This window comes from Aquimarina sp. MAR_2010_214 (assembly GCF_002846555.1).
Classification (GTDB): Bacteria; Bacteroidota; Bacteroidia; order Flavobacteriales; family Flavobacteriaceae; genus Aquimarina.
The window spans coordinates 1,730,147-1,787,817 of the sequence record NZ_PJMS01000001.1; the positions used below are offsets into that span (position 1 = coordinate 1,730,147).

Below are 57,671 nucleotides of genomic sequence, written 5' to 3' on the forward strand. Positions count from 1 at the left end.
TCGAATTGCCAGAAAGCGAAGAAACAGAGTTTAGAGTAACTAAAGATTATGCCGAAAAGAAGCTAAATAAATCTACAATTAAAAAACTTAAAGCAGTTTCCTAAGTAGAAGAAAAATATAGAAAAACTTTTTATATAAAAAAAACACCTTTATAAATTTATAAAGGTGTTTTTTGTTGGTTTGATTAGTTGATGATATAATTATTCTGAATATGATATTCGTTCCTTATTATTAGTAATAATATCTTCTGTGTTTTTTAATGCAAAATCACTGTTGTTAAGGTATATTTCTAAACCATTTTGGCGAATTAAAGCTTCGTAAAATGTTGCTTTAGAGATTTCGCTATAACATGTGTCTTCTTCTAATGTATTTTCTGTTTTTAAAGCCCTTGTCGAAGAAGAAACATTAGTTTTCTTTGAATTTACAGCAGCCGTTTCATTGGCTTTAGTAATGTGATTTTCTGTTTTGATTTCTTGTGCGTTAATTCCTAGTACTAAAAATAATAAAGTGATGCAAGATATCGTAGTTTTCATATTTTGGGGCTTTGGTATATTTATAACTATCTGAAGACAAATTTAATATGAAAATAAGAGCCTAAAAAATGATTTGATATTTTTTAGATCAAACGCTTTTTTTGGACGATGAAATACTAATAATTTTGTTAAAAACAACAATTCTTACATAGTTATTTTACGGTTTAACCGTAATAATATATATTTTTATTTATGGTTTTTATAGAAAAAAAGCCAATTTGGATAGGTTTAACTATTTCTTAATCAGGGAGAATAAGAACCCACATTATTTAATGCAATTAATTCTTCAATATAGGTTCGTTTATTGGATAGCCTGGGGACTTTATGCTGCCCTCCCAGTTTATTGCTCTTTTTCAACCAATCATAGAATAGATTTTGTCTTGCAATACGTATATGAAGAATATTAAGGGTTGTATTATTGTATCTTTTGGCTTCATAATCACTATTTACTTGTTGTAGATTTTGATCAAGAATATGAGTAAATTCTTTAATGTCTTCGGGGTGCTTTTTAAATTCAATGATCCATTCATGCGCACCTTTTTTTCTTCCTTTCATAAAAATTGGAGCTACGGTGTAGTCTACAATCTCGCTATTAGTGATTTTGGTTGTCTTTCTAAGAGCTTCCTCTGCATTTTCAATAATAAGCTCTTCTCCAAAGACATTAATATGATGTTTGGTTCTTCCTGATACTTTAATTCTATATGGTTCTATAGAGGTAAAGCGAATGGTGTCTCCAATTTTGTAGCGCCATAATCCAGCATTGGTAGTAATGATAATAGCATAATTTTTTCCAACTTCTACTTCGCTTAGTGGGATTACCTTTTCAGTTTTGTTGCCATAAGTGTCCATTGGTATGAATTCATAAAATATTCCATAATCTAACATTAATAATAACTCAGAAGAATTATTATGATCTTGGATAGCAAAGAAACCTTCAGAAGCATTATATATTTCATAATATTTAAAAGAGTTTCTAGGTAAAATTTTGCTGTATTGATCTTTGTAAGGCTCAAAGCTCACTCCGCCATGAAAATACACTTCGAGGTTATTCCAGATTTCGAAGATATTCTCATTTCCCGTAATTTCCAGTACTTGATTAAGTAAAACCAGCATCCAGGAAGGAACACCTGCTAAACTAGTTACATTTTCCTGAATGGTCTCATTAACAATAGCCTTCATTTTATACTCCCAATCGCTCATCAATGACACTTCGTTACTGGGAGTAGAACTAAACTCGGCCCAAAAAGGCATGTTATCTATAATTATTGCAGATAAATCTCCAAAAGAAGTCCCGTTTTCTTTATACAATTCTTTGCTACCTCCCAATCTAAGGCTTTTTCCTGTAAAGAGTTTTGATTCCTCATTATTATTAAGATACATGCACAAGAGGTCTTTACCAGCAGCAAAATGACAATCTTCTAATGATTCTTCACTAACAGGGATAAATTTACTTTTTGAACTAGTAGTACCGCTAGATTTTGCAAACCACTTGATAGGAGTAGGCCAAAAAATATTGTGTTCTCCTAAACGACTTCTTTCTATTATAGATTCATAATCCTCATAAGATCTTATAGGTACACGTTCTTTAAAAGTCTCATAATTACTTATGGTTGCAAAATCATAGGTTTTTCCAAATTCTGTATTCTTAGCTGTTTCTAATAGCCCATGAAGCAATTCAAGCTGAACTTCATTGGGGTACTTAAGAAAAAGCTCCATTTGATGAAAGCGTTTTTTTAAGAACCAGCTGGCTATAGAATTAACTAATGGGATTGGCATTTTTTAATGTATATTTAGGCAGAAATAAAGTATATCAATTCTGATATAAAATTGGGATACGTTATTTTTGTTGTTGTCAATTAGAAACTAAAATAATAAAAATAATCACATTCTTCTTATTAGATTATTATATAACAAAATTTTATGCAATATCAAGGGGTACTAACAAAAATGCAAACAGAAATTAATGATCCTATTCAATATTATTTGGTTTTCGAATCTGATTTTATTCATATGAATCAGTTATTGGATAAAAAAATACGAATAGAATTTGTAAGATATCAGTGCCTTGCTTGTGGTGAAAATAAAAAAATATTTAGACAAGGGTATTGTTATGATGACTTTTACAATCAGCCTCAAGTTGGAGATTGGGTAATGCGTCCAGAACTAAGTACTGCGCATTTAGGTATTGAGGATAGAGATTTAGAGTTTGAGAAAAGAGCACAACTTCAGCCACATGTAGTGTATTTAGCTAATTCTAGTAATGTTAAAGTGGGGGTAACCAGAAAATCTCAAGTGCCTACAAGATGGATAGATCAAGGAGCTCATGAGGCTATAGAAATTGTTGAAGTCCCTAATCGGTATTTGGCAGGTATTACCGAAGTGGCTTTAAAAGAAAAGGTTGCTGATAAAACAAATTGGCGTACGATGCTTAAAAATGAAATAATTGATGAAGACCTGATCTCTTTTAAAAACAAACTAAAAGATTTTATACCTGATGAGGTAAAAGAATATTTTATTGAAAATGGAAAAGAAACTCAACTTCATTTCCCTGTGCTTCAGTATCCTAATGCATTAAAGAGCCTTAACCTCACAAAAACACCAGAATATTCTGGTGTGCTAAAAGGAATTAAGGGGCAATATCTTATTTTTGAAGATAATACAGTCTTTAATGTGAGAAATAATGAAGGATATGTGGTTAATTTAACAATAGCCTAGCATGCTTTTTTTGCAATTATAATCAATTCTTCTTTTCCGTACATTTCACATTGTTGTAACGTGCTTTTGATATCATCAATGGTTGTTCTTGGGTTTATAAGGCACATCCTAAGTACAACCTGACCATTTAAAACGGTAGTTACTAGTATTGCCTCTCTAGAATCTACTATTTTTTTAGAAATATTCTGATTGATGCGATCTAATTCTTCTTCAGAAAACTGATGGCCTATAGGGTTATATCTAAAGTTAATTATGGCTAATGTGGCCGGTGATGTAATTTCCCAATATGTGCTTTTTCGTAAGATATCTTCAGTTTGTTCAGCAAGATCTATATTGTATTGTATAGCTTTTCTAAAGGAATCAAGCCCAAATGTTTTTAATGACATATAAAATTTTAAAGCACGAAAACGTCGGGTTAATTGAATACCATGGTCATAAAAATTTATTTCAGATTCATTACCCTCTATATCTCTAAGGTATTCTGGTTTTTCACTAAATGTACCACTTAACCAATTATGATCTTTAACTAATAAACAGCCTATTTCATAAGGCTGAAAAAACCACTTGTGCGGATCTACAGTTAGCGAATCTGCTCGTTCAATACCTTTTAAGAGTTTTTTTCCTTTATTAGCTAAAATTGCTGCCCCTCCATAGGCACCATCAACATGCATCCATAAATTTTCTTCCTGGCAGATATTTGCAATTTCATCCATAGGATCTACAGTTCCTGTATTAGTAGTCCCTGCAGATGCAATGATGCAAAATGGCTGAAACCCTTCAAGACGATCTTTGGCAATTACATTTTTTAATTTGTTTAAAGAAACTTTAAATTCTAAATCCGTAGGAATAAGTCTTATTTGCTCTTTTTTAAAACCAATTACTTTGATTGCTTTTATATTTGAAGAATGAGCTTGATCTGATAGGTAAATGATAGCTTTAGAAAAATCCTCTCCGCATTTTACCCTTCTGGCTGTTACCAAAGCAGTAAGATTTGCCATCGAACCACCACTTGTAAATATTCCTCCACCCATTTTTGTGGGAAATCCAAAAATCTTAAGCAACCAGTTCATAGTTACAATTTCTAATTCTGCTGCTGCCGGAGACGCAGCCCAACCTCCAGAAAATATATTAAAACCTGTTGCAATAGTATCGGCCATAGCACTTATGTAGTTGCTTGGTCCAGGTACAAAAGAATATGATTTTGGATGAGATACAATAGTACTGTTTGGAATGACTTGATCCATTACAAAATCCAGAACTTCATTTGCGGGAGTTGGGTTATCAGGAAGATCTTCTGTTAATAAAGCATCCATTTCCTCTCTTGAAGCAATAGTTACAGGTTTTTTTGAGTTCTGAGTCTCAAAATGATCTACAATATGATCTATAATTTTATACCCATAGCGTTGCATCTCTTCTTTTGGCAAGCTTAATTTAGAATTGAAATCGTCAATATTCACAGTACTATAATTTTATCAGAATTGTTGGCAAATATAGAAAGAGATGAAAGATAATTACTTGTATAAATGGTTTAAAAAATAGTATTTTGATGTAGGTGATTTCCTTACTGGATAAAAAAATTGATACCTTGAAAAATAGAAATAACCACCAGGACTATTCCAACAATTTTAGATAGTTTTGCTTTAGAATCTCCTGGTTGTTGTGCAATTTTATTTCCCCATCGACCATAAAAATATAATGTTCCTATTTTTCCTAAATAAACTCCAAGAAAGAAAAGAAAAAGAGAGGTGAGTGGATCTTGAGCTGTGAGTTCAAAAACATATTTATTTACCAAAGAAATGGCTAAAACCCAGTAAATTATCACTGGAGGGTTCAATATTGCTAAAGAAAATCCAGTGAGAAATTTAGAGTTAGATAGTCTTAATTTATTGGATGTACGTTTGGTGTTTGTTTTATTCTTAAAAAGTAAAAAATATATCCCAATTAAGAAGAAGAGCGTAATGAACGCAATTTGAATCCACTGATTTTCTTGAAAAAAATCAGATAATTCCATACTACAATGCAGTGCAAAAAGAGCTAATAAAACTTCACCAATCCCTGCGGCTAGTGCTATGTAGGATGCGTTTTTAATATTTTCTTTTGCAGAGGTATGAATAACAGCTAGGTTGACCGCTCCCAAAGGAAGTGCACCTATAATGGCTGTAATAGCTCCTAATATGAGATATAACATAGGTAATGTCATAAATTCTTAGTAGTTGTAAGTCAGATAATCTTACAATTAAATAAAAAAAATAGAAGCGGCAACTGCCGCTTCTAACCCTAAGTAAATATGATAATTTAAACACATTACTAATTTAGTTGTTAAAAGTTTCCATTAATCCCTATTCTCATTTTTTTAATGACTTCTTCATAGTACAGGATTGTCCAGATAATTTTTTCGGTATCTGCATACGGAACTAATTCTTCAATAGTTTCTTTGGTGACTTCTAACTTTTTTTGTGTAGACTCGTTATTATTTCTAAGAATTTTTAGATGTCGTGAATCTTCTTTAATACCAATATCACTTAATCTTACACCAGGTTCATTGGTAAGTGATAGAAATGGAAGTATAGTTATGATTTCCTCGACCCGATCTTGATATAACTTTACAAGTTGGCCTTTCTTTAAGGCCTGCAGATCACTAATAGTGTGAAATTTGTTAGTTTGACTTCTTTGCGTGAAGAATATAGCTTCATTTGCATGTTGTGCAAGAATTGTACTTGTTGCGAGAAAGAAGATTAAGCTTATTAATATTTTCGACATAGTGTTTGTAATATACATTTGATTTGGATTGATTTTGTATCGTAAAACCAGAGCAAACTGTTTTATTATTGCATCACCATATAATTATTTAATGATTTTTTTAATTGAAATTTAGGAACAATAGAGCTTTTTGGATCACTAAACAAATCATTTACACCAACAAAGCTTTCTGTAAATCTATTGTACTTTAGAATATCTACAGCTCCATTAATTGTCGTGTTACTTGTGGTGATGCCTTTACCATGGATGTTGAAAAAACTATTATCCATCATAAATGCCTTTTGTATAACTGCTAAAGATGTATATGATTTATCAAATTTAACTACATCAGAGAAACCTGATATTTTAGAATTATGTATATATGTTATTGCCGAATTAGATGAAGAAATAGCCGCAGTTGTATGCTGGTAATTGGTTTTGTCAGACAGGTTAACAAGGGTTGCATTAGCAATAGTAACATCTGTTATGGCATCAGGTTTAATGTATCCAAGTTCTTTATTGTATCCATCTATTTCGATAGCATACGATCCCTGGGGGCTGTTAATGTATGGGTGTCTTATAGCAAGAACATTCTTAATCGTTCCTTTAAAACCTTCAGAAATTTGGTAGTCATCATCTTGAGCTTTTAGAGAAACTATATTTTGAATATTATTTTTTCCTCCGCGAATATTGTAAGAATCTTGACCAGAATAACTTACCATAATGTCTTTTACGATTGAAGAAGTTCCTAATCCATATAAAGACAATCCGTTAGATCCATTATTTCCAGAGAATTCGATTCTTACAAATCTTAGTATTGTTGTTTCCTCATTAGTATCATTTCCACCATAAACAGAATACTGAGGATTGAAATCTCCTTTAATAATACCATTACCTGAAACAGTATTCACTTTTCCTGATCCAGCAATAATTATACCTCCCCAATCACCACTGTTTCGAGATTTAGGAGCTTTACTGGAAGTAAAAACGATGGGGTAAGCTTTGGATCCTGCGGCAATCAATTTTGAACCTTTAGAAATAATAAGGTTTGCAGGGTTTTCATGATCACATCGTATAATTGTCCCTTCTTGAATCGTTAAAGATGCACCATTCGTTACATATACATCACCAGACATTGAGTAAACAATATCGTTTCTTAAATAAGTGTGATCCATTATAATATTAGGTAATTTTTCTTCAGCTTCTGGATAGTCAGTTTTATTAGGTGTAAAATTTGTCCACCCTTTTGTCCATCTATCGTTATTTTCATTAAAATCTTGTGCAATAACTAAATTAAAAGTTGGTAGTAGGATAAAAGCTGTTAATAGAAAACATCTTTTTTTCATAATAGTTTATTTTGGGGTTAAACTTTTTATTGGAAGAAATTTCTTTCTCCAGATTTTGGGAGTACTAAGATAGAAGAGTTTTAACAAAAAAGGTTACGTGTTTACCGTAAACTTTGTATGTTAGTCGTTATTTTAACTTAATTTAGTATAATATTATGAGTAAAATTCCTACAGAGTTAATTTTTTAACTAGTTGATAGTCAAAAAATTAACGAATGTTTATCAGATTTGTATAAATATTAAACAATTTTGTTTGGTGAATCTGTTTTTTGTTAAAAAAGGGGTTTTTTCCCCTTGTTTTAAGGGGTTTTTTATAGTTTTTTTCTGTTTAATATCTCATTTTAAGAACAAAAAAAGACGATATATTGTATGTAATGAATATAGTTTGTAAGTAAAAAAGTGCTTTGAAAATCATTTTTAAAAAAATCAGCTTAACTAATTACTAATAAGCTGATTTGAATATATGAATAGAAGTATGTACTACTATATTTGGTTAAAAATTTCCATTAGCACCTATTCTAATTTTTTTAATTACTTCTTCAAAATATAAAATACCCCAAATAATCTTTTCTGTATCGGCATAAGGAATAAATTCTGAAATTAAATCTTTATTACTTTCAATCATTTCAGTCGTCGTCGAATGATGTTTGTTAAGAGACTTTAAATGGTCAGAATTTTCTTTAATCCCAATATCAGACAATTTGATGCCTGCTTCATTGGTTAGAGCTAAATAGGGTAGGACAGTTATTATCTCATTAATACGATCTGTATACAATTTAACAAGTTCCCCTTTTTTTAACTCCTCTAATTCATCTATAGTGTGGAATTTTTCGGTTAGTGTCTTCTGTTCAAAAAAAACATTTTTTCTTGTTTGAGCATAATTAAGGTTTATGATAAAAAATAAAAAGAAAACGGTACTAAATAATTTCATTATTGTGATGATTTTGTGTGCGTAGATTCAAATTTACTGCATTACTGTATAATTTTCCGAATCCTTTAGTGTAAATATTGGTTTTTTTTCATCAAAAGGATCAGTAAATAGATCAGCAGCACTTTTGAAATGATTTGTATACATGTTATACTTTAGTAATTGATCAGTATTTATAGCAGAGTTATGTTGCGTCAGTACTGATTTACTGTGCACATTAAAAACGCTATTTTCTAATAAGAAATGTTTTTGAAGATCTAAATAAGATTTGTATGTTTTATCAAATTTTACAACATTAGCAAAACCAGATATACGTATGTCAGTGAGGTTAAGTTTAGCTAAATTCTTAGACGAAATTGCAGCCTTAGTATGCTTGTAATTACTTTGGTCAGATAGGTTTATTAAAACTGCATTTTTAATATGTATGTTTGATAATGTTTCTATATCAATAAAACCCTCTTTTTTGTCGTATCCATCTGCTTCGATAGCATAAGAACCACTGATGTCACTAATATAAGGGTGTCTAATTGCAAGAATGTTGTCTAATTCTCCATTATATCCTAATGTAAAATCATAATCATCATCTTTTGCCTTGTAAGAGATTAGGTTAGACATATTCACACTACCTCCAAAACATTCGAAAGAATCATCTGCCGAGTAACTAATCATAATGTTGTTTATGATCGAATTACTTCCTAGGGCATAAAGAGACAATCCATTTAGTTCTTTGGATTGATTAATTTTTTTACCGGCATATTCGATTCGAACATAAGACATCATAGTTGTTAATTCGTTTTCCTGTGTTCCACCATATGATGAATATTGAGGCAGAAAATTTCCTTCTATAGTTTTGGATACAGCAGGAGAATTAATTGTGCCTGATCCGGCAATTATAATACCTCCCCAATCTCCAGATTTTCTAGACTTTTGAGCTTTATTTGATGTAAATACAATTGGAAGCCCTTTAGAGCCTCTTGCAATTAATTTAGAACCTTTGGTTATTACCAGGCTTGTGGCATTTTTGGCATCACATCTGATTATGGTTCCTTCTTCTATAGTTAAAGTTGCATTGTTAATTACGTAAACATTTCCTGACATTAAGTAGGTTACATCATTTCTTAAATAAGAGTTGCCATCAATAATGTTAGGAAGCACTTCTTCGGGTTCTGGATATTCACTTTGATTAGGGTCAAAATTTGTCCATCCTTTAATCCAGTTCATTTGATTGTTATCAATTTCTTTTTGTGAGAATGCTAAAAAAGAAAGGAAACAGAAAAGAATTGTAGGGGTATTCTTCAATTTCATAGCTAGGGGGATTTAGTTTTGCAGTAAAATTATAATTATATGTATACTTATATTGTAGGTATAAGATTACTAAATTGTTAACGTATCTTTAATAGGCGTATTGCTCCTATAGCTAGGAGTTTATTAAAAAAAGATGTTAATAACTTTAGGATTTATGATATAAATCGAGAAGTTCTATGCTAAGCAAGTGTTCATTGAAATTCTTTTCTACGTGCTGTTAATTCTTTGTTTTTGTAGAATCTTTTTTCTTTTTCTTACCTAAAAAACCTCCTAAAATATTTTTTGCAGTGTTTTTTAGTGTTTCTTCGGTGTTGTTTGAATTCGTTTTAGGAGAATCAGTTTGTTTTTTAGAATTTCCTAATAGATCTGTTAATACTTCTTGACCCTTGCCGATAAGTTCTCCTTTTACTTTTTCTTTCTGTTTGTTTACTATTTGCTGTGTGAGTTGTTTTATGGCTAGATCTGTATCTAAGTTAATCTTTGGATTTTTAAAATTACCAGTGAGTCCAATTGGTAGTCCAACAGTCATAGTGTTGGCTTCTTTTTGATCAAGTTGTGAGATTAAATTTCCAACCTCACTACCTAGATATTTGGCAGGCACATCTAGTTTGATATTATAATTCATGTTTTGTTCAAAACTATGATCCCCACCAGCAGTAACCTTTATCCCCTGGACATCAAACTCAAATGGTTTTACATTAATTTTTCCATCATCAAAACTCAGATGTGTTTTAATGTTTTTTAGATTCAATTGATCTATTTCTACAAAATTAAGCTGGTTATCTAAGGTAGATAAAAACGGAGTCTTAGTTGTAGAGACCTGTGCATTAAGAATTTCGGCAAGTGCTTTACCTTTTAATGAGGTTAAAACGGGAATGAGATTTTCATTGAGATTACCATTCAAATTAATTTTAGTAGTCAGGTTACCAGTAAGCGCTTTTGCTATCGGGGCTAAGCCTTTTATTAATTCTAAATTGTTAAAAGATTTTACGATATCAATTTTACTTAAATCCAGAGCCATATCAAAAGTTGGAACTTTAGATTTAGTAGATACGTTACCATTAAGAGCCATCCCTCCATCAAAAATATTAGAAGTTACGTTTTCTAAGTAGGCAGTTTCATCTTTTATTTTTACTGTTCCTTTTGTGTTCTGTAACTCTAAGTTATCGTAGAAAACTTTTTTGGTATCAAAATTTAATGTAGCATCCAGAAAAGAAGGGATTCTCATAGTTTCATCTTCTGTTGTGCTTGCGACCTCTTCTTCGGACTCTTGTTCACTCATCATAAAATCATCTACAGCAAACACATTAGAGTTTACATCAAAATTCCCTTTTAGATCTTGCTTTGCAAATAAGAATCCCATAAGGTTTTGAATAGTACCTGTAGCAGAAAGATCTGATCTACCTGTAGTTGCCTGCATTTTGTCTAATGAAATGGTTTCTGGGGTAAAGCTTACATTAGCATTTTCAATTTTTATTTCATTAGGTGTGTCATCAGAAGCATATGTAAATTGAGAAATACTGGCAGTACCCGAGCTCTTTATATTTTGATATTGTTCTTTTTCTAAAGATTGCATATCAAAACTGGTTTTGACATCTGCATTAACAATCCCATTTAACTTTTCTTCCAGTTGTAGGGGGTATGCCTGATTTAGATTAGCTAGGTTTAATGTGCCTTTTAGCATCATGTCTACAATCATGTTTTTAGTTAGATTTCGCAGACTACCTTTGGCAGCAAAAGAATCCTGATCTATTTTAAAAGTTAGGTTGTCAATATTTATATAGGTATCATCAACCAATCCGGTTTCATTCTTGATCTGAGTGTCGATATTTATATTTTTAACACCTTTAGGTAAATCAGGGTATTTAAAAGAAGCATTACTCGAAGCGATCTTGATATCCATTTTTGGGATATAAGTATCATCAGATTTCCCTTTAATAATTCCATTAATAGAAAAGTCTCCGCTGGTTTGTACTCCATCCAGGTTTTTGACATAAGTTTCAGGAATAACAGCAAGGAAATTCTTAAAATCAGATGAAGGAGTCTTAAAACTAAGATCTACATCGGTATATTTTTCGAATAACTGAACATATCCAGCAAACTCAAGAGGCAATCGGTTAATCTGAGCTTTGTTTTCTTTAAAAGAATAACGCTGATTCTCAAGATCTAATTCTATTTGAGCATCAAGTTGTAATTTGTTTTTGTTCAGATACTTAGTGCCATCGAGATTTAATGAGGCTTCTGTATTTGTTTTTGTATCTAAGATTATTTTCTCTCCAGAGATCGATCCATCACCACTATGATTAAGATCAGTCATAGCCAATAGAGTTTTACTCACATCATCTCTAAATAGAATTTTACTGTCATTTATTTCATAATGATCCAAAGCAAAGGTGAAAGCACCACTTTCTTCTTCCGGTTGAGTTTCTGCAACATCTTCCTGTTTTCTAACGATATCAACATTAGAATTTCCTAATGAATCTGTTTTGATTGCAATATTGGCTTCATCAATTACTATTTTTTGAACACTAATAGGTTCTGAAGCGTTTTTAAATAACTCTTTGATAGACATATCCAGAGCGATTTTTTTAGAATATGCAAGAGTATCTCCCTCAAAAGGGGCGTAATTGATAATTGAAAGTTCATCGATAACCACAGATGCCTGAGGGAAACTCCTGATGAGACTGATATCCAAATTTGCAAAGTCTACTTTTGCATGCACATGCTCATTCACCAGATAGCGTACCTTATCCTGGATAGTTCCTTTAAATAAAAAAGGAATTGAGATGATACCTATAATAAGGAGTAGTAAAAAAATACCAAGAATTTTGAGGACTTTTTTCATGATAAAAATAACTTTGAGATAAAGTAACGATTTACAAAGATACGATCTTACTTTTTTTAAGTTAACTATTTGTTAGATTTTAAATTTCCAGAGCTAATTCACCACCCTGTTTTAGCTTAAATCGTTTTCTTATAACATAGACGCACAGGTATAAAATTGGGGTGTCTAGTGCGGCGACCAATATTTTAAACAAAAAGCCATTAAGTAATAATATTCCAAAACGATCCCATTCTATGATGCCAGTAGAGCATAGTAATAAAAGAACTGTTAGTGTGTCTACAAACTGAGAGGAAAAAGTAGAAAAATTATTTCGCAACCACAGGTGTTTTCCTTTAGTGACACGTTTCCAAAAATGAAAAATCTGGATATCGATATATTGCGCAAAGAGATAAGCCATCATTGATGCAAATACAGCAATTACTGTAGCACCAAAAACCTGATTAAATATTTCATCATTTATAGGAGACCAGGCTGTAGCAGGAACCGAAGATGAAGCATATACAATGAGTAATGAAAAAAAAGATGCAAAAATACCAGCAGTAACAATTTGATTGGCTTTCTTCTTACCAAATACTTCACTAATAATATCTGTGATCAAAAAAGTAATAGGGTATGGTAGAATCCCTACAGAAATTTCAAAAGTATATACTCCAAAAAAATCCCAATAAAAGAATTTTTGAAAAATAAGATTAGATACTACTAATGATGAAATGAAAAGCGCACCAAGTATCAGGTATATTCGATAGGCTACACGTTTGTTTTTTAAATTCAGAGGAGTTTCTGTCAAAATAAAAGAATAGTTAACAATAGTTCGCACAAAAATAAGGCGAAGTGATTTTGTTTTGTTTAATTTGCCCTAAAAATAAGGAGTTCTGGTCAGAATATAAAAAAACTAATATTGAAAACATCCCGTTTGTTACATATTTCATTAGGAAGTAATATAGGAAATCGCATGGATTTTCTACAGAATGCTGTTAATGAAATATATGAAACAATAGGAGATGTAGTTTCAATTTCTAGAGTATATCAAACTCCGGCCTGGGGATTTAATAGTGATGATTTTTATAATGCTTGTATTACAACACGTACTTTTCTTTCTGAAACTGAAGTGTTGACGATTTTGTTAGGAATCGAAAATTCTCTGGGTAGAAATAGAACAGGTGGAAAAGGGTATGAGGCAAGAACGATTGACCTAGATATTATTTTCTCTTCGGAAGGAAATATAGAAACCAAAGAATTGATAATTCCACACCCAGCAATGCAGGATCGAAAATTTGTGTTAGAACCACTTGCAGAGATTGCAGGAGGTGTGGTGCATTCAAAATTAAAGCAAACCGTAAAGCAATTATTAGACAATACTTCTGATGATTCAAAAGTGACTTTGGTTGGTGAGAAAATAATTAATCCAAAAGAAAAGTATGCCTTGTCTCGCTTTCAATTCTTAACTGTCGAAGGGAATATTGGGGCTGGTAAAACAAGTTTGGCACAATTGATAGCTCAAGAGTTTAATGCAAAACTTATTCTGGAACGTTTTGCAGATAATCCTTTTTTACCAAAATTTTATGAGGATATGGAGCGTTATGCTTTTCCTCTCGAGATGTCTTTTCTTGCAGATCGTTATCAACGTTTGCAGGATGATATTGCTCAATTTGATTTGTTTAAAGATTTTGTAGTGAGTGATTATGATGTATTTAAATCATTAATTTTTGCTAAGGTTACTTTACAATCAGAAGAGTTTATGCTGTACAAAAAAGTATTTGACTTGATGTATAGAAATTTGACTAAACCCGGACTGTATGTGTATTTGTATCAAGATACAGAGCGTCTTTTAAAAAATATTAAAAAAAGAGGTAGAGACTATGAGCAAAAAATCCCTGCAGAATATTTGGATAAGATCAATAAGGGATATTTGCAATTCATAAAATCACAACCACAATTTAATATAAGAGTAATCGATGTATCTGAACGGGATTTTATAGCAAACCGATCTGATTATATTTCGATTATCGAAGAGATCTCAAAATAATATTATCCTGCTTGATTTAGCTCTTTTGCTACTTTTTGCACTTCATCAAGAACACGTAGTAGGTTTCCGCTCCATAACTTTTCGATTTGTTCTTCTGTATATCCCCGTTTTACCAGTTCTAGAGTTACGTTAAAAGTTTCAGAAGCATTACTCCAACCTTCAATACCACCGCCTCCATCAAAATCAGAACTAATCCCTACATGATCAATACCAATTTTGTTAACCATATAATCAATGTGATTCACAAAATCCATGAGATCTACAGCAGGAGGAAGATTATCTATTTTTTTTACTTTTTCTCTTTGAATCGTTAGCATTTTCATATAAAAATCATAGTACTTTTCTTTTTCTTCGGCACTTAGTTTGGCTACTTCTTTTCGTTCTATCCAAGTCGCTCCCATAGAATCAGCAATCTGCTTGGCTATTTCTACTTCTTTCTCATTTCGTTTTTCAAACTTTTCTGTATTCAGGTATGAGGTAAAAGCTACGGTTTGAATGACACCTCCATTTTCTTTTAACCATTGCAATTGTTCATCATCTAGATTTCTACTATGATCACATAATGCTCTTGCAGAAGAGTGAGAAGCAATGATCGGAGCTTTGGTGAGTTTGATCATTTGTCGCATAGATTCTTTAGAAGGGTGGGAAACATCAATCATGATCCCTATTTTGTTCATTTCTGTAATCACTTCTTTCCCCAGATCACTTAAGCCATTATGTAGCCAAATGTCATCTGCTTCACCAGTATTAGAATCACAAAGTTGGCTATGTCCATTATGAGAAAGCGACATATATCTGGCGCCAAGATCATGAAATTTCTTTACGTTGCTGATATCGGTTCCTACGGGATATCCATTTTCGATACCAATCATAGCTACTTTCTTTCCTTTTTTGTGGATACGACGAACATCATCTGATGTTAAGGCCAATTCAATTTGATCTGGTGCAATTTCTTCTGCTAATTTATGGATAGCTTTAAATTTTGACATGGCTATTTCATGTGCTTTTTCATAGCCAGTAGTGGTTAGTGAATCCTGTCCGGTATAAACAATAAACCAGGCAACATCTAATCCTCCCTTTTTCATTTTTGGTAAAGTGATTTGCGAGTTAAGATCCTGGGTGTAGTTAATAGAATCCGTAAAGTTTTTTACGTTGATATCACAATGGGTGTCGAGGGTAATGACGTTGTTATGAATCTCTTTTGCTTTAGCAATAAGTTGATCCTCTGTAGCGGTTGATTGATCTTCTGTAGAAGTATCTTTTTTCATATTTTCTTGTTTGCATGAAAATAGAAGCAGTGTAATAGCAACAAAAGTTGAAATTTTTTTCATGATTAGATATGATTATGTGTTTAATAGCTCCTTAAACTTACAAAACAAATTCCAGATGATATTTTGGGTAATAAAAACTGCCCGAAAACAAATTCTCGGGCAGTTGGGGTATATTCAACAAAAATAAACAAATCTTATCTTTTGATAAACTTTTGGGTTGCCTGTCCTTCTCTGTTTTTTATGATTATAAAGTAGACACCGTTACTTAGATTACTAACATCATAGGAAGTGGTTTCATTGTTAGAATCGACCACGTCAATTGTTTTTCCTAGAAAATCAGTGATAGTGATTTGTGATGCTCCTTCACTTTTAGAAAATCCGGGGTATTGAATCGATAAAGAGCCCGAAGTGATAGGATTGGGGTAGATACTTATCTTTCGATTTACTGTATAGGTATTGTTATCAGCGAGGTCACTATCGGCAGAACCAGAAGTAATTTTTAAATTATCTATAGCCATATCACTTCTGTAACTAGATCCCGTAGTTCCTTTGAGTTGCAATTTTACTGTAGACCCACTATAAGCAGATAAGCTTACGGTTTGAGAACTCCAACTATTCCCTTGGTTTCCATTTTTGCTCCAGGCAGTAGTCCAGTTTGCACCATCATTGGTGGATACACGTACCTCTAAAGTGCCCATATTTGACCCATACATGTGATAATCAAAACTAAGTTGTGCATTTGATTCATTGGTTAAATCGATACAAGGGCTTGTTAATAAAGCTATTTTATTAGGGAATCCATTTCCGTTACCAGAAGCTTCAGTAAAGATGTAATTACTACCGTTAGTTGCAGAAGAAGGTCCTGTACTAGAGGATGGTGTACCATTGCTGTCAACTGTCCAGTTTATATTATCACTGGTTTCTTGTGTCCATTCACCTACTCCTGATTCAAAACTTTCATTATAAGGAAAACTAGTAATCCCATTACAAGAAGAGGGATTAGTTGTGGATGTCTTGATTTTGATGTTGTCAATTGCCATGTCACTTTTCCAACTAGCTCCAGTTGTTCCTTTAAATTGTAATCTGATCACACCAGAATATCCCGAAAGGCTAATGCTTGCTTGATTCCAGGTGTCTCCTTTTGCTCCGTTTTTTGACCATATAGAGGTATAAGATGTTCCGTCATTGGTACTTACCAAAACTTCTATAGTTCCTATATCGCTCCCTAACATGTGGTATCCGAATTCTAGAGACATATCACTGGCTTGGCTTAAATCGATACATGGGCTGTTTAATATTGCTGTTTTGTTTGGGCTTCCAGGCGGAGTTACATTTGTAGATGCTTCTGTATAAAGATAGAAAGAACCGTTTTGAGCTGTTGAAGGCCCTGTTCCTGTTGAAGGAGTCCCGTTAGAGTCTCTTGTCCACTCAATATCATCTCCTGTAGCATTGGTCCAATCTCCTAATCCGGATTCAAAACTTTCGCTGTACGGGAAGTTGTTAATAGTAGTACATGCTGGAGGGTTGGTTGAGTTGATTAGATAGGCTCTGTCTGATTCTAATGATGCTACAATTGCATCTTGTTGTTGTGTAGAGAAACCTCCAGTACGACAACTTTTGCGAGTGTAAGACATCACATTATTTACATCAGGCTGGTATTGATCTCCATTAGCGTCTGTTGCTGTTCCGGTATAATTACAACTTGAGTTAACAAGACTACTAAGTCTTGGATCCGCAGGGGTATCACAGAAAAAATCTCCTGCAGAAGAACAATTTGTTCGTTTTACAAGCTCTCTTCCGCTAGATGTGGAATGAGTATGTAGAACCGAAAAATAATGCCCCAATTCATGAGAAGAAGTAGAGCCGTTTTGTGAGCAAGAAGTAGCTAATATTGCTCGATTTCCGGTACCAGGAAATTTGGCAAATCCACAGATAGAAGAACTTCCTGAAGTTACTTTAGAAAAGTAAAAAATATTAATAGCTTCTGCTACTTCATATTGCACTAGTTGGCTATCATTACTTTTGTTGAAGGAAGGATTCCAACTGCTGTTATCTATAAATTTTGTAGGCGCATATTCATGAAACGAAATATTCATAGGAGCATATGTTGCATTTAACTCGTCCATTACATTTTGAATCTGTGCGCTAGACACTGCCGGAGAACCGCCACTAGAATTACGCGAAACATGATGCTGTATAGGTAGTGATACGGGAGTTGCTAAAGCCTTACTGCCGTTATCGGTAATAGATTTAAGTCGCTTAAGCATAAAGTTTTTGTAATTTTTTGGAGGAGTTGCTCCGCATTCTGATTCTTGAGCGAATCCGAATTGTACTGTTGTTAACATCACGAGTGAGAGAAAAACAACTATCTGTTTTCTTAATTCCATAAGGTTGAGTTTGGTTATTTGTTACTTTTTTTTAACAGTTCTTATTAATAAAGACGTAAAAAAACCAAATAACCCTTATGAAATTATAATTTATGTTAAAAATATGATAATATAGAAATGGGATTTTGTTCTTGAAAAGGAGTGATAGATATAGTTGTTTTGTTTCAGGATTTTCTACAACTTATTAAACAGATCCCAGATTATGACTCCTGCGCTAACCGAAATATTAAGAGAATGTTTACTACCGTATTGAGGGATTTCAATAACAGTATCACTTTCAGAAACAACTTGCTGCTGAACGCCTTTAACTTCATTACCAAAGATGATTGCATATTTTTGGTTAGACTCTGGAGTAAAATCGTTTAGCATAATTGCATTTTCTGCTTGCTCGATAGATAGGATTTTTATGTGTTGAGACTTAAGATCCTGTACTAGTTGTAATGTGTCTTTTTGGTGTTCCCAATCAACGGTGTCGGTTGCTCCTAATGCAGTTTTTTGGATGTCTTTATGAGGAGGAGTAGCGGTTATGCCACAGAGGTATATTTTTTCAATTAAAAATGCATCAGCAGTTCTGAATACCGATCCGATATTATTTAAACTTCGAATATTATCCAGAATGATAATTAGAGGAGTTTTTTTTGATCCTTTAAATTCTTCTACGGTCTTGCGATCGAGTTCGCTATTTTTGAGTTTTCTGTTCATTTCCATTAGTGCAAAAGTATCATTTATTGTCATTCCGGCGTAGACCGGAATCCAAATTGGAGATAAAATTTTAAGACTTTAGTCCTAAATAGTGCTGATTCCTTTACAATTATCCCATTCCCAGCCTTTCTCAGATAGGGAAAGAATTAAAAGTTCTTCCTCTAGAGGAAGATTTAGATTGGATGAGTGTTGAAAATCAAGCTTATAAACGTTTATATAATTTCAATGTAATTTTAGATTAGAACCAATTTTGATTAAGATGGATCTCAGTCTACACAGGGGTGACAATTCTGTTCTACATACTAACCTCTAAAAATGAACTACTCTATTGTAGAATTGTGAATAAAATTGAATAACTCCTAAAGTGTATATTTTAAAAAAGATGGAAGAATAGCTACTTTAGCATGATTCATAAAATTATACTTCATTGGCAGCAAAAAACGGTAAAAAGGTAACTCCATTAATGAAACAATACAATGCGATTAAGGCTAAGTATCCTGATGCATTATTATTGTTTAGAGTAGGTGATTTTTATGAAACTTTTGGGGCAGATGCAATCAAAGCTGCGGCTATTTTGAATATTGTTTTAACCAAAAGAGGTAATGGTAGTGAGCAGGAAACAGCATTGGCCGGATTTCCGCATCATTCTTTAAACACGTATTTACCAAAATTGGTTAAAGCTGGTGAGCGAGTTGCTATCTGTGATCAGTTAGAAGATCCTAAGCAGACCAAAACTATTGTTAAGCGAGGTGTAACAGAACTTGTAACTCCTGGAGTTGCACTTAATGATGAGGTGTTACAGAGCAAAACCAATAATTTTTTATGTGCATTGCACTATGGGAAGAAAGAATTGGGAGTAGCATTTCTTGATGTTTCTACAGGAGAATTTCTTACCGCTCAGGGTGATGTAGCTCATATGGATAAGTTGATGCAAAACTTTAGTCCTAGTGAAGTTCTGATTAGCAAGCCAAAAAAGAAAGATTTTGAACAAGATTTTGGTCATGACTTTCATACATTCTTTATGGAAGATTGGGTATTTAAACCTGATTATGCAGATGAGACTGTAAACAAACATTTTGAGACAAAGACATTAAAAGGATTTGGGGTAGATCATTTGCAGGAAGGTGTTATAGCTGCTGGTGTAATTCTTCATTACCTTGGAGAAACCCAACATCATAAATTAAAACATATTACAGGAATCCAGCGTATTGCAGAAGATCAGTATATCTGGATGGACCGTTTTACGATACGTAATCTTGAACTATATCATGCCAATGCCGCAAATGCAGTAACTCTTCTTGATGTTATAGATAAAACGATCTCACCAATGGGTGGTCGTACATTAAAACGTTGGTTAGCCCTACCACTTAAGAATATTTCTGCCATTCAAAAGCGTCATGAAGTGGTGCAGTTTTTCTTGGATGATAACACATTGCATCAGAAAATTCAGCATCAGATTAAGCAGATAGGAGATATTGAACGATTGATTTCTAAGGTAGCTACCGGAAAAGTAAACCCCCGTGAGGTTATTCAACTTAAAAACTCTTTGGAGGCTATTGTGCCTATAAAATCACAGGCATCAAATAGCGATAATGATGCATTAAGAGTAATAGGAGAGACTCTTAACGATTGTGAGTTGTTGCGTAATAAGATTAAGGAAACTCTAAATGAGGAAGCTCCGGTAAATGTATTGAAAGGAAATACGATTGCGAATGGGTATTTAGAAGAGTTAGATGAGTTGAGATCTATTGCTTTTTCTGGAAAAGATTATTTAGACAAAATGCTGGAGCGAGAAACGGAAGCTACTGGTATTACATCTTTAAAAATAGCTTCGAATAATGTGTTTGGGTATTATATCGAGGTTCGAAATACACATAAAGATAAAGTCCCTGATACCTGGATTCGTAAACAAACCCTGGTAAATGCAGAACGTTATATTACAGAAGAACTCAAGGAATATGAAGCCAAAATTCTTGGAGCCGAGGAGAAAATATTAGCACTAGAGCAACAGTTGTTCGGTGATCTTGTTCTTTGGATGAATGAGTATATCAAACCAGTACAGCTAAATGCTACTCTGATTGGCCAACTAGATTGTTTATGTTCTTTTGCTCAGTTAGCCACAGAGAATCAATATGTGCGACCTTTAATCGATGACTCTTATGATTTAGAAATTAAAAATGGTCGACACCCTGTGATCGAAAAGCAATTACCTCCTGGGGAACAGTATATTGCTAATGATGTTGTATTGGATAGAGAGCATCAACAGATTATTATGATTACCGGCCCTAATATGAGTGGTAAATCTGCAATATTAAGACAGACAGCATTGATTGTATTGTTGGCGCAAATGGGATGTTTTGTTCCTGCAGAAGAAGCAAAAATAGGAGTAGTTGATAAAATATTTACTAGAGTAGGAGCAAGCGATAATATCTCTATGGGAGAATCTACATTTATGGTAGAGATGAATGAGACTGCTAGTATTTTGAATAATATATCTGATCGTAGTTTGGTGTTGTTAGATGAGATTGGTCGAGGAACCAGTACTTATGATGGGATATCTATTGCCTGGGCAATTAGTGAATTCTTACACGAGCATCCAGCAAAACCAAAGACTTTATTTGCAACACATTATCACGAGTTAAATGAAATGTGTGAGACTTTTGGTCGTATTAAAAACTATAACGTATCGATAAAAGAATTAAAAGATACTGTTCTTTTCTTACGTAAATTAGTTCCTGGAGGTAGTGAACATAGTTTTGGTATTCATGTAGCAAAGATGGCAGGAATGCCTCAACAAGTATTACATAGGGCAAATAAAATGCTTAAAAAGCTTGAGAAATCGCATAGTAGTGAAGAGCTTACCGATAAGATTAAAGGGATGCAGGAAGAAGATAAGGTGCAACTAAGTTTCTTTAATTTAGATGATCCATTACTCGAAGAAATCAAGGAAGAAATTCTGGATATTGATATTGATACGCTTACTCCGGTAGAAGCATTAATGAAGCTTAATGAGATTAAACGCATGTTAACCAGGAAGAAAGCATCACAGGTGTAAAAAAAATCATTCTTTTTTGTAAAAAGACTTTGGTATTAATAGAATTGTTTTAAATTTGCATCCGCAATAACGAGTTGCGAAGTTCTTAAAACATACTGCGAAAGTAGCTCAGGGGTAGAGCATCACCTTGCCAAGGTGAGGGTCGCGGGTTCAAATCCCGTCTTTCGCTCTGAGATAAAATATATACCAAGCTGAAGTGGTGGAATTGGTAGACACGTTGGACTTAAAATCCAATGGCCTGTAAGGCCGTGCGGGTTCAAGTCCCGCCTTCAGTACTAAACGGGACGAATCTCTTAATTGAGCTTTCGTCCCGTTTTTATTTTGTTTCATTTGATCTGATAATGAAGGGATTATCCCGAAAATGAAATTCACACGATTAGTTCGATAACAGTCACTTCGGTGATCAAATAAGATTCCGTCTGGAAATACCATATGTTGGATGACCTTTTTAGTTTTCAGATTCCCTAAGCTCTACAATTTATGTAAGTTAGTAGAAAGATTCACCTCGATTTCAACGGATTTTTGAAGGTTCGATAAGTTAAAGTCGCTTTTGGAAGAAGATATTTTTATTTCCTCAAGTTCTTTTCTTTACCAGACTTGCTGGGGTATATTCTAAAGTTTCCGTTACTTCCTCGCCAATTTTGGTAAGACTTGAAGTATTTTCTTCCGGTTCAAGGACTACTTCCCATACAACAAGGTGTTCTGGTAGTGCATTAGGACCTTGGTGTTTCTTCTTATCACGAGTATAAGTAATGGTTTCTTGCTTAGACTCTTCTACTAGAGTTGTAGTAGCTTCCGAGAATAAGGATAATTGGTCTAGGAATATTTCCTGTAAAAAACGTTCTGATTTAAAACCATTGATAAGTTTATAGAGACCAGCCAACTGTTCCTGTAAAGAAGCTATTGTCTTCTTTTGGGATTCATATCCGGCAAGTAACTCTTGATAGGTCATAACAATGACCAAAATAATAAACAACTGCTAAACCAACAGAGGTTTTTGCATTTTGTTATACCTTTTTCTACGCTGGATATTAGTAATAGACACTCCGTCAATTAACAAAACTAATTGTGAATAATCTAAAACAAGGCTAGCAGTAATCTGATCATAAATTGGTAATTCAAAACTACCCTGTTTTAAACGTTTATAATACAATACAAAACCGCCTGCTTGCCAATGTAACTGCGAAGCTTATTGACAAAATAATAGTAACAGAAAATCTAATCAAGATGCATTTGGACGGATGGATACGTTATTCGGTCAAAGAGTAAAATATAATTTTCTATTATAGCCATTAGATCTTATTATTTTTTTGGTAATTCCTTCAAATATTCAGATGGTTTTTTTTCTGTTACTTTTCGAAAAGCACGGGAGAAAGCTTCTGCGTTATTAAAACCTACCTCTTCTGCCAAATGTTTTACGTTGTAATTTCTTAATTTGGTATTTGACTGGAGTAATTTAATTGTGTAATTGATCCTTAGTTGGTTGATATAGGTATTAAAATTTAAGTTTTTATGATCATTTATTGTTTTGGATAAGTATTTCGTGTTAGTTTTGAGTTTGTTTGCCAATTCTTTTATGCTTAATCCTTTTTTTAGAAAGCCTTTTGTTTCTTCAAAATTATTCAAAGCTTCTAGAATTTCATCAGCAATATTCTTTGGAATTTCATTTTGGCTATTATTGATGACCTGATTTGATTTTTCCTTATTTTCCGTAGTAATTAATGATATTAGTTCTGCGCGATTTTTAATTTTAATTTTTCTGAAAATGTTGGATACATGTTTTAAAACAGTTTCTTCAGAAAGGTAAATTTCGTTACTTATTTTATAATAATCATATCCTTTAATCATAAGTAGCATAATTTCTCTTTCTACACTCGATAATCCATACAAATCAATTATGTAATTATGTCTAAGACTATTAGTATTTGCAGAACCCTTTTGCAACTTTGAGAGTAATTTTTGTTCAATCTTTGAATTATGGATTTGATGTCTTACATATGATAATGCCACAGCAAAATAACCAGCACTAAATGCAGAATGTTCTATAGGTTGATTATCTCCGCAAATTAAAATTACAAGAGGTAATGCTAAAATGCTCATCATTCCTATTCCTCCTGAGAGAATTCTATATTTATAATGAAGGTTTTTTGAAGCGATATAGTCCTTAGTAAGGAACAAAATTATATTTATGAGACAACCTAGTGCCAGAAAAATTGGCAGTACTAAGAAAATATTTCTGGATAAACTTAAATTTTCGGTTATTATATATGGTAATAAGAAAAGAATAATAAAAGATAATACAAGTGAGTAAATGATATTTTTAATATTTAAAAACCGTATAGGTTTAATATTGTGTTCATTATAAATAAAATACAGGAAATATATTGCTGTGCTAATTCCAATGGTCCAAGCAATAATATTTTGATAGAGTATACGTATTGGAATATTTTGATCCGGTACTAACCCAGAAATAGTATTGTAGAGAAAAAACAATAGTGTTAAAATAAGAAAGCGAAGTCTCGACTTGCTATCGGGCTTCAATAAAAAATATATTAGCTGAAATGATAATATAAGAGCCTGAAAAATTAAATAGATAAATGTGGTTATATGTATTTCTGTTCCGAGCATGCTACTTTTCGTATTTTAAAAAAAATAAAGGATAATTCAATGTATGGGTATTGTCAAAAATGTTAAAACCATTTTTAGTATAAAACTTTAGGTTACTCTGTGTAGTGGTTTCCAGATAAATTGGCTTGGTTGAGTTTTTATATTTTTCTAAAACTTCTGACAACAGTTTTTGCCCAACACCTTCACCTTGGGATTCAGGAGTAACTGCCATTAGCCAAAAATGTATAAATGGTACTTTTGGATGTTTTTTTTTAAGTTGAGATTCACGTTTTAAAACTTTTATTACATTTTGAATCCCAATAGAGTAAAAAGCAAGTTTGATTTCCCACAAAAGTGAAGAAAGACCTACTCTTTTCGTCTCAGGAAACAGTAATAGTATACAACCCTTTTTATCATCGCTTAACCATATTTCGCCAAATTTCAGCGCCACGTTAAATTGGTATTCCATTAAATACCGAAGTCGGGCAGGGCGTTTTTGATCCTGTTTTGCTACAAAATTTATGGAATTGGGAAATTCTAATTTAATAAAAGTGTTCCATAACAGGTTCGTTATGATTTCTTTATCTTCTTTAGAAGCTTTGATCATGCAGAATTAAGTTGATTAATGTAATCAAATAACGTTTTTTTTTTATTAAATGTGTCAAATTACTATTAATAATCAACAATTTACATTTAATTTTAAACACGTTTTTCCGGGAATTGCAGGTTTTGATTCACGAAATACGTTTATATTTTATTGCGTTAAATTCGAATTAAGTGTAATTTTCCGCAACAGTGTAATGGTAATCCGTTTATTGGTATGAGCGTCTTTTTAACATAACTAATTAACCATATGATCTTAATGTTAAAATGGAGTTAATATTCAATTTGCGAGGTAATATTTGAACCACCATTGATACTTACTTATACTGTCCAATGTTTTTTTGGATTTCGTTTAAATATTTAGACCTGCTTTTAAGAATGATTTTATAGATTTCTTAAAACAGGATATAAAAAAGCACTCTTATATTTCTAAAGAAATAGATCCTGGGGGTGCAAGTGGCGAAGCCATACAAATATTTTAATAAATTTAAAATTTTAACAATGGATTTTTACTTTATTATAGATCCAGAAAAACTAGGTTAAAGAGATTATAGTATGATATTTTTTAATCAATAAATTGTTATATTTAAAATTATTCTAGCATTAACATTTATTTTCAGTTATTTGATTTTCAATTCTTTAGATTGAATCACGATCCATTTTTTTTGTTAAAAATTGTTAATTGCGGGTTATCCGTAATTCTTTAACTTAAAAAGTTTCTAATTTTGATTTGTCTAATTATTGCCTTTAAAATAAATCCCCACTTTTTAAAATTTTATAGAATTATGTTTGTGTGACAAGCAATGGCTTGCCTATAGCTGTTGATAAGCGAAAATTTAATATAACCCTATATAAATGACTACATCTTTTAAAACCGGTTGGCATGTTCTTTATGTAAAATCATGTCAGGAGAATAAAGTGCATCAACTTTTACAGAAAAATCAGATCGATTCTTTTTTGCCAATGATAAAATCCATAAGGCAATGGAGTGATCGTAAAAAAGTAATTCATAAACCGCTTTTTCCTTCTTACGTTTTTGTCAAACTAAATTCTTCAATGGATTTTCATAACGCTTTATCAATGGATGGAGCTTGTACTTATATTCATTTTGGAAGGGAATATGCAAGAGTTAGAGAAGATGAAATACTGAAGATTAAATGGTTTGTTAATTCAGAAGATATCAGTAGTATTAAAGCTAGTAACGGTTCATTTCAAGTTGGTGAAATTAGAAAAATTAAATTAGGGGCACTTAGTGGTTTAGAGTGCGAAATTCTAAAAGTTAATAATACCAATAAAATGATTGTACGCCTAGATTCATTGAGTTATAAGATTACTGCAAGTATACCTTCATATTATTTAGAACAACCTTCTTTAATATAAAAAGTTAAACATTCCGTGAATACTAATTTAAAAAATAAGATAATATCAAACTATTGGATTGATAAGGTGAAAGAACACCTTACTGTTGACAATAATCATTTGACTTTAAGCGAAACTGAAAGGCTATTTATTTCAAGAGATGATTTGACTTATTTTAATAAATTAACTGCAAATCATACCTTGGTTGAATTTACTGTCTTAGCATCAATTTATGGAATTCTTTTGCAACGATATTTTGAAAATGTTCATTTTATTGGTTCATCTGAGGTAGAGCCAAAACAATCGCTTTTGTATAAGGTTTTAAGTATGAGCGGATTCACTTTAAAACAATATATGAGTGAATATAAAAATGAAGTAAAAGAGGTTTTTAAATATTCAGAGTATGATGTTAATTCTTTACAGAACAAAAATTTATGTAACTATACTTTATTTGGTTTTTCTTTTATTGGAAACTTTGATAGTAAAAAGTCTTCCTTTCCATTTTGTCTTTCAGTAGATAAGAATATTGATAGCTTTGTTTTTTCCGTTTCTTATGATAGTACTTTTGTTATAGATAATATTCCTTATAGTTTTTTAGATAGCTTTAAAGTTTTGTTGGTTGATTTAAAAAAGTATATAAATCAGTATGTGGATAAATTACCTCTTGTTTCAAAAGATGAACGGAAAAAGATTTTATATTCATTTAATGAAACAAAAGTTGACTATCCTAAAGACAAGACTGTAGTTGATCTTTTTGAAGAACAAGTAAATAAAACACCAGATAATATAGCGGTGGTTTTTGAAGATAAAAAGCTTACCTATAAAGATCTCAATGAGCAATCTAATCAACTAGCAAATTATTTAAAAGACACCTATAAAGTAGTTCCTAACGATTTAATAGGGATTAAACTAGATAGATCAGAGCAATTGCTTATTACCATTTTTGGGGTATTAAAAACAGGAGCAGCTTATGTGCCTATTGATATTAATTATCCACAAGATCGAATAGACTATATTGAAAAGGATAGTAATTGCAAAGTAGTAATTGATCAGCAAGAGTTGAATCATTACAACAAAGTGAAAGATCAACATGTAAATAAAAAATTACCAAGACTTACTAAACCGAATTATCTAGCCTATATAATTTATACCTCGGGGACTACAGGAAAACCCAAAGGAGTAATGGTAGAGCATGGAAATGTAACTGCCATGCTTAATTGGGCAAAAAGAGAATTTGAAGCAGAAAACTTCAATATATTGTATGCAGTAACCTCTCATTGTTTTGATTTATCTGTATACGAAATGTTTTATCCTTTAATAATCGGTAAAAAGATAAAAATATTAGATAATGTTTTATCAATAGGAGAGGAAATACAAAAAGATAAAAAAGTATTAATTAATACTGTTCCGTCAGGTATAAGAAATTTTCTTAGCACTAAGAATATTTTAAATAATGTGTCTGTGATCAATCTTGCGGGAGAACCATTTCCTGTTGATGTTGCAAAAAAACTCCTTACCACAAATGCAGAAGTTAGAAATCTTTATGGACCATCAGAAGATACTACCTACAGTACAGTTTACAAACTGTCATTTGATAATGAATATGCTTCTAGTATTCCAATAGGCAGACCAATATCGAATTCGAGTTGTTACATTTTAGATTCATATTTAGAGCCTTTACCCACAAATGTAATAGGTAAGTTGTATGTATCTGGAGCTGGAGTTGCTAGGGGTTACCTAAATAGACCTGACCTAACCAAAGAGAAATTTATAGCTAACCCTTTTGTAGCTGGAGAACGGATGTATGATACAGGTGATCTAGCAAGGTGGCTCCCGGATGGCAACATAGAGTTTTTAGGTAGAAAAGATACTCAGGTGAAAATTCGTGGATATCGTATTGAACTTGAAGAGATTGAAAATACGCTTCTAGAATTTTCAGAAGATATAGGGCAAGTAGTAGTGGGTATTGCAGACAATACCGAAGGAAGAGAGAAAGAACTGGTAGCTTATTATACGACTGGTGTTACGTTGGATAAGTCGAATTTAAGAAGTTTTCTTCAGGAAAAGTTGCCTTCCTACATGGTTCCGGGTTACTATATAGAGTTGGATTCAGTTCCGTTAACCCCTAATGGTAAGATAGACAAGAAGTCACTTCCTAAAGTAACTAAAGAAGCTTTAATCCAAAGAGAATATGTAGCACCAAGAAACGAAGTAGAGATACAACTCGTAGAGATATGGCAAGAAGTGTTAGGCTTAAACAAGATCGGAGTTACTGATAATTTCTTTGAATTGGGAGGACATAGTCTATTAGTAGGCCAAATCATCAATAAGGTTTATAAAGAATTAAACAAGAGTATTACCTATAAAGCGTTTTTTGAAAACCCTGTCATAGAAGAAGTATGCAAAAAGATTTCTAATAGAAACTATACTGCAATTCCGGTAACTAAATCAAAAGATTATTATCCTTTAACTACTTCTCAACATAGAATATGGGTTTTAAGCCAATTAGAAGGCGGAAGTAAGGCCTATAACATGCCAGGAGCAGTTAGGTTAAAAGGTCATCTGGATATTTCAAAATTTGAAGAAGCATTTAGAATTTTAATAAATCGTCATGAAATATTAAGGACTAACTTCATTGCAGATGAATTAGGAACCGTACATCAATATATCATTCCTAAAGAGACTAATAGATTTAAAATATCTCATCTGGATATAAGTGCTTATTCAGAACAATCCATTAATGAACTTCTTCTAAAAGAACAAGCGACGGTTTTTGATCTGGCCAGTGGTTTTTTACTAAAAGTAACATTGCTAAAAAGAGAAGAAAAAGAGTATATATTTTCACTGGTTATGAACCATATCATAGGTGATGGATGGTCTATAGAGTTGTTAATATCAGAAGTTATTTCTATATACAATGCTCTTATTCAAAACAAAGAATACTCGCTTCCTGAATTAAAGATTCAGTATAAAGATTATGCGGTATGGTTACAATCGGAATTAAATAAAGACACGTATAAAAAGTCTGAGACCTATTGGTTAAGTAAGTTTGAGGGTGAGCTTCCGGTTTTGGAACTGCCAAATTTTAAGAATAGACCCAAAGTTCAGACTTATAATGGAAGAACCTTAACTCATCATTTTTCCAGCAGATTTTTAGAGAAGCTAAAAGTATTTTCAAAATCTAATGATGCAACACTGTTTATGACGTTAATGTCAGGAGTTAATGCTCTTTTATATCGTTATACAGATCAAAACGATATTATTATAGGCACACCTATTGCAGGGAGAGAGCATCCGGATTTGGAAAATCAAATTGGGTTGTATCTAAATACTTTAGCCATACGAACCAAGATAGACGGATCAAATTCTTTTGTAGAATTAGTAGAACATCAGAAACAAACATTATTATCAGCTTACCAGCATCAAAATTATCCGTTTGATGAATTGGTGAACCAGCTAAACTTAGAGAGAGACACCTCGCGGTCTGCTTTATTTGATGTTCTAGTTGTATTACAAAATCAATCACAGGTAAGTAGTATTACTACAGATAGTAATATTTCAGGAATACAAATTGAGGACTATTATGTAAGCAGAAATACTTCCCAGTTTGATATAAGTTTTACTTTTGCAGAAACAAAAAGAGATAAAAGTTTAAAACTTAGTATAGAATATAATACCGATATCTATGATAACTATTTGGTAGAACGAATATTTACTCATTTTGAAAATTTAGTATCTAAGGCTATTAAGCATTCAAAGGCTTCGGTATCTTCGATAAATTATCTTTCAAAGAAAGAGGAAAAGCAATTAATAGAATTGTTTAATGAAACAAAAGTTGACTATCCTAAAGACAAGACTGTAGTTGATCTTTTTGAAGAACAAGTAAATAAAACACCAGATAATATAGCGGTGGTTTTTGAAGATAAAAAGCTTACCTATAAAGATCTCAATGAGCAATCTAATCAACTAGCAAATTATTTAAAAGACACCTATAAAGTAGTTCCTAACGATTTAATAGGGATTAAACTAGATAGATCAGAGCAATTGCTTATTACCATTTTTGGGGTATTAAAAACAGGAGCAGCTTATGTGCCTATTGATATTAATTATCCACAAGATCGAATAGACTATATTGAAAAGGATAGTAATTGCAAAGTAGTAATTGATCAGCAAGAGTTGAATCATTACAACAAAGTGAAAGATCAACATGTAAATAAAAAATTACCAAGACTTACTAAACCGAATTATCTAGCCTATATAATTTATACCTCGGGGACTACAGGAAAACCCAAAGGAGTAATGGTAGAGCATGGAAATGTTATTAATCTAGTTTATTGGTTTATCCAGAAGTTTAAGATTACCGAAACTACAGTTTCATTACAACTAACAGATGTTTCTTTTGACCCGAGTGTTGAAGATATTTTTACTACACTTTCATCAGGTGGAATGTATCATGTCATTTCAAAAGATATTTTATTAGATATAGAAAAGCTTAGAACATACATAAGTTTAAATAAAATTAATATACTTAATTATGTGCCGGAATACCTAGGAAATTTATTATTAAGTAATCCAAAATTAGAATCATTAAAAACCGTAATTTCAGGAGGAGAAGCAATTTCCGAGCAATTAAAGTTTAACCTTTTAAAAGCAGGATATAGTATATATAATAATTACGGTCCTACAGAAACTACGGTCGATGCTTTAAGTTCAAAATTATCTAGTAGTTTACGAGTGACCTTAGGTAGTCCAATTGCAAATACCAAATCGTATATATTATCTAACACCCTATCATTACAACCCACAAATGTAATAGGTAAGTTGTATGTATCTGGAGCTGGAGTTGCCAGGGGTTACCTAAATAGACCTGACCTAACCAAAGAGAAATTTATAGCTAACCCTTTTGTAGCTGGAGAACGGATGTATGATACAGGTGATCTAGCAAGGTGGCTTCCGGATGGTAACATAGAGTTTTTAGGTAGAAAAGATACTCAGGTAAAAATTCGTGGATATCGTATTGAACTTGAAGAGATTGAAAATACGCTTCTAGGATTTTCAGAAGATATAGGGCAAGTAGTAGTGGGTATTGCAGACAATACCGAAGGAAGAGAGAAAGAACTGGTAGCTTATTATACGACTGGTGTTACGTTGGATAAGTCGAATTTAAGAAGTTTTCTTCAGGAAAAGTTGCCTTCCTACATGGTTCCGGGTTACTATATAGAGTTGGATTCAGTTCCGTTAACCCCTAATGGTAAGATAGACAAGAAGTCACTTCCTAAAGTAACTAAAGAAGCTCTAATCCAAAGAGAATATGTAGCACCAAGAAACGAAGTAGAGATACAACTCGTAGAGATATGGCAAGAAGTGTTAGGCTTAAACAAGATCGGGGTTACTGATAATTTCTTTGAATTGGGAGGACATAGTTTAAAAGTGACTCTACTTAGAAACTTATTAAATCGAAAATTTAATACAACTGTTAGTTTTAATGATCTTTATTTAAAAAACACGATTAGAAATCAAGCTTTTTTAATCAAAGAAACTGACAAATCAATCTATCAAGATATTTCTAAGGTAGCGGTTCAGGATAGCTACATACTATCATCTTCACAACAACGGATTTGGATGTTAAGTCAGTTTGAAGGTGGTAATAGTGCATATAATATGCCTGGATTGTATTTGTTGGAAGGAAATGTAGATAAAGAAGCAATAGAAAAAGCCTTCCATTCCCTTTTAGAAAGACATGAGATCTTAAGAACTAGATTTCAAGAGGATACTGTCACAGGAAAAATAAGACAACATGTCTATTCTTTAAAAGAAAGTAATTTTAAATTTATATATGAAGAAAGCCGTTTTTTAAATATTTCAGATAATGATTTAGAACAAATTGTAAAAAAAGAATATAACTATAATTTCAATTTATCAAAAGACTGTTTATTAAGAGCAAAACTTATAAGGGTTTCCAAAAATCAAACGTTACTGTTGATGGTAATTCATCATATTATTGCTGATGGCTGGTCTGTCGAAATTATAAAAAATGAATTATTCCATTTTTATATCTCTCATTTGTTTAACAGGCCGAACAATCTTGAACCATTAAAAATTAATTATAAAGAATATGCCAAATGGGAACAAAACCAATTAGATTCAGGTAAAGCTGTGAAAGCACAATCTTATTGGAAAGATCAATTTCGAGATGAGATTCCTATACTTGAACTTCCTTCAAGTCAGAGGAGACCAAAGAATAAAACATATAATGGAAAATCAGTCTATCAAACGATTGATGAAAACAATCTCGATCAATTAAAAGCTCTTTGTAAATCCAATAATTGCACGCTATTCATGGGGGTAACAGCGGTGCTTAAATTCTTATTGTATAAATATAGTAATCAAACCGATATTATCATCGGAACTCCAATAGCAGGAAGGGAACATTCTCAATTGCAAAACCAAATAGGTGTATTCATTAATACTTTGGCTTTAAGAACTAAATTCAGCGGTAATGAATCTTTTGAAACATTCCTCAATATGGTAAAAGAAATCACCTTGAACGCTTTTGAGCATCAATTATACCCTTTTGATAAGTTAGTTAGCGAATTGTCTCTACAAAGAGATTTAAGTCGTAATCCTTTATTTGATGTAATGGTGACATTACAAAATACAGATAATAGTACTTTTGAAAAAGATAAAATACCAGGATTACAGATAAAAGATTACAAGGTAACTGATGAAGTAACTAATAAGTTTGATTTAGAATTTATTTTGGAAGAAAAAGACAATAAATTAGAAGTTACTACAATATATAATTCTCATATTTTCGAATCAGAATTTATTACAAGTTTACAGAAGCATATAGATATTGCTATAGAAAGCTGTACTAATATGCCCAAAGAACCGCTTTGTAAACTTCCTTTCCTTACTAAGGACGAAAAATTTAAATTGTTAAACGAATTTAATGATACTAAGCGACACTACGATGAGAATTCTTTTTTAGAGCTTTTTAAAGAGCAAGTTGCTATTCAAGCAGATGCCATAGCGGTTGCTGATGAGAAACAAAAATATTCCTACGCTGAATTAGATTTGGTATCTGGGCAAATTGCAGAATTCTTAACTGTAAATTTTGAAAAAGAAATTGATTTAATTGCAGTAATGCTGGATCGTTCTGCAATAACTATTGCAGTTTTATTAGGTATATTGAAGGCAGAAAAAGCTTATTTACCTTTAGATCCAACTTTTCCATTAGAACGACTCAGGTATATTATAGGACATAGCAAAGCCAAAGTTTTAGTTAGCAGTGAAGAATTACAGTCTGAAATAACTATAAATACTATCACTACATTAACAGTGAACCAAATTTTGAATGAAAGTCGTTATTTTAAAGGTAAAATACCTTTTACTTCTTCTACAAATGATACTGCATATGTCATTTATACTTCCGGTTCAACAGGTAACCCTAAAGGCGTAGAAATATCCCATAGTTCGCTGGTGAATTTTTTATTGAGTATTAAAAAAGAACCAGGTCTTCATAGAAAAGATATTTTATTGGCAGTTACAACATTTTCTTTTGATATTTCTATACTTGAGTTTTTTGCACCACTAATTTCCGGGGCTATGGTCTTTATAGTGAGCAATGAGACATTACTTGAACCTAAAAATGTTATTAGGCTTTTAGAAGATGTAAAACCCTCGATAATTCAGGCTACACCAAGTTTTTTTCAACAATTATTCGATATAGGCTGGAGAGGGGAGAGTCGTTTAAAGGTACTATGTGGAGGTGATGTATTAAGCGAATCTTTAGCAGATAAATTAGTGTTGTCATGTTTAGAATTATGGAATATGTATGGTCCTACGGAAACGACTATTTGGTCTACCATACATAAAATAAATAAACCAAGTGAGGCAACTATAATTGGAAAACCTATTGCTAACACCTGCTTGTATGTTTTAGATCAGTATTTGCAATTACAATCTCAAGGAGTGGTTGGTGACTTGTATATAGGAGGTGCGGGGTTAGCAAAAAGTTACTACCGGCAAGAAGAATTGACAAAGCAAAGATTTATTAAAAACCCATTTAGGGAAGGATTGATATATAACACAGGAGATGTTGTAAAATGGAATGCCAATGGAGAACTGATTTTTTTAGGTAGAAATGATAATCAAGTAAAAATTAGGGGTTATCGTATCGAATTGGGAGATATAGAAACTAAAATGAACACAATCCCCGGTATTTCGAAAGCAATTGTAATAGCTGAAAAAGACCCTTCAGGTATTAATTTTTTGGTTGCTATTTATACAGTTGAATTAAGTGTTGAAAGTAATTTTATTCGATCGCAGCTCAAACGAATGCTACCATATTATATGATCCCATCTCAGTATGTAGAAATAGACTCTTTTCCTCTGACGCCTAATAAAAAAATAGATCGTAAATCTTTGTCAATTAATCTAAAAAATTCTGATCAAACTTTGCGATCAAATTATATTCCTGCAAAGTCAGTTAATGAAAAAAAGTTAGAAGTAATTTGGAAAAATATACTTGGCATAGAAAAGGTTGGGGTGAACGCTAATTTTTTTGATTTAGGAGGTCATAGTCTAAGTATTACCAAATTAGTTGCAGAAATTCAAAAAGAATTTTTGGTAAAATTAACGTTGAATAAGATCTTTGAATATGCCACGATAAAAGAACAATCTTTACTAATAGAAAATACGCAATTAGTTAATCAAAACAAAATATCCGAGGATACTGAAGAATCAGAATTTGAAAGTTTCTCGATCTAGACCAACTATAATATAAAAATAAACAAAACTCACAAAAATAAAAATGACCAATAAATTAACATTTCTATTTTCAACAGTATTAGTTTCTATATTAAATGCACAGATTGATATAACAGGAACAATATTGGAAAGTAAATCTCAAAATCCAATAGAATTTGCAGAAGTTTTATTAATAACGGATAATATCTCAAATATAATCGGAGGAATTACCAATGAAAAAGGAGAATTCAAGCTGGTTGCTAACTCTGGAACTTACAAAATGCAAATCATATATGTTGGGCAAGTATTATATACTAAACAATTGACCTTAACTAATGATCCTTTGAATCTGGGTATTATAACTGTCGACAATGAACAACAGCTTGACGAGGTAATTGTTGAAGCAAAAAAGAGAATAATAGAAAGGAAAATTGATCGCCTGGTTTTTAACGTTGAGAACTCTACCAAATCAGCAGAGGGGGATGCGCTCGAAGTGCTTAAGGTTACACCCGGAGTCCGAGTACAGAATGATCGGATAACAATGATTGGGAAAAACAGTGTTTCAGTCTTGATCAATGATAAGATAGTCAGGCTATCTCAGGAAGAGCTGGGCAATTTCCTTAAGTCTATCGCTTCAGAAGATATCAAGAGCATTGAAGTTATTACCACCCCTCCAGCTAAATATGAAGCCGAAGGCAATAGTGGATTGATCAATATACAACTGAAACAGGCTAAACAAGATTCCTGGAGTGCTATGACAAGGGCTTACTACCGACAAAGGACCAAAGGTACCTCTTCTATATTAGGTAATTTCAATTTTCATAAAAATAAGTTCGGTTTATCGGCCTCCTTAAACTACACTGAGGGGGTGTGGCATCGAGATCAAGATGTCCTAGCTAATTTTCCAGATGCCTTTTGGGATACTAGAGCTCCTTTTGATGCTGATCTTAGGAGAATAAACGGTAGGTTAGATATGAGTTATAAGTTGACAGAAAAATGGAATATGGGAGGACAGTATATCTATAATTCTATGGAATATTTTCAAGACAATAACCCTTTTACTTCCATTTTTGAAGACAGCTCTCAGGAAATTACAAGATCACTTCAGTCTAATACAAAGTTAGATAACCAACCAGTTTTCAATTCTATCAACTACTATAATGAGTTTAGTATTGATACTTTGGGTAGAAAAGTTACCTTAAACTTAGACTATTTTGATTACAGAAACAATGATGTTAAGAGTTATAATGGTACTTCTGTTCGGGAATCAACACTCGCAACACAATTCTATAGAGGTATCAATATCAATGAACAAAATATTAAAAATGGTTCGGTAAAGCTAGATGTAGAGCTACCGCTAAAATTATTTAATCTCAGTTTTGGAGGTAAGCTGACTAAATCAGTTTCGAATAATGATATCCAGTTGTTTAACAGTGGTTTAGTTAATGCTGCTGTCACTGAGCTTCCTATAGTGAGCAGTGATTTTGAGTATTCAGAAGATATTCAGGCTTTATATTTCTCTACTAATAAAAAGATAAATGAACATTGGGAGATACAATTAGGGTTGAGATTAGAGACCACCCAAACTGAGACTTCCTCATCAAACTTGGCTTTGACCACCAAGAATGACTATAATAAGCTCTTTCCAACGTTTTATATAGCGTATTCCTCTAATAATAATTCCACGTTGACTTTTAATTATAGCAAAAGAATAGAAAGGCCACGTTTTCTTGACCTAAACCCTAATGTGTTTTTTCTCAGTCCATTTGTTTCAGTAGAAGGCAATCCTTTCCTGCAACCTGCCTTTGTTGATAATATCGAACTAGCTTATAGTAACAAAAATTTCGAAACAAAGATTTATTTTAGTAATGAAGATGCCCTTTTCGGACAAGTGCCCTTACCTAATGCTGAAACCAATGAGACCAGATTTACTAATGAGAACTACATTAATACTCAAAGGTTTGGACTTACTAATAATTATACTTTCAATCAAATTTCTTGGTGGTCCAGTAATAATAGCTTTGACTTGAATTATTCTATTTCCGATTTTGATCTAGCTGAAATTCCTCAAATACAAAAAGGCTTTAATGCAAGAATTTCAACTAATAATGATTTAGTTTTGAATAAGAGTAAGACGCTTTTATTCAACATTTATTATTGGTATAGCTTACCTGGAGTTGATGGTATATATGATGTAAAGTCAATGAATTCTTTGTCTATGTCTCTACACTATTTTCTAATGAATAAGAATCTTAAGATATCCTTGAAGGGCAATGATATTTTCAAAGGGCAGATTGAAAGAATCTCCACAATAACCAACAATATTTTTCAGAGAGAGCGATATTACAACGATAGCCGGTCGGTACAACTCACCGTTTTGTACAAATTTGGAAATAACAATATCAAAGTCAAAAGAAACAAAAGTGGTAATCAAGCAGAAAAGAGAAGGGCTGATAATTAGATAGTAGAAAGCAGCTTACGACTAAAAGATAAAACAGTGTAACATTGGCAGAGGTTAGCATTTGGAAAATAGTTCAAAAAATACTTTAAGCTTTAAATAAATTAATGTTTCATTCAACTTCATAAATGAAAAACAAAATGATAATAACCAGAATTTTAATGATTGTTGCCCTTTGTACAAGTCTTTGTACTTATGGTCAAGATGGAAAAGCTAATACTGAAAATATGTCAACAAATGTAAGTCCTGTTTTGCTAGACAAAAAGATGATGTCTGGCATTGGTTTGAAACAAGTCAAAGCTCCTTGGGATCCTGATAGGGAGTTGTACCAAAAAAGAATTTATAATGGAATTGACTTGGGTATATATGTAGTGTGTAGTGAGACTGCGAAAGCTACTTGGGAAAATTATAAAGCAGAGGAGTTTATTTATGTCATAAATGGTCAGGCCAAACTTACACCCAAAGGAGAAAAAACAAAGACCTTTAATGCTGGAGACTTCTTTTTTGCACCTAGAGGGTACACTGGTGATTGGGAAACAGTAGGAGGCAATAAGTACTACTACGAGTTAGCAGTTGTGGCTAAAAAGAAAGGTGAAACTTCCAAGTCAGAAATACCGAATCCTTTTTTAGTAGATAAAGAAAGATTCTCGGGAATTAATATTACAAGGATAGATACGCCATCGGGAGAGCAAGAATCGTATAGAGATATGCTATACGAAGGCGAAGATCTAACAATGGTTATAGAAGCAGAGAAGCCACAAAAAAAGGAAATCAAACATTCTACACAAGAACAGTTGATCTATGTCATTGGAGGGGCAGTTAACATTACTCCTAAGGGTGAAGTATCCAGTACTTTCTTCACCGGTGACTTTTTTGTGTTACCACAAGGCTTTACAGGGAGTTGGGAATCTGAAGGATTTGACCTGTTTCGTACCTTAAATGTTACAAAATCTAAATAGAAAAGATACTAACCTGAGAACATTACCTTCGATATGAGCTTTCCGCTCATTCCTTATTGGATAATCAATATAAAAAACACGCAAGAGTGTCTTATTATGTTTGTTTGGGCAACACCAAGTGATCAGAAAAGGTATCTTGAAATCGATCAAAGTAAGCAGAGTATACCTACTCTTTCCACTTAGAGAAAAGTAAATGATTGGTTTTTTTAATATGTTTCCTGTTGAACAGTGCTGTTTAGTATCCTAATAATTCAAAACCATTGAGTTAAGTAAAGAAAACCAATAGCAATTGCTTGTGTCTTGGTAAGTAATCATTAAATGACGCCTTGTTTAATGGTATCAAGTGCATGCTGACTCTAGGTTTCCGTTTAATTGCTAAATTGATTACATCAAATCTATCATACAGATTGATGTTACGAATACAATTACAATTACTTTGCGTGTTAGAAAACATAGCAGAAACATAGTTAATATAAAAAATCTTTTCGTTGTCAACTTCCAAGTATCCTTACCTCCTTAGGCAATGGCTCTTGGAGTGGCTTAGATAACCCTTAATATTCCAAAAATACTGTTATAATTCACTTTAAAAGGTTAAGTAATCTGGATTTTGACATAATCCTTATGATATTCTCTTAACCTGAAAAAGTTGAGCAAAAAACTTGTTGAAAAAATGCGAGAACTACTAGAGAAACTTAAACAACTGGGTGTCAGTGTGTCAATGGTCGGTGACCAGTTGGATATCCAAGCCCCTAAAGGGACGATGACCCCGACTTTACTACAAGAAATTAAACAGTATAAGAAAGACTTGATAGATTTGTTAAGAGGACAAAATGATATCCGACAGCAGATTCCAGTTGCTGCAAAACAAACTAACTACGTATTATCTTCTGCGCAGCAACGTTTGTGGGCACTAAGTCAGGTAACCGGTGGTAACCAAGCCTATAATATGCCTAGTGTATTTGAACTTTCAGGTTCACTAGATATTCCTATGCTAGAAAAGGCTTTTACAGCTTTGATCGAACGTCATGAAATCTTACGTACTGCTTTTATACTTGATCAGAAAGGAGAACCACGGCAAAACATTATAGATGTTAATCAATATAGATTCCAGCTTCAATATGAAGTACTAGAGGATAAGGAAGTGGACAATTTGCTTAGCGAGAGCCTCCAGAAGGAACTAGCACATGAGTTTGATCTTTCTTTAGGTGTACTGATCCATGCCAAACTCTTAAAAACGAAAGATCAATCTCATATCTTATGCTTGGTGATGCATCACATCATTAGTGATGGTTGGTCTGCTCAGGTGATGGCTAAGGAACTATTTGCATTTTATGAAGGCTTTCTTTCTAGGCAAACTATCACCTTACCTCCATTAACTATTCAATATAAGGATTATGCCACATGGCAACAAAAGGAGTTGAAGCAAGAAGCAATGCAAGAACATCAAAATTATTGGTCAACTCAGTTTCAAGGAGAAGTCCCGGTACTTAACTTATCCGGATACCAATCTCGTCCAATACTTAAAACCTATCAGGGCAATACAATCCGACATAGTTTGGATCAAGGATTGTTAGATAATTTCAGATTTCTATGCCAGTCTAGTCAAGCCACTTTATATATGGGATTGCTCACTGTAACAAAAATACTGCTTCAACGATATACAGGGCAGCAAGATATTGTAATCGGTTCACCAGTTGCAGGAAGAGATTATTCAGAACTCCATGATCAGGTTGGTTTCTATATAAATACATTGGCTATAAGAACGCAGCTAGATCAAGATGACAATTTTTCGACTTCATTAGAAAAAGTGAAACAGCAAGTCCTTGATACACAGTCTCATCAAGAATATCCCTTCGATACATTATTAGAAGAGTTAGATATGAACTTTGATGTGAGTCGTAACCCTCTCTTCGATGTGATGATGACATTACAGAGCTTTGATCATTCGACAGGATCAACAAAACTGCAAGATTTGGAAGTAAGACCTTATCATGCACCTGAATTGAGGACTAGTAAGTTGGACCTGGAGTTTGTATTTTTACCTCAAGCTGATGGACTTGAACTTCAACTTACCTACAATTCTGATATTTATGATGAAGTCTTCATTTGCCGCATGGCAGAGCATTACTTCCTTCTATTGGAAGAACTGATTGCTCAACCTAAAGCACCCTTTCACATGCTGAACTACTTGAGCAAAAGTGAATATGAGCAATGGGCAAAACCTTGGAACATATCACAAACTCCTTTTCCTAAGAATAAAACTTTCATTAAGTTATTTGAGGACCAAGTGCAACGAAACCCAGATTTGATAGCAGTGGTGGTAGAGAATCGAGAAATCAGTTACGATGAACTGAATGGATTAGCAAATCAGTTGGCAACTTATCTCTCATGGGAGAAATCAGTAGAGATGCAAGATTTTGTAGGAGTGCGGCTGGAAAGAAGTGAGTGGTTGGTGATCACTTTTCTATCTCTGATGAAACTTGGTGCAGTATATGTGCCAATTGATACTAATTACCCAGCTTCAAGAACAGATTATATCAAAAAAGATAGTGGTTGTAATCTGATTATCGAACAAAATATTATTAAAGACTTTCAGGCCCATGCCGATAATTTGACAGTTGATCGCTTCGAACCAAAAGTAACCCTACGAGATTTGGCCTATGTAATTTATACATCAGGGTCAACAGGAGTCCCAAAGGGTGTCATGGTTGAACATGGCAATTTACTAAACCTTTGTTTTTGGCATAATGAGACCTATGAGGTCGAGTCTGATTCAAGAGGTACTCTTTTTTCAGGGATTGCCTTTGATGCCTCTATTTGGGAATTCTGTCCCTATTTGTTGCAAGGAGCAACATTGTATCCTATTACAGAGGATGTAACACGAGTAGATGTGACCAAACTTGGAGCGTATTGTAGAGAATACGAAATAACGCACGCATATTTCCCAACGCAGATATGTCAGGAAATTGTAGTACAAAAAGTCAAGATGCCCTCTATGAAAATTTTGACTGGGGGAGATGTTCTTAAAATTAATGACTTAGGAGGATTGGATATTTACAATAACTATGGCCCTACCGAAAATACAGTGGTTGCTACTAGTTATCGTTTAAAAGAAGGACTATCTGCTTCTATACCTATTGGTCGGCCTATAGCCAATACACAAGTCTATGTGTTAGATCAATACCAGCAACCATTGCCCACAGGAGCTGTCGGTAACTTGTTCATTACAGGGGAAAGTGTAGCACGTGGTTATCTGAACCAACCTGAGTTGACTCAAGATAGATTTTTGGAAGACCCATTTGTGAAGGGCCGCAGGATGTATAACACTGGAGATTTAGTTAAAGTACTTCCTGATGGTAACATCGCTTTTGTGGGTAGAAATGATAACCAGGTAAAAATTCGGGGATATCGCATCGAATTGGGAGAAATAGAAAGCCAATTATTAAAATGCACTGGGATACTCCAAGCAGTGGGTGAAGTTCAAGAATACGAAGATAGCAAGAGCATAGTAGCTTATCTGGTTTCTGAAGGGCCTTTGAATAAAAACAAAACCCAAGAGCAACTTAAACACTTCTTACCTTCTTACATGGTACCTAAATTCTTTGTGTCAGTCGACACCATACCTCTTACGGTCAATGGAAAGGTGGACAAGTCTAAATTACCTAAGCCTAAGAGGGAAGATATGATAATGGTCACTTATGAAGCTCCCGAAACTGATTTAGAAAAGGCCTTGGTAGCGATTTGGGAAGAAGCGCTTGGAATTACTAATATCAGTACGACGGCAGCAATTTTTGATTTAGGAGGGAATAGCTTGAACATTATCAAGATCATTAATATGATCAAGGCTCGGTTGGGGTATGAAATTGCTTTTGAAGAAGTTTTTCAGTACCCAAGCATCCGTGAACTGATTCCCTTACTCAGAAAAGATACTTATCGTCCCATTGCCTGCATAGAAGCACAAAACGACTATCCATTGACCTCGGCGCAGCTGAGATTTTGGATTCTCTGCCAGATGGAAAATATCAATGTAGCCTATAACATGCCATACACTCTCAAAATGCAAGGGCAAGTAGATGAGGAGGCCCTATACAAAGCCTTCCTTCAACTTATCAAAAGGCATGAGTCACTACGAACGTGTTTTGAAGAAAATGGTAATGGAGAAGTTCGCCAAAAGGTGATTCCTGTGGATATGCTGAAATTTCAAATGCCTATAAAAGAAGTTGATGAAGCAGCATTACCTACATTGATCTCAACCTTTAATAATAGCTCTTTTGATTTGTCTTTGGCTCCGTTGCTTCGTGCCAGCTTGTTTAAAGTAAGCAGTGATGAGGTTTATCTTTGTTTCAACTTACATCACATCGTGGGTGATGGTCAGTCATTATTGATATTAGTAGAGGAATTGGCAATTTGCTATAATGTTATAGTAACTGCTAGAGCGGTAACATTGCCGAAGCTCAAGGTTCAATACAAAGACTATGTGAACTGGGCAACAATACAATTAGAAAATGATGCGGAAAAAGAAGAACATTTTTGGTTAGAAGAACTATCTGGGGAACTTCCAGTAATTAATATACCTACTTACAGACCCAGGCCGATAACCCAAACCTTTGATGGTGCTTACTTGACTCAGAATCTTGAACCAATATTGACAAAAGAGCTCATTAACTTTGCGCACCAGCAAGAGGCGACAGTCTTTATGACCTGTTTGGCAGCGCTTAATGGTTTACTTTCTAAATACACAAATCAAACAGACATCGTGCTGGGGACACCCGTATCTGGCCGATCACACAAGGATTTAGAGCAGCAGATAGGTCTTTATATCAACACAGTTCCTATTAGAACACAGTTCCAGTCTACAGACTCTTTTGTTGATCTATTGGCAACACAAAAAAGAACCTTATTAAGGGCCTATGCTAATTCGAATTACCCTTTTGGGGAACTGGTCAATAAACTCCCCTTACACCGTGATCCAAGTCGTTCACCGATCTTCGATGTACTGGTTATTCATCAACAGCAAAGTGAATCTAAAACCGATATCAGCAGCGCTTTCCAAGGGGTTCAGTGTGAGCCGCAGGACTTAGGAGAGAACAAAGCGAGCAAATTTGACATGACTTTCTCCTTTGTTGAGGATCAGAGTAACTTATCCATAGGAGTAGAGTATAATACCAATCTTTATGAAGCTTCGTTTATTCAGGATATGATGAGTAACTTTCAGGTTTTTCTGAAGGAGGCCATACGACAACCATCGAAGGAGTTGGTACATACCAAATGCCTTACATCAATGCAGGAACAAAGAATATTGAAGGTGTTCAATAATACATCAGTTGACTATGATCAAAGTGATACTATAGTATCACTATTTCAAAATCAGGTCAAGTTAATACCAGAGCAGACTGCATTGATTTGCCATAGAGAAACACTGTCTTACAGAGCATTAGATGAGAAATCCACTCTATTAGCCTTATATCTCCAATCAAAAGGAATTCGTACTGGTGATACAGTCGGTATCTGTATGGGTAGATCTTTAGACATGATGGTGGGAATTCTTGGAGTATTGAAATCTGGAGCGGCTTATTTACCATTGGATCCCTTTTATCCGTTGGATCGTTTGGACTACATCATTGACCATAGTCAGACGGATTATGTGTTGACCGATGAAGGTACACGTCACATGTTGACAACAAAGGTAAGAACTATTGTACTTCAGGATGAGGCAATCTGGTCTTCGTCGATGACTTCGTTCACCTTTGTACCCGAAAGGTTGTCACCTGCTTATGTCATTTATACCTCTGGATCTACTGGTAAGCCTAAAGGAGTACAGGTATCACATCAAAACTTGGTGAATTTTATTATAGGAATGAATCAAACCTTTGGTCAAAGTACTGACCGGGATACCTGGTTGGCTGTTACGAGTATTAGCTTTGATATTTCGATTTTAGAATTGCTCTGGACTTTGACTCGAGGAAATAAGGTGGTGATGCATCTGGATAGGCCTGTTCAGATAAGCCCACAACCGAAGATAGACTTTAGTCTTTTCTATTTTCCTACAGGTCAGGGTACATCTACAAATAAGTATCAATTATTGTTAGAAGGTGCCAAGTATGCTGATAAGCATCGTTTTGAATCTATTTGGGTTCCTGAACGTCACTTTCACGAATTTGGAGACCAGTTTCCCAACCCTGCCATTGCTGCAGCGGCAGTTTCAACCTGTACAGAACATATTAAGCTCAGGTCGGGAAGTGTCGTACTGCCATTGCATGACCCGGTTAGGGTAGCAGAAGAGTGGTCTATGATCGATAACCTTTCCAAAGGGAGGGTTGAGCTATCCATTGCTTCCGGATGGCACCCAAATGATTTTGTGCTTGCTCCAGATGATTATCAGAATCGTCATGCGATCATGAGGGAGGGTATTCAGACACTCCAACATCTCTGGAAAGGAAACACCATCACGCGAAAAAATGGAGTAGGAAAAGATTACGAGTTTAGGATACATCCAAACCCAATACAGCAGGAGTTGCCCATTTGGATCACTGCTGCCGGCAGTGTTGATACTTTTAAATATGCAGGCGAGATTGGAGCCAATATTCTTACTCATTTATTGGGGCAGAGCATTGAAGATCTGATTGAGAAGATCGGCTCCTACAGACAGGCATTAAAAGACAATGGCCATGATCCTAACAAAGGAAAAGTAGCGTTGATGTTACATACCTTTGTTAGTGATGATAGTACATATGTCAAAAAGGTAGTAGAAGCCCCTTTCAAAGCTTATTTAAAAAACTCCCTCAACTTGTTGAAACCCTTAGCAGAAGAACAGGGTCTCAATGTAGAGGATGACATAGATACTCTCCTGGATATTGCCTTTTTGAGGTTTTACAATACTAGTAGTTTGTTCGGCACACCTGACAGTTGTATGGAGGTTGTAAATCAACTTTACCAAAGAGGGGTCAATGAGATTGCCTGCCTGATTGATTTTGGTATAGAAGAGGAGTTGGTACTGGCTAACTTGCAAAATCTTAATAAATTGAAAGAACGTATTCGCCGGACGCATCACCAATATATCTATATGGTCGATTACATGGAGCAATTGGGAAAGGAAGAAACCATACCTGCACTTATCCAGCATTATCAGGTTTCACATTTGCAAGCAACACCATCCTTCTATGAAGAATTATTGTTAGATAAGGAGGGCAAGCAAGCACTTAAAACAATTGACACATTACTCGTTGGTGGTGAGACTTTGAAAGGTGCGCTGGCAAAACAATTATTGCAAGTAATTGAAGGTCCCATCTATAATATGTATGGACCTACCGAGACGACCATCTGGTCGGCGGTCAAAAAAGTTGGTACTGCTGATAATATTACTATTGGTCAACCGATTGCCAATACCCAAATCTATATCTTAAATCCAGAACTACAATTGTGTCCTATAGGAGTTTCAGGTGAACTGTACATCGGAGGAGATGGGGTGACTCTCGGATACCTACATAACCTTTTACTGACCAAAGAGCGTTTTGTGGAAAGCCCTTTTGTTAATGGACAGAGGTTGTACAAAACCGGTGATCTAGCTCGCTGGTTACCTCATGGAGAATTGGAATTTTTGGGACGAATGGATCGGCAAGTCAAAATTCGAGGGTATAGAATAGAGTTGGAGGAAATCGAAAATGTAGCCCTCGAAATACCCGAAGTAAGTCAGTGTGTCGTGCTTACTTGGAATAAAAATGAGCAAATCGGTCTAACAGCCTATCTTAAAAGTGAACAACACTATACAGAAAACGATGTAAAAGCCTTTTTGCGTGCTCGTCTACCCGCCTACATGGTTCCTCAAAGTGTAGTAGTCCTAAAAGAGTTTCCTTATACTCCTAATGGAAAAGTAGATACCAAGAAACTTCCTGTCGAAGAGTATGAGGAGGCGATGACTACAGTTTATGTTGCCCCAAGAAATGAGATGGAAAGAAAATTGGCCAAACTCTGGGCAGAGTTCCTACAATTAGACCAGGTAGGTATAGAAGACAATTTCTTTGAAATTGGAGGGAATTCAATGAAAGTGTTTCAATTGCTCCCCGTCCTTAATGAAGCATTGGGATTGGATTTAAAAATCATTACTTTTTTTCAGTTTCCCACGGTTAGGATGCTCACTGAAAACCTCAAAGCGAAGGAAGAGGCACAGAAAACAGTGGTAGAAGAAAATGAGATGGAAAATGTCGACGACCTGCTCGACTTTATGGACACTATATAGCGGGAATATTCACTAAAAAGCAATCACCACAAACATAACAAACACAATGAAAAGAGATATTGCAATCATTGGTGTCTCTGGGAGATTTCCTAAGTCTAAAGACATCAACACCTTTTGGAAAAACTTAGTCGACGAAGAAGAGTTGATCTATTTTTTCTCAGAAGAAGAATTATTGGAAAAAGGATTGAAAAAAAAGGAGTTGGAATCATCGGATTATATCAAGGCGGCTTCCTTTATTGAAAATTCTCATAAGTTTGATTATCCCTTCTTCCGTTATACTCTAGATGAAGCTAAGGTGATGAACCCACAGACGCGCATGATGCACCAATTAGTTTGGGAGGCATTGGAGGATTCAGCTACAGACATCGATCGGTATCGTAAAAAGATAGGAATTTTTGTAGGAGCGAACAAGGACCTAAATTGGAGTCTACATGCTGCCCTTACCGAAAATCCTAATGTAGATGAGCTAATGAAGAGTAAACTGGTCAATCCTAACTTTATGGGTTCATTGATCGCCTATAAAATGAACTTCAAGGGGCCTTGTTACTTTCTTGATACAGCCTGCTCGACTTCCTTAAGTACGGCTCACTTGGCTTGTAGAAGTCTTTTGCTCAATGAGTGTGGTATCGCTCTTGTAGGGGGTATTCGCTTACTGTCCTTTGAGGATAATGGTTATACTTACGTGCCAGGATCTATAATGTCCCATGATGGACATAACCGGAGTTTTGATGCCAGTTCTACGGGAACTATTGGTGCCGATGGGGCTGGGGTAGTGGTTCTGAAACGTTTAGAAGAAGCGCTAAAGGACGGAGACCATATCTATGCCGTCATCAAAGGTTCAGCCATGAACAATGATGGCGATTCGAAGGCAGGCTACACCATGCCTAGTGTCCAGGGGCAAACAGAATGTATCAAATTAGCCCACAAAATAGCAGGAGTTGTCCCTTCAGATATTACTTATGTTGAGGCACATGGCACGGGTACAAAAATAGGTGATCCTATTGAAATTGAGTCACTGAACATCGCTTTTAATAATACTACTAAGCATAGTTGCGCTATTGGTTCCATCAAGTCAAATATGGGACATGCAGATGAGGCGGCAGGTATTGCAGGTTTATTAAAGACTACTTTGGCACTCAAACATAAAACAATTCCAGCCAGTATCCATTATATAAAAGCTAATCCTACTATCGGTTTTTCGGAAGGCCCTTTTCATGTCAATGTAAAGACCAAGGCTTGGGAGAAAAAAGAAGATAAGCCTCTAATAGCAGCAGTAAGCTCGCTCGGTATAGGGGGAACCAATGTGCACATGATACTCGGTGAGGCTCCCCAACGTGATACAAGTGGAGAAGAAGTGAAGTATAAACTAATTCGCTATTCTTTAAAAAGTGAATCCGCTCTGGACAAATACAGGATAAAATTAGCTGATTTTATCGACAATAATGAAGAAGTCAATCTTATGGATTTGACTTATACATTTCAGGTAGGACGAAAAAGTTTCTATCATGGTAATTTTATGGTGGTGCAAAATAAAAAGGATTTACTCGACCAACTACGCACCAAGAGTATTAAGTCTCATGAATTGCGTCCTAAACAACAAATGGTCTTTATGTTTTCAGGACAGGGCAGTCAGTATTTCAACATGGGCAAGGGCTTGTATAATAGTATTCCCCTTTTCAAGGAAATCATGGATCAAGGGTTCAACTATCTTAACAAGAAGACATCCCAAGACTATAAAACCATACTGTATGGTGAAAAAGATGAGGCTCAAAAAATCAATCAGACTGCCTTTACACAACCCATACTGTTCTTATTCGAATATGCCTTGGCTAAGGTCTTAATGGTCTACGGTTTGCAGCCTGACTATTTGATTGGGCATAGTTTGGGAGAATATACCGCAGCTTGTATCAGTGGAGTGTTTACCTTAGAGGTAGGTTTAGATATCGTTTGTCAAAGAGCAGCATTAATGGCCTCTGTAGAAGGAGGAGATATGCTCAGTGTGGGTATGCCCATCAATGAGATTCCCTTGGAGTGGATAGATCAAGTGTCTGTAGCAGCTATCAACTCACCAGACACTTTTGTGCTGTCGGGTACCAAGGAGCAAATGGCCAGAGTAAGCGATCAATTGAAAGAACAAGAGGTGCCTTGCACCCTATTGAAAACATCCCATGCTTTCCATTCGAAAATGATGGAAACTATGTTAGATGAGTTTGAAGATAAACTGAAACAAGTCAACTTCAAGCCACCCACCATTCCTTTTATCTCCAATTTGACAGGTGAATTAATTTCGGATGAAGAGGCTACTTCGATTAAGTATTGGAGTGCCCATATAACTGGAACGGTACAGTTCCAAAAGGGCATAAAACATCTCATGGATATGAACTATACCTTGTTAGTAGAGGTAGGACCAGGTAATACATTGACTACCTTTAGTCGCCAGGGAATGATACCAGGAGATTTTAATGCAGCTATCAATACGATCAAGCATCCTAAGGATAAAATGGATGATGAAAAGTATTTTGCTACTTTCTTAGGGCACTTGTGGGTACATGGTTATGATATCGACTGGCAGAGCTTCTATGAAGGGAAGAGTTTTAAGAAGATACCTGCACCTACTTATGCTTTCGACGCATTTGAGTTACCTACAAAGGTCGATGTCAATGAACTGCTACAGTCTGGAAAGACGAACCGGCCGGTTTTTATTCAGAAAGCAGAGACTGAGGATTTTCTATATGTTCCTTCTTGGAAACATGTGCCTGCCAAAAAACAAAAATGTCTGAAGGAAACACAAGACACTTACCTGTTCCTTTCTGACGGATCAGAAAGAAACTCAAGTCTTAAAGTTGGACTGCAAAGTGCCAACAAGAAGGTAATTGAAATCAGACAGGATACAGAATATAGAGTTTCAAAAGATATAGTCCATTTCAATCTAGAAGATTCTCGGGATTGGAAAAAACTATGGGAGAACTTGAATCAAAAGGGAATTCAGGTAAGCGCGTTAATCGATACTTGTACCGGAAGAACAGAAGGTACAAAAATTATGGATAGCTTCCTTAACCTGCTCAAGGGCTACTTGGGCAGTGACCATACGCACCAACTTTGCTTTGTGATTTTAAGTGAGGAAAGTTGCGAAGTGACGGGTGTAGAAAACAAAAAAGGATATTGCGAACACATAGCCACGATGCTACAGGTAGCAACCCAAGAAAACCCTCTCCTGAATGGAGGCCAATTAGATTGGGATGGTATAGGAGAAACCGAAAAACTAGCACTGCAGTTGGTTGAAGAGATTAACCGTAATGAAAAATTCTTTCGGGTTGCCTTTAGAAATGGGCGCAGGTGGTTACCCTATTTCGAAACAGTACCTTTAGAAGAGGGCTTTGAGAATCCAATCATACAATCAAATGGCGTATACCTTATCACTGGGGGAAGTAGTGAGGCAGAGTACTTTTTGGCAAAGCACCTGTTACAGAAGTATGATGCCCAAGTAATCATACTTTCTCACCAAATATTGGCGGACCAGCTGCCTAATGGAAAGGGAACTTTGTGGACCGAGTTGCATCAAAAATACCCCAAGCTCAGTATAGAGCATAGCGATTTGACGAATAGGGAGACCTTTACTGAGACAGTAAATAACCTCATTAGTCGTTTTTCTAGGATCGATGGTATAATTCATTCGCATAAGGATTCTGAAGAAATAACGGCTTTAGTAGAAGAGTTGTCAACAGACATACTCAAGAAACAAAGTATAGCAAGAGTTGATAGCTTAACTTACATTGGCGCTATTTTTAAGGATAGAAAACCGGATTTTATCAAAGTAATCTCTAGTCTTTCCTCTTTTTTGGGAGGTATTGCTTATGGTGCCTATGCCAGTGTACATACTCTGATGGATCAAAAATCCTTGTATGAACTACAGTTTGAAGGAGACTTTAGTGTGTTGAATCTGGATAGAATTTCTGAGAAAGATCAGTGGTTAAGAGAACAAGAACTGATTACAGCTTTTGAATATTCCTTCCAACGAACAGATCTTCCGCAGTTATTAGTATCCAAGAGGGATATCAATTCTCCGCAGAAAACTTTCCAGCAACAAATGCAACAAAGTATTGAAGTGACAATGGTCAACAGGTTGGGGTTACAAAACAATTTTGAACCAGCCGAAACGGAAACACAAGGGGCAGTAATCCATCTTTTTGAAGAATTGTTCGGACTGAAAGGGATTGGTATTCAGGATGATTTCTTTGAACTTGGTGGAGATTCCTTGAAAGGAATGATGATCATTAATAAAATAAAAAAGACCATGAAGGTATCCTTGAAAATTTCGGATCTGTTTTCTAATTCATCAGTTACAGCTATTGCAGGTTTGATCGAAGAAAAGCAATGGCTCCAACAAGACAAAGAAGAACTCAATGAGATGGTAATTTAATCGATTATGAGAACATTATTAAAAGAACTAAGAGATAACAATATATTTATCACGCTGCAAGGTGACAACTTAAAGCTAAAGTTTGAGCAAAAGGTATTTCCTCCTTCTTTATTAGAAAAAATCAAAACTAATAAGGCAACTATCGTTGGATACTTAAAGGAACATCAAGGTATTGAAACATCTTTGTTTGACATCGAGCCCTTGACTGTATCCAATACTTCTGGCCACCAACTTTCATCTTCGCAGATGAGAATGTGGGTACTTAGTCAGTTTGAAGATGCTTCATTGGCCTATCACCTACCTAATATCGTAACACTCAAAGGGAATTATGATATAGCACTACTAAAAAAAGCTGTCATGTCAGTTATCGACAGACATGAGATACTGCGTACGGTTTTCAAAGAGAGTGATTCAGGGGAGCCTTATCAATGGATTTTGGGTCGGGAGGAATTGGATTTTGATATAGACTGTATTGACCTTAGAAAGGAGAAAGCAGTTGATCAGTACATCCAAAACTACATTTTAGAAGATAATGCTCAATCTTTTGATTTACATCATGGTCCCTTATTGAGGGTAAGCCTTTTTCAGATTAGTGAATCTGATTATACCATTTATTATAATATGCACCATATCATTAGTGATGGTTGGTCTATGGGCATTCTTGCCAAAGATGTGCTGCACTTCTACCATAGTTATGTCAATGAAAAAGAAACTGATATCACTCCTTTGCGTATTCAGTACAAAGATTACGCTGCCTGGCAGCAAAAACGTCTTTTAACGGCAGAAAGTGGACAAGACCGACAGTTTTGGTTAGAGCAGTTGTCCGGAGAGCTACCTACTCTCCAAATCTCTAGTGGAAAGCAACGCCCTGAAGTTAAAACTTACAATGGGAGAACCTTGAAGAGTTATTTGGATGAAGGTGAAGTAGAAATATTGAAGACCTTCACGGCAAAGCAAGAAGGGAGTCTTTTTATTACGCTCTTGGCTTTATGGAATGTTCTTCTATATCGTTACTGTTCTCAAAAAGATATTATCATCGGTTCACCTGTTGCAGGAAGGGATCATATTGACTTAGAGCAACAGATTGGGTTTTATGTAAATACTTTGGTATTTCGAAATGTACTATCTTCTGAGCTTTCTTTTGAGGAATTTTATCATCAGGTTAAGCAACGTACGTTGGAGGTTTACCAGCACCAAAGTTATCCTTTTGATTTATTGGTCGACGAATTAGAATTACGTCGAGATACATCACGTAATGCGGTATTTGATGTGATGTTGGTTCTTCAAAACACAGAAAAACACCGTGAGGCTACCATTCTACAACCAGGTGAAACAGAAAAAATTAGCGTGTTAGGTGAAAGCTATGCCAAGTTTGATTTAGAAATTCTTTTCGAGGAAGATGGAGATCATTTCTCGTTTAAAGTAGATTATAACACAGATGTTTTTGAACAAGAAACGGTTATTGGCTTAATGAGGCATTTCAAACAGTTGTTGTCTAATACTTTGAAAGAGCCAAGTCAGTCCATTGGAGGTATTAATATTCTCAGTCAAAAGGAAATAGATCAGATAATATTGGAGTTTAATCGCCCCATAAACCCCAAACCAGTAGAAAAAACAATAATTGACCTCTTTCAAACTCAAGTACAACAAGTGCCAGAGCAAGTGGCCCTCGTGGTAGAGGATAAAAAGATATCCTATCAAGAATTAGATAAAATCTCAAATCGTTTAGCCATCTACCTCCACCATACGTATCATTTAACAGAAAATGAATTAATTGGAGTCATGTTACCACGCTCTGAATGGCTAGTGATTTCACTATTGGCTATCATGAAATGTGGTGCAGCTTACGTTCCTATTGATTTAGGATATCCCGAGTCAAGGAAAAACTATATCAAAGAGGATGCAGCTTGTAGGTTAGTAGTCGATGAGTATCTCATTTCAGACTTTCAAATGAATTCTATTACTAATGAAAAAGATATAATTTTATGTCCTCCCCAGCCTACGGACCTTGCTTATGTGATCTATACCTCGGGATCCACAGGAAACCCTAAAGGGGTTATGTTGTCACATAGTAGCGTGGTCTCCTTCTTACAAAATATTGATGCACAATTAGGATTTTCAAAGCAAAAAGTGGTCGCGGCCACTACCAATATTACCTTTGATATCTCTGTATTAGAGTTGTTTGGCCCATTGGTTCATGGAAAACAGATAGTGTTGTTTGTCGAGGAGGATTTATTGGAGCCTGTACGCTTCCTAAAACGATTGGAACAGGCAGGAGTTGAAGTATTACAACTTACACCTTCCAGATTGCAGCAAGTAGCAGATAGACTATTAAAAACTCCTCTACCCAGCTTACAACGCTTAATTGTTGGAGGAGAAGCCTTTCCTAAAGAATATTATGAGCAATTTAAACAAGTAGGTGCTATTCCAGTTGTCAATGTATACGGTCCCACCGAGACTACTATTTGGAGCACTGCCTTGGATATTTCTACTTCAAAACAACTCTCAGTCGGAAAACCATTGCAAAACGAGCAGGTACTTATCCTCAATAAACAAGGTACTCTACAACCTTTAGGTGTCATTGGTGAAATCTGTATCGGAGGACAAGGCTTAGCCAAAGGTTATTGGAATAGGCCAGAACTGACAAAAGAAAAATTCATCAACCATCCTTACGAAAAAGAACAAAAACTTTACAGAACAGGTGATTTAGGGAAATGGTTGCCTGATGGGAATATTCTCTGCTTAGGTAGGGAGGATGATCAGGTCAAGGTAAGAGGACATCGCATTGAACTAGGTGAAATTGAATACCATCTTCAATCCAAGGATAACATCCAGAAAGCAGTAGTGATGGTGAGTAATTCTCAAACAGTAGAAAAGGAACTGGTGGCTTATCTAGTATCAGCATCAGAACTGAACTCTAGTGATCTAAGAACCTATTTATCTTCAATAGTACCTGACTATATGATTCCTGAGCATTATGTTCAACTAGAGGATATTCCTTTAATGGTCAGTGGTAAAGTAAACAAACGGGCATTGCCCGACCCAAAGGGGATTGGTTTGTCTACTGGTACAACTTATATCGCTCCAAGAAATGAAGTAGAAGAACGCCTAGTTCAAATACTGAATGAGATGTTAGAGAAGAAAAAAGACGAAATCAGTGTGAGCGATAACTTTTTCGATTTGGGAGCCAACTCTGTTAAACTCATAAAAATACTTAATACCATTAATAAAGAATTTGATATGGACCTCAAGCCTATTATGCTCTTCCAATACCCTAATATTAATGATTTAGTCGAAAACGTTTTTTACTTTAAAAAACAGGTGAATGAAGACAACGAGGACCTATCACAAGATTTAGAAGACATAATAGACCTTATGGAGGGCTAATAATAACAATAGGGGTACATTTATTATAGTGTGCTCCAAAACTTGGATTTATTATCCAAACACAAAAATATGATCAATACTTATTTATGAAAGAGCTATCTAGGAAAAAAGACATTGCTATTGTGGGAGTTTCGGGAAAATTTCCACAATCAGACAACATCCAACTATGGTGGGATAACCTGGCAGAAGGAAAAGAGCTGGTTCACTTCTACTCTGACCAAGAACTACAGACCGCCGGAGTTAATGAAGAGACTCTTGCTAAAGACAACTACATCAAAGCAGGTTCCTTCATTGACAATCCAGAGCATTTTGATCATGCTTTTTTTGGGTATACAAAAGAAGAAGCCGCATTGATGGACCCTCAAGTAAGGGTGATGCATGAGCAAGTATGGAAAGCTTTAGAGGATGCAGGTTGTGAATTATCTACCTATCAGGGTAAGATAGGTCTCTATTTGGCAGCCTCTGATAATGTCAACTGGAAGGCATATGAGACAATGAACCAAAATGAAAAAGTATCGCCTTTTTTCTCGGCCAGATTGGCAGATAAGAACTTTATCAGTACATTAATTTCCTATCGACTTGACCTAAAAGGGCCTAGCCTTTTTGTTGATACAGCTTGTTCAGGATCTCTGGTTGCAGTACATATGGCTTGTCGGAATTTGTTGTTAAAAGAGTGTAATATTGCAATAGCTGGAGGAGTGAGTATTGATAGTACTATATATAAAGGTTATTTTCATGAATCAGGGATGATTGCCTCCAAAGATGGGCATTGTAAAACTTTTGATCATGATGCTTCAGGTACAGTTTGGGGAGAAGGGGCAGGAGCTGTGGTGCTGAAGCGTTGGGAAGATGCCATTAGGGATAAAGATAATATCTATGCCATTATTCGGGCCACCGCTGTCAACAATGATGGCAGGCGTAAGGTAGGCTTTACTGCTCCCAGTGTAGAGGGTCAATACGATTGTATCAAGATGGCCCATAAAGTGGCTGGCATTACAACAGATTCTATCTCTTACATTGAAGCACACGGCACAGGAACTAGATTAGGAGATCCTATAGAAATCACAGCGCTTAACCAAGCCTTCGGATATAAAACCCAGCATAAATGTGCAATCGGCTCGGTAAAAACTAATATGGGACATCTGGATGCTGCTGCTGGGATAGCAGGCCTACTCAAAACATGTTTAGCTCTTAAAAACAAACAGTTGCCTCCATCACTTAATTTTTCCAAACCTAACCCAGAGATTGATTTTGCATCTGGACCATTTGAAGTTAATACCCAATTACGCCCGTGGAACCAAAAAAATGGAATGCCACGTCGAGCAGGCGTAAGCAGTTTTGGTATTGGGGGTACTAATGCTCATGTTATCTTAGAAGAAGCTTCAGAAGAGAAAGAAGAGGGTAAACAAGACAAGCCTTTTCAGTTATTAGCCTACTCGGCGGATAGCCTTCCTTCTTTGCAGCAGTACGGTAAAGAACTTATTCATTTTTTGAAAAAGAAGAAAGTTAGTCTTCCAAACCTTAGTTATACTCTACAAGATGGGAGACAACGCTTTAAGCATAGACAGTTTATCGTTTGCAAAGATCAACAGGATGCAATAGAGCAATTATCCCAAGATAATCGTCAAATTATCTCTAGGAAAGATAAATTGAGAAAAGTAGTGACTTTCATGTTTCCTGGGCAAGGGAGCCAATACTTTCAAATGGGGAGAGACCTTTATGAAAAAGAGCCTCTTTTTAAAGAGTTTATGGACCAGGGTTTTCAAATTCTTAAGCAGATTACGGGAGAAGATTACGCGGTGATTTTGGGTTATCAGGAAGTAAGCATCACCAATCCAGATCAAATTAACTTTACTGAATATACCCAACCTCTTCTGTTTTTGATATCACATGCTTTGGCCAACTATTTAATGAAACTATCTATCCATCCTAACCATATGATTGGTCATAGCTTGGGTGAATACGTTGCTGCTTGTATCAGCGGAGTCTTTTCATTAGAAGATGGACTAAAGATTATTGTTAAAAGAGCTCAGTTGATGAGCCAGGTAGAGAAAGGTGATATGTTAGGGGTTGGAGCTAATGTGGAAGAAGTTCAATCATTAATGAGTACAAGGCTTTCGATAGCTTCTATCAATACCAAGAGTTCTTGTGTGGTCTCAGGGATGCCCAAGGATATCTCTGAACTAAGTACTATTTTGACTAATAGGGATATCCCTTATACAAAGTTGAAAACATCACATGCCTTTCATTCGGGGATGATGGATAGCATCTTAAAGGAATACGAAACAATCTTATCTCAAGTACAATGGAACACCCCCAAGCAATCTTTTATCTCTAATCTTTATGGAAGAGAGATTAGACCTGAAGAGGCTATGTCTCCTGCTTATTGGGTAAAACATCTGCGTGAAACAGTACGTTTTTCAGAAGGACTGGAATACCTTATGGAAAAAGGAAATGGGATACTAATTGAGGTGGGCCCTGGTAGAACTCTTACTTCCCTTGCAAAGCAAAACCAAACGACAGATCATGAGCATACCATAGTTAATTTACTGAGACACCCCAAGGAAAAAGTGGATGACAATAATTATTTAACTAAAGCCTTGGGTCAGCTTTGGAGTTACGGGATGACCATCGATTGGAAGGTATATCATCAAAATAATGGGAGACTAAAAATCTCAATACCAACTTATGTATTTGATGAAGTTGCATTTCCTGCTAGAGTTAATCCTTTTAATGAAAAAGACTCAGGGATGATATTGTCCCAAGGAGTTAATAGAAGCGCTTACTATAGTAGCAATTGGAAAAAAGGGCTGCTTTCTAAAAAACAAGGAGTATGGACCAAGAATAACAAATACTTGGTTTTTTCTAGTGGAAGTCCGCTTGTACAGGTGTTAATCAAAGAGCTTAAGAATACAGATAACATGGTTATTGTTGTAGAAAAGGCTACACATTTTGAGGCGCAGGTAGACCTAATAAAAATGGACCCAAAAGACCAGACTCATTATACAAAACTATTTCAGAGTATAGAAAAACAGGAATC

The 57,671-nt window shown here is 34.6% G+C and carries 29 protein-coding genes, 2 tRNA genes and 1 pseudogene (2 of these 32 running past the window's edge); 15 read left to right on the forward strand and 17 right to left on the reverse strand.

What is annotated here, in order from left to right; all coding sequences use genetic code 11:
* Nucleotides 1–104, forward strand: partial view of an ATP-dependent Clp protease ATP-binding subunit ClpX gene (gene clpX / locus ATE84_RS07410; protein WP_101447184.1) — the 3' end only. 1,129 nt of this gene lie to the left of the window's left edge; 104 of the gene's 1,233 nt are visible here — the last part of the coding sequence; the start codon falls outside the window, past its left edge; its stop codon occupies nt 102–104.
* Nucleotides 105–200: 96 nt separating this feature from the next.
* Here the strand turns inward: clpX and ATE84_RS07415 are convergent, their stop codons facing one another.
* Nucleotides 201–533, reverse strand: a complete 333-nt coding sequence (locus tag ATE84_RS07415; RefSeq protein WP_101447186.1) for a hypothetical protein — start codon at nt 531–533, stop codon at nt 201–203.
* Nucleotides 534–776: 243 nt separating this feature from the next.
* Nucleotides 777–2,309, reverse strand: a complete 1,533-nt coding sequence (locus ATE84_RS07420; RefSeq protein WP_101447188.1) for a GH3 auxin-responsive promoter family protein — start codon at nt 2,307–2,309, stop codon at nt 777–779.
* Nucleotides 2,310–2,453: 144 nt separating this feature from the next.
* Here ATE84_RS07420 and ATE84_RS07425 point away from each other — a divergent pair, with 144 nt between their 5' ends.
* Nucleotides 2,454–3,248, forward strand: coding sequence for a DUF2797 domain-containing protein (locus tag ATE84_RS07425; RefSeq protein WP_101447190.1), 795 nt, complete (start codon nt 2,454–2,456; stop codon nt 3,246–3,248).
* Here the strand turns inward: ATE84_RS07425 and ATE84_RS07430 are convergent.
* From ATE84_RS07430 to ATE84_RS07465, 8 genes are all read right to left on the reverse strand, one after another.
* The gene (locus tag ATE84_RS07430) at nt 3,245–4,657 is read right to left on the reverse strand and encodes an aspartate aminotransferase family protein (RefSeq protein WP_101450899.1); all 1,413 of its coding nucleotides are present in this window, start codon (nt 4,655–4,657) and stop codon (nt 3,245–3,247) included. The genes ATE84_RS07425 and ATE84_RS07430 overlap by 4 nt on opposite strands.
* Before the next feature lie 152 nt (nt 4,658–4,809).
* Nucleotides 4,810–5,448 carry a LysE family transporter gene (locus tag ATE84_RS07435; protein ID WP_101447192.1) on the reverse strand — a complete coding sequence of 213 codons (639 nt, stop codon included), beginning with the start codon at nt 5,446–5,448 and terminating at the stop codon, nt 4,810–4,812.
* A 119-nt stretch (nt 5,449–5,567) separates the two neighbouring features.
* Entirely contained in the window at nt 5,568–6,008 is a 441-nt protein-coding gene (locus ATE84_RS07440) for a hypothetical protein (protein WP_143273589.1), read from the reverse strand.
* A 65-nt stretch (nt 6,009–6,073) separates the two neighbouring features.
* The gene (locus ATE84_RS07445; RefSeq protein ID WP_101447196.1) at nt 6,074–7,333 is read right to left on the reverse strand and encodes a hypothetical protein; all 1,260 of its coding nucleotides are present in this window, start codon (nt 7,331–7,333) and stop codon (nt 6,074–6,076) included.
* Between the two features lie 492 nt (nt 7,334–7,825).
* Nucleotides 7,826–8,263, reverse strand: a complete 438-nt coding sequence (locus ATE84_RS07450) for a hypothetical protein (protein ID WP_101447198.1) — start codon at nt 8,261–8,263, stop codon at nt 7,826–7,828.
* 33 nt (nt 8,264–8,296) lie between these two features.
* Entirely contained in the window at nt 8,297–9,565 is a 1,269-nt protein-coding gene (locus tag ATE84_RS07455; RefSeq protein WP_101447200.1) for a hypothetical protein, read from the reverse strand.
* Between the two features lie 217 nt (nt 9,566–9,782).
* Nucleotides 9,783–12,410 (reverse strand): AsmA family protein, encoded by a 2,628-nt coding sequence (locus tag ATE84_RS07460; protein ID WP_101447202.1) that lies wholly within the window; start codon nt 12,408–12,410, stop codon nt 9,783–9,785.
* Nucleotides 12,411–12,489: 79 nt separating this feature from the next.
* Nucleotides 12,490–13,197 carry a queuosine precursor transporter gene (locus ATE84_RS07465; RefSeq protein WP_369828511.1) on the reverse strand — a complete coding sequence of 236 codons (708 nt, stop codon included), beginning with the start codon at nt 13,195–13,197 and terminating at the stop codon, nt 12,490–12,492.
* A gap of 111 nt (nt 13,198–13,308) precedes the next feature.
* Here ATE84_RS07465 and folK point away from each other — a divergent pair, with 111 nt between their 5' ends.
* The gene (gene folK, locus ATE84_RS07470) at nt 13,309–14,436 is read left to right on the forward strand and encodes a 2-amino-4-hydroxy-6-hydroxymethyldihydropteridine diphosphokinase (protein ID WP_101447204.1); all 1,128 of its coding nucleotides are present in this window, start codon (nt 13,309–13,311) and stop codon (nt 14,434–14,436) included.
* Between the two features lie 2 nt (nt 14,437–14,438).
* Here the strand turns inward: folK and ATE84_RS07475 are convergent, their stop codons facing one another.
* From ATE84_RS07475 to ATE84_RS07485, 3 genes are all read right to left on the reverse strand, one after another.
* Nucleotides 14,439–15,767 (reverse strand): dipeptidase, encoded by a 1,329-nt coding sequence (locus ATE84_RS07475; RefSeq protein WP_101447206.1) that lies wholly within the window; start codon nt 15,765–15,767, stop codon nt 14,439–14,441.
* A gap of 134 nt (nt 15,768–15,901) precedes the next feature.
* Nucleotides 15,902–18,094, reverse strand: a complete 2,193-nt coding sequence (locus ATE84_RS07480) for a T9SS-dependent choice-of-anchor J family protein (RefSeq protein ID WP_101447208.1) — start codon at nt 18,092–18,094, stop codon at nt 15,902–15,904.
* Between the two features lie 174 nt (nt 18,095–18,268).
* Nucleotides 18,269–18,802: an RNA methyltransferase gene (locus ATE84_RS07485; RefSeq protein WP_101447210.1), complete on the reverse strand. Its 534-nt coding sequence runs from the start codon at nt 18,800–18,802 to the stop codon at nt 18,269–18,271.
* 457 nt (nt 18,803–19,259) lie between these two features.
* On the opposite strand from ATE84_RS07485, the gene mutS reads away from it, so the two are divergent.
* From mutS to ATE84_RS07500, 3 genes are all read left to right on the forward strand, one after another.
* Nucleotides 19,260–21,851 carry a DNA mismatch repair protein MutS gene (gene mutS / locus ATE84_RS07490; protein WP_101450903.1) on the forward strand — a complete coding sequence of 864 codons (2,592 nt, stop codon included), beginning with the start codon at nt 19,260–19,262 and terminating at the stop codon, nt 21,849–21,851.
* Between the two features lie 97 nt (nt 21,852–21,948).
* Nucleotides 21,949–22,020, forward strand: a tRNA-Gly gene (locus tag ATE84_RS07495).
* A gap of 21 nt (nt 22,021–22,041) precedes the next feature.
* Nucleotides 22,042–22,126: transfer RNA gene (locus ATE84_RS07500), tRNA-Leu, on the forward strand.
* A 299-nt stretch (nt 22,127–22,425) separates the two neighbouring features.
* Here ATE84_RS07500 and ATE84_RS07505 read toward each other — a convergent pair.
* The 3 genes and pseudogenes from ATE84_RS07505 to ATE84_RS07515 form a co-directional block, all read right to left on the reverse strand.
* On the reverse strand, nt 22,426–22,803 hold the full coding sequence (locus ATE84_RS07505; protein ID WP_143273590.1) for a hypothetical protein: 378 nt from the start codon (nt 22,801–22,803) through the stop codon (nt 22,426–22,428).
* A gap of 27 nt (nt 22,804–22,830) precedes the next feature.
* Nucleotides 22,831–23,019: pseudogene (gene tnpB, locus ATE84_RS26795) on the reverse strand (IS66 family insertion sequence element accessory protein TnpB); the annotation flags it as partial.
* Between the two features lie 134 nt (nt 23,020–23,153).
* Complete coding sequence (locus tag ATE84_RS07515) at nt 23,154–24,029, reverse strand: helix-turn-helix domain-containing protein (protein WP_158237203.1); 876 nt, start codon at nt 24,027–24,029, stop codon at nt 23,154–23,156.
* A gap of 10 nt (nt 24,030–24,039) precedes the next feature.
* Between ATE84_RS07515 and ATE84_RS26725 the strand changes: the two genes are divergently transcribed.
* Nucleotides 24,040–24,162: a hypothetical protein gene (locus ATE84_RS26725; protein WP_255411994.1), complete on the forward strand. Its 123-nt coding sequence runs from the start codon at nt 24,040–24,042 to the stop codon at nt 24,160–24,162.
* Between the two features lie 318 nt (nt 24,163–24,480).
* On the opposite strand, the gene ATE84_RS07520 is transcribed toward ATE84_RS26725, so the two are convergent.
* Complete coding sequence (locus tag ATE84_RS07520; protein WP_101447218.1) at nt 24,481–25,065, reverse strand: GNAT family N-acetyltransferase; 585 nt, start codon at nt 25,063–25,065, stop codon at nt 24,481–24,483.
* An 851-nt stretch (nt 25,066–25,916) separates the two neighbouring features.
* Here ATE84_RS07520 and ATE84_RS07525 point away from each other — a divergent pair.
* The 8 genes from ATE84_RS07525 to ATE84_RS07560 all read left to right on the forward strand — a co-directional run.
* Complete coding sequence (locus ATE84_RS07525; protein ID WP_101447220.1) at nt 25,917–26,441, forward strand: UpxY family transcription antiterminator; 525 nt, start codon at nt 25,917–25,919, stop codon at nt 26,439–26,441.
* 15 nt (nt 26,442–26,456) lie between these two features.
* The gene (locus tag ATE84_RS07530) at nt 26,457–35,192 is read left to right on the forward strand and encodes a non-ribosomal peptide synthetase (RefSeq protein WP_101447222.1); all 8,736 of its coding nucleotides are present in this window, start codon (nt 26,457–26,459) and stop codon (nt 35,190–35,192) included.
* Nucleotides 35,193–35,235: 43 nt separating this feature from the next.
* Nucleotides 35,236–37,632 (forward strand): outer membrane beta-barrel family protein, encoded by a 2,397-nt coding sequence (locus ATE84_RS07535; protein WP_101447224.1) that lies wholly within the window; start codon nt 35,236–35,238, stop codon nt 37,630–37,632.
* Nucleotides 37,633–37,769: 137 nt separating this feature from the next.
* On the forward strand, nt 37,770–38,588 hold the full coding sequence (locus ATE84_RS07540) for a cupin domain-containing protein (RefSeq protein WP_233195765.1): 819 nt from the start codon (nt 37,770–37,772) through the stop codon (nt 38,586–38,588).
* 646 nt (nt 38,589–39,234) lie between these two features.
* Nucleotides 39,235–46,824, forward strand: coding sequence for a non-ribosomal peptide synthetase (locus ATE84_RS07545; RefSeq protein ID WP_143273591.1), 7,590 nt, complete (start codon nt 39,235–39,237; stop codon nt 46,822–46,824).
* Nucleotides 46,825–46,870: 46 nt separating this feature from the next.
* Nucleotides 46,871–51,244, forward strand: a complete 4,374-nt coding sequence (locus tag ATE84_RS07550) for a type I polyketide synthase (protein WP_101447230.1) — start codon at nt 46,871–46,873, stop codon at nt 51,242–51,244.
* 6 nt (nt 51,245–51,250) lie between these two features.
* Entirely contained in the window at nt 51,251–54,631 is a 3,381-nt protein-coding gene (locus ATE84_RS07555) for a non-ribosomal peptide synthetase (protein WP_101447232.1), read from the forward strand.
* Between the two features lie 86 nt (nt 54,632–54,717).
* Nucleotides 54,718–57,671, forward strand: the 5' portion of a protein-coding gene (locus ATE84_RS07560; protein ID WP_101447234.1) for a type I polyketide synthase. 1,480 nt of this gene lie beyond the right edge of the window; only the first 2,954 of its 4,434 coding nucleotides appear in the window; it begins with the start codon at nt 54,718–54,720; its stop codon lies off the right edge, out of view.

Excerpts from the sequence above, each read along its gene's own strand:
- ATE84_RS07535 (WP_101447224.1), top strand. The coding sequence starts at position 35,236 with ATGACCAATAAATTAACATTTCTATTTTCAACAGTATTAGTTTCTATA.
- ATE84_RS07460 (WP_101447202.1), bottom strand. The coding sequence starts at position 12,410 with ATGAAAAAAGTCCTCAAAATTCTTGGTATTTTTTTACTACTCCTTATT.
- ATE84_RS07450 (WP_101447198.1), bottom strand. The coding sequence starts at position 8,263 with ATGAAATTATTTAGTACCGTTTTCTTTTTATTTTTTATCATAAACCTT.
- ATE84_RS07520 (WP_101447218.1), bottom strand. The coding sequence starts at position 25,065 with ATGATCAAAGCTTCTAAAGAAGATAAAGAAATCATAACGAACCTGTTA.
- ATE84_RS07480 (WP_101447208.1), bottom strand. The coding sequence starts at position 18,094 with ATGGAATTAAGAAAACAGATAGTTGTTTTTCTCTCACTCGTGATGTTA.
- ATE84_RS07555 (WP_101447232.1), top strand. The coding sequence starts at position 51,251 with ATGAGAACATTATTAAAAGAACTAAGAGATAACAATATATTTATCACG.
- ATE84_RS07505 (WP_143273590.1), bottom strand. The coding sequence starts at position 22,803 with ATGACCTATCAAGAGTTACTTGCCGGATATGAATCCCAAAAGAAGACA.
- ATE84_RS26725 (WP_255411994.1), top strand. The coding sequence starts at position 24,040 with ATGAGACAACCTAGTGCCAGAAAAATTGGCAGTACTAAGAAAATATTT.
- ATE84_RS07435 (WP_101447192.1), bottom strand. The coding sequence starts at position 5,448 with ATGACATTACCTATGTTATATCTCATATTAGGAGCTATTACAGCCATT.
- ATE84_RS07485 (WP_101447210.1), bottom strand. The coding sequence starts at position 18,802 with ATGGAAATGAACAGAAAACTCAAAAATAGCGAACTCGATCGCAAGACC.
- mutS (WP_101450903.1), top strand. The coding sequence starts at position 19,260 with ATGAAACAATACAATGCGATTAAGGCTAAGTATCCTGATGCATTATTA.
- ATE84_RS07445 (WP_101447196.1), bottom strand. The coding sequence starts at position 7,333 with ATGAAAAAAAGATGTTTTCTATTAACAGCTTTTATCCTACTACCAACT.
- ATE84_RS07420 (WP_101447188.1), bottom strand. The coding sequence starts at position 2,309 with ATGCCAATCCCATTAGTTAATTCTATAGCCAGCTGGTTCTTAAAAAAA.
- ATE84_RS07540 (WP_233195765.1), top strand. The coding sequence starts at position 37,770 with ATGATAATAACCAGAATTTTAATGATTGTTGCCCTTTGTACAAGTCTT.
- ATE84_RS07440 (WP_143273589.1), bottom strand. The coding sequence starts at position 6,008 with ATGTCGAAAATATTAATAAGCTTAATCTTCTTTCTCGCAACAAGTACA.
- ATE84_RS07525 (WP_101447220.1), top strand. The coding sequence starts at position 25,917 with ATGACTACATCTTTTAAAACCGGTTGGCATGTTCTTTATGTAAAATCA.
- ATE84_RS07425 (WP_101447190.1), top strand. The coding sequence starts at position 2,454 with ATGCAATATCAAGGGGTACTAACAAAAATGCAAACAGAAATTAATGAT.
- ATE84_RS07430 (WP_101450899.1), bottom strand. The coding sequence starts at position 4,657 with ATGCAACGCTATGGGTATAAAATTATAGATCATATTGTAGATCATTTT.
- ATE84_RS07475 (WP_101447206.1), bottom strand. The coding sequence starts at position 15,767 with ATGAAAAAAATTTCAACTTTTGTTGCTATTACACTGCTTCTATTTTCA.
- ATE84_RS07415 (WP_101447186.1), bottom strand. The coding sequence starts at position 533 with ATGAAAACTACGATATCTTGCATCACTTTATTATTTTTAGTACTAGGA.
- ATE84_RS07455 (WP_101447200.1), bottom strand. The coding sequence starts at position 9,565 with ATGAAATTGAAGAATACCCCTACAATTCTTTTCTGTTTCCTTTCTTTT.
- ATE84_RS07550 (WP_101447230.1), top strand. The coding sequence starts at position 46,871 with ATGAAAAGAGATATTGCAATCATTGGTGTCTCTGGGAGATTTCCTAAG.